38 protein-coding genes are annotated in these 41502 nt (G+C 65.2%); 20 read left to right on the top strand and 18 right to left on the bottom strand.

Annotation, left to right across the window (positions count from 1 at the left end):
* Positions 1 to 220 precede the first annotated feature (220 nt).
* Positions 221 to 952: a sulfite exporter TauE/SafE family protein gene (locus UNPF46_RS25715; RefSeq protein WP_100179877.1), complete on the top strand. Its 732-nt coding sequence runs from the start codon at positions 221 to 223 to the stop codon at positions 950 to 952.
* An 8-nt stretch (positions 953 to 960) separates the two neighbouring features.
* On the opposite strand, the gene UNPF46_RS25710 is transcribed toward UNPF46_RS25715, so the two are convergent.
* The 3 genes from UNPF46_RS25710 to UNPF46_RS25700 form a co-directional block, all read right to left on the bottom strand.
* Positions 961 to 3003 (bottom strand): carbohydrate porin, encoded by a 2043-nt coding sequence (locus tag UNPF46_RS25710; RefSeq protein WP_100179878.1) that lies wholly within the window; start codon positions 3001 to 3003, stop codon positions 961 to 963.
* A gap of 327 nt (positions 3004 to 3330) precedes the next feature.
* On the bottom strand, positions 3331 to 3594 hold the full coding sequence (locus UNPF46_RS25705; RefSeq protein ID WP_174719176.1) for a hypothetical protein: 264 nt from the start codon (positions 3592 to 3594) through the stop codon (positions 3331 to 3333).
* Positions 3595 to 3734: 140 nt separating this feature from the next.
* On the bottom strand, positions 3735 to 4541 hold the full coding sequence (locus UNPF46_RS25700; protein WP_142251860.1) for a creatininase family protein: 807 nt from the start codon (positions 4539 to 4541) through the stop codon (positions 3735 to 3737).
* A 153-nt stretch (positions 4542 to 4694) separates the two neighbouring features.
* On the opposite strand from UNPF46_RS25700, the gene UNPF46_RS25695 reads away from it, so the two are divergent.
* The 7 genes from UNPF46_RS25695 (at position 4695) to UNPF46_RS25665 (ending at position 10100) form a co-directional block, all read left to right on the top strand.
* Complete coding sequence (locus UNPF46_RS25695; protein ID WP_100179881.1) at positions 4695 to 5717, top strand: ABC transporter substrate-binding protein; 1023 nt, start codon at positions 4695 to 4697, stop codon at positions 5715 to 5717.
* Between the two features lie 10 nt (positions 5718 to 5727).
* Positions 5728 to 6558: an ABC transporter ATP-binding protein gene (locus tag UNPF46_RS25690; protein ID WP_142251859.1), complete on the top strand. Its 831-nt coding sequence runs from the start codon at positions 5728 to 5730 to the stop codon at positions 6556 to 6558.
* A complete protein-coding gene (locus UNPF46_RS25685; RefSeq protein WP_142251858.1) occupies positions 6555 to 7373 on the top strand; it encodes an ABC transporter permease in 819 nt (272 codons plus the stop codon). Before UNPF46_RS25690 ends, UNPF46_RS25685 begins: the two co-directional genes overlap by 4 nt.
* The gene (locus tag UNPF46_RS25680; protein WP_142251857.1) at positions 7373 to 8362 is read left to right on the top strand and encodes a 2-hydroxyacid dehydrogenase; all 990 of its coding nucleotides are present in this window, start codon (positions 7373 to 7375) and stop codon (positions 8360 to 8362) included. Before UNPF46_RS25685 ends, UNPF46_RS25680 begins: the two co-directional genes overlap by 1 nt.
* A complete protein-coding gene (locus tag UNPF46_RS25675; protein WP_142251856.1) occupies positions 8362 to 9084 on the top strand; it encodes an AprI/Inh family metalloprotease inhibitor in 723 nt (240 codons plus the stop codon). Before UNPF46_RS25680 ends, UNPF46_RS25675 begins: the two co-directional genes overlap by 1 nt.
* A 102-nt stretch (positions 9085 to 9186) precedes the next feature.
* Positions 9187 to 9561 carry a hypothetical protein gene (locus UNPF46_RS25670; protein ID WP_142251855.1) on the top strand — a complete coding sequence of 125 codons (375 nt, stop codon included), beginning with the start codon at positions 9187 to 9189 and terminating at the stop codon, positions 9559 to 9561.
* Positions 9562 to 9788: 227 nt separating this feature from the next.
* Positions 9789 to 10100: a YMGG-like glycine zipper-containing protein gene (locus UNPF46_RS25665; protein WP_100179887.1), complete on the top strand. Its 312-nt coding sequence runs from the start codon at positions 9789 to 9791 to the stop codon at positions 10098 to 10100.
* A gap of 10 nt (positions 10101 to 10110) precedes the next feature.
* Here the strand turns inward: UNPF46_RS25665 and UNPF46_RS25660 are convergent, their stop codons facing one another.
* The 3 genes from UNPF46_RS25660 to UNPF46_RS25650 all read right to left on the bottom strand — a co-directional run bounded on the left by UNPF46_RS25660 (position 10111) and on the right by UNPF46_RS25650 (position 13697).
* The gene (locus UNPF46_RS25660; RefSeq protein WP_142251854.1) at positions 10111 to 11853 is read right to left on the bottom strand and encodes a S1/P1 nuclease; all 1743 of its coding nucleotides are present in this window, start codon (positions 11851 to 11853) and stop codon (positions 10111 to 10113) included.
* A 142-nt stretch (positions 11854 to 11995) separates the two neighbouring features.
* A complete protein-coding gene (gene radC / locus UNPF46_RS25655) occupies positions 11996 to 12709 on the bottom strand; it encodes a RadC family protein (protein WP_142251853.1) in 714 nt (237 codons plus the stop codon).
* Positions 12710 to 12749: 40 nt separating this feature from the next.
* Positions 12750 to 13697: a DMT family transporter gene (locus tag UNPF46_RS25650; protein WP_142251852.1), complete on the bottom strand. Its 948-nt coding sequence runs from the start codon at positions 13695 to 13697 to the stop codon at positions 12750 to 12752.
* Between the two features lie 131 nt (positions 13698 to 13828).
* Here UNPF46_RS25650 and UNPF46_RS25645 point away from each other — a divergent pair, with 131 nt between their 5' ends.
* Entirely contained in the window at positions 13829 to 14425 is a 597-nt protein-coding gene (locus tag UNPF46_RS25645; RefSeq protein ID WP_142251851.1) for a bifunctional transcriptional activator/DNA repair enzyme AdaA, read from the top strand.
* A gap of 14 nt (positions 14426 to 14439) precedes the next feature.
* On the opposite strand, the gene map is transcribed toward UNPF46_RS25645, so the two are convergent.
* The gene (gene map / locus UNPF46_RS25640; protein WP_100176874.1) at positions 14440 to 15258 is read right to left on the bottom strand and encodes a type I methionyl aminopeptidase; all 819 of its coding nucleotides are present in this window, start codon (positions 15256 to 15258) and stop codon (positions 14440 to 14442) included.
* A 120-nt stretch (positions 15259 to 15378) separates the two neighbouring features.
* A complete protein-coding gene (locus UNPF46_RS25635) occupies positions 15379 to 16695 on the bottom strand; it encodes a mechanosensitive ion channel family protein (protein WP_181770104.1) in 1317 nt (438 codons plus the stop codon).
* A 206-nt stretch (positions 16696 to 16901) separates the two neighbouring features.
* Between UNPF46_RS25635 and UNPF46_RS25630 the strand changes: the two genes are divergently transcribed.
* Positions 16902 to 18695: a potassium/proton antiporter gene (locus UNPF46_RS25630; protein WP_100176872.1), complete on the top strand. Its 1794-nt coding sequence runs from the start codon at positions 16902 to 16904 to the stop codon at positions 18693 to 18695.
* 292 nt (positions 18696 to 18987) lie between these two features.
* On the opposite strand, the gene modC is transcribed toward UNPF46_RS25630, so the two are convergent.
* The 5 genes from modC to mepA form a co-directional block, all read right to left on the bottom strand.
* Positions 18988 to 19650 (bottom strand): molybdenum ABC transporter ATP-binding protein, encoded by a 663-nt coding sequence (modC, locus tag UNPF46_RS25625; RefSeq protein WP_100181262.1) that lies wholly within the window; start codon positions 19648 to 19650, stop codon positions 18988 to 18990.
* A gap of 2 nt (positions 19651 to 19652) precedes the next feature.
* Positions 19653 to 20348, bottom strand: a complete 696-nt coding sequence (modB, locus tag UNPF46_RS25620) for a molybdate ABC transporter permease subunit (protein WP_142251849.1) — start codon at positions 20346 to 20348, stop codon at positions 19653 to 19655.
* A gap of 13 nt (positions 20349 to 20361) precedes the next feature.
* Positions 20362 to 21147, bottom strand: coding sequence for a molybdate ABC transporter substrate-binding protein (gene modA, locus UNPF46_RS25615; RefSeq protein WP_142251848.1), 786 nt, complete (start codon positions 21145 to 21147; stop codon positions 20362 to 20364).
* Positions 21148 to 21341: 194 nt separating this feature from the next.
* Positions 21342 to 21845: a hypothetical protein gene (locus UNPF46_RS25610; protein ID WP_181770103.1), complete on the bottom strand. Its 504-nt coding sequence runs from the start codon at positions 21843 to 21845 to the stop codon at positions 21342 to 21344.
* 369 nt (positions 21846 to 22214) lie between these two features.
* Positions 22215 to 23159: a penicillin-insensitive murein endopeptidase gene (gene mepA / locus UNPF46_RS25605; protein WP_142251846.1), complete on the bottom strand. Its 945-nt coding sequence runs from the start codon at positions 23157 to 23159 to the stop codon at positions 22215 to 22217.
* Between the two features lie 544 nt (positions 23160 to 23703).
* On the opposite strand from mepA, the gene UNPF46_RS25600 reads away from it, so the two are divergent.
* Together UNPF46_RS25600 and UNPF46_RS25595 are read left to right on the top strand one after the other, a co-directional pair.
* The gene (locus UNPF46_RS25600) at positions 23704 to 25869 is read left to right on the top strand and encodes a putative bifunctional diguanylate cyclase/phosphodiesterase (RefSeq protein ID WP_142251845.1); all 2166 of its coding nucleotides are present in this window, start codon (positions 23704 to 23706) and stop codon (positions 25867 to 25869) included.
* 152 nt (positions 25870 to 26021) lie between these two features.
* Positions 26022 to 26747: an RDD family protein gene (locus tag UNPF46_RS25595; protein WP_142251844.1), complete on the top strand. Its 726-nt coding sequence runs from the start codon at positions 26022 to 26024 to the stop codon at positions 26745 to 26747.
* Between the two features lie 26 nt (positions 26748 to 26773).
* On the opposite strand, the gene UNPF46_RS25590 is transcribed toward UNPF46_RS25595, so the two are convergent.
* Positions 26774 to 27925, bottom strand: a complete 1152-nt coding sequence (locus tag UNPF46_RS25590) for an acyl-CoA dehydrogenase family protein (protein WP_142251843.1) — start codon at positions 27923 to 27925, stop codon at positions 26774 to 26776.
* 199 nt (positions 27926 to 28124) lie between these two features.
* On the opposite strand from UNPF46_RS25590, the gene UNPF46_RS25585 reads away from it, so the two are divergent.
* Positions 28125 to 29906 carry an alkaline phosphatase D family protein gene (locus tag UNPF46_RS25585; RefSeq protein WP_142251842.1) on the top strand — a complete coding sequence of 594 codons (1782 nt, stop codon included), beginning with the start codon at positions 28125 to 28127 and terminating at the stop codon, positions 29904 to 29906.
* 76 nt (positions 29907 to 29982) lie between these two features.
* Here UNPF46_RS25585 and UNPF46_RS25580 read toward each other — a convergent pair whose 3' ends face one another.
* A complete protein-coding gene (locus tag UNPF46_RS25580) occupies positions 29983 to 31584 on the bottom strand; it encodes an amidase family protein (protein WP_142251841.1) in 1602 nt (533 codons plus the stop codon).
* A gap of 53 nt (positions 31585 to 31637) precedes the next feature.
* Here UNPF46_RS25580 and UNPF46_RS25575 point away from each other — a divergent pair, with 53 nt between their 5' ends.
* The 3 genes from UNPF46_RS25575 (at position 31638) to UNPF46_RS25565 (ending at position 34709) form a co-directional block, all read left to right on the top strand.
* Complete coding sequence (locus UNPF46_RS25575) at positions 31638 to 32183, top strand: GNAT family N-acetyltransferase (protein WP_349628180.1); 546 nt, start codon at positions 31638 to 31640, stop codon at positions 32181 to 32183.
* 39 nt (positions 32184 to 32222) lie between these two features.
* Entirely contained in the window at positions 32223 to 33386 is a 1164-nt protein-coding gene (locus UNPF46_RS25570; protein ID WP_246668734.1) for an AraC family transcriptional regulator, read from the top strand.
* 78 nt (positions 33387 to 33464) lie between these two features.
* The gene (locus tag UNPF46_RS25565; RefSeq protein ID WP_142251840.1) at positions 33465 to 34709 is read left to right on the top strand and encodes an acyltransferase family protein; all 1245 of its coding nucleotides are present in this window, start codon (positions 33465 to 33467) and stop codon (positions 34707 to 34709) included.
* Positions 34710 to 34735: 26 nt separating this feature from the next.
* Here the strand turns inward: UNPF46_RS25565 and UNPF46_RS25560 are convergent, their stop codons facing one another.
* Positions 34736 to 35038: an MFS transporter gene (locus tag UNPF46_RS25560; RefSeq protein WP_246668733.1), complete on the bottom strand. Its 303-nt coding sequence runs from the start codon at positions 35036 to 35038 to the stop codon at positions 34736 to 34738.
* Positions 35039 to 35107: 69 nt separating this feature from the next.
* Here UNPF46_RS25560 and UNPF46_RS25555 point away from each other — a divergent pair, with 69 nt between their 5' ends.
* From UNPF46_RS25555 to UNPF46_RS25545, 3 genes are all read left to right on the top strand, one after another.
* Positions 35108 to 36070 (top strand): tetratricopeptide repeat protein, encoded by a 963-nt coding sequence (locus UNPF46_RS25555; RefSeq protein ID WP_142251839.1) that lies wholly within the window; start codon positions 35108 to 35110, stop codon positions 36068 to 36070.
* Between the two features lie 68 nt (positions 36071 to 36138).
* Positions 36139 to 36669 carry a hypothetical protein gene (locus tag UNPF46_RS25550; protein WP_142251838.1) on the top strand — a complete coding sequence of 177 codons (531 nt, stop codon included), beginning with the start codon at positions 36139 to 36141 and terminating at the stop codon, positions 36667 to 36669.
* 192 nt (positions 36670 to 36861) lie between these two features.
* Positions 36862 to 37275, top strand: coding sequence for an SRPBCC family protein (locus UNPF46_RS25545; protein WP_142251837.1), 414 nt, complete (start codon positions 36862 to 36864; stop codon positions 37273 to 37275).
* Between the two features lie 101 nt (positions 37276 to 37376).
* Here the strand turns inward: UNPF46_RS25545 and UNPF46_RS25540 are convergent, their stop codons facing one another.
* Both UNPF46_RS25540 and lepA read right to left on the bottom strand, forming a co-directional pair.
* Positions 37377 to 37619, bottom strand: a complete 243-nt coding sequence (locus UNPF46_RS25540; RefSeq protein WP_142251836.1) for a hypothetical protein — start codon at positions 37617 to 37619, stop codon at positions 37377 to 37379.
* Positions 37620 to 37911: 292 nt separating this feature from the next.
* Positions 37912 to 39723 carry a translation elongation factor 4 gene (gene lepA / locus UNPF46_RS25535; protein WP_142251835.1) on the bottom strand — a complete coding sequence of 604 codons (1812 nt, stop codon included), beginning with the start codon at positions 39721 to 39723 and terminating at the stop codon, positions 37912 to 37914.
* A gap of 114 nt (positions 39724 to 39837) precedes the next feature.
* Here lepA and UNPF46_RS25530 point away from each other — a divergent pair, with 114 nt between their 5' ends.
* Positions 39838 to 41463 (top strand): glycosyltransferase family 39 protein, encoded by a 1626-nt coding sequence (locus tag UNPF46_RS25530; protein WP_142251834.1) that lies wholly within the window; start codon positions 39838 to 39840, stop codon positions 41461 to 41463.
* Positions 41464 to 41502: the final 39 nt, after the last annotated feature.

Here is a 41502-nt window from a genome sequence, read left to right as displayed (position 1 = left end):
TCGGCCTCCGCCAAAGTGCTGGCGTCGGCCAAGTCGCTGTCAGGCGAGAGCACCCGCCTCAAGGTCGAGGTCGGCAAGTTCCTGGATGCGATCCGGGCCGCGTAGGTGCCCATTGTGGAGAGGCCGCGCTTCTCCTAGACTTGCATCACGGGGGTGTCGCAGCCTCCCCGTGAAGTGGTGATCCCACGCAAGCGCTGCTCGCTGACGTATGGAGCGAGCAATGGATGGGATCGCAATCGAGCTTCCGCTTTTCCTGTTGGCCACCTTCGCCGGTGCGTTCGTCGCCGGCCTCTCCGGCTTTGCCTTCGGCCTCGTCGCGGCATCGCTGTGGCTCTACGTGCTGACGCCGCTTCAGAGCGCCAGCCTGATCGTGGGCTTCGGCCTCCTTGTGCAGGGCTACTCGGTCTGGAAGCTGCGCAGCGCGCTCGACTGGCGCCGGCTGTGGCCCTTCATCATCGGTGCCGTCGCGGGCGTGCCGGCCGGCGTGTCGCTCTTGACCTGGGCCGATCCGAACAGCGTGCGCATCGCTGTCGGAGCGATCCTGGTCGTCTACAGCCTCTACGCGTTCCTGCGGCCGAAACTTGAGGTCGCGACCATCGTGCCACCGGCCGCCGACATGACGGTCGGTTTCGTCAATGGCCTGCTCGGCGGGCTGACCGGCCTTGCCGGCATCGTCATCACCATCTGGTGCAATCTGCGCGGCCTGCCGAAGGACGTTCAGCGCGCAACCTTCCAGCCGATCGCCGTCGTGGTGTTCGCCGTGACCGCGCTTCTGCTGGGCGCCAGGGGAGGGCTCACGCTCGAGACGGCGAAGCTGTTCGTGCTCGGCCTGCCGTTCCTGTTTGCCGGCACATGGCTCGGGCTGAAGCTGTTCGGCCGGATCGACGAGACCATATTCCGCAAGATCGTGCTGGCGCTGCTGTTCGTCTCCGGCGTCGCGCTGCTGTTCTGAGCCGCAGCTCAGAACTCGCCGTGCAGTCGTCCTGAAAACACCGACACCGGTCCACGATCGGCGTTGTAGGCGGGATTGACGATGAGCTGGTAGTCGGCGGTGAAGGTCAGCGCCTTGTTCAGCGCATAGGCGTAGTAGGTTTCCAGCACGCGCTCGCGGCGATAGTTCAACTGACCATCGCCGATCAGCGGGCCGAGACCGCCGGCGGCGATGAAGTCGCGATGGTCCTGCGACAGGCCGTTGACGGCGCCGGCGATGGCGACGACGTCGTCGGGCCGGCCCCATCTCGCTCCCTTGACGGAGACGCCGCCGGACAGGCTGCGATCGATGTCGGTGAACGCCATGATCTCGGTCCGGCCGTTGTTCCAGCTCCAGCGGCCGAACACGCCGATATCGTCGGTGATGGCTTGCTCGAGGTTGAGGGCGTAACCGTACTTGATGCGGCCGCGGCGGGTCTGGCTGATGTCGACGCCGAACGCTGGATTGTCCAGCGTCTCGCGATAGCTGCCGGAATAGGCGCTGTTGACGAAGCCGAGCGTGCGCAGCTTGCCGGGCTGACCGAACAGCGAATAGCGCAGTTCGAGCTCCCCGACATATTCGCCGCGCCGGCCGATATTCATGTCGAAATTGCTCGAGTTGGACACGGCGTCCATCAGGAAGTAGCCGCCGCGTATCGCCCATTGCTTCTGGTTCAATTCGGCGGTGGCACCATAGCCGAGGCCGAGCTTGTCGGCGGCATAGTCGAAGGCGCCGGACGCCCAGATCGACCAGTTCATGAAATCCTTGCGCGGATCGTGCGCGTAGGAATTGCCGTCGAACACGTCGACCACGGAGAATTTTCCGACCTGCAAGGTCAGGCGCGAGACGTCAACCTTGCTCGCGAGCTGAAGCTGGCCGCTGGCAAGCTCTTCCTGCTCGCCGCCGAAGCCGAAAGTATGGCGCACGAACAGCCGCGAGGCGTTGAAATGCGGATAGGGAAAGCCGGACTTCTGCGCTTCGCCGTTGGGGAAGCCCGCGGCGCCCGTCGTGTTGTTGAAGCCAAAGCCCTGCAGCAGCTCGGGATTGAAATAGACCTCGCCGCCGTCCCACAGCCGCGCGTTCAGATAGAGCGAGTTGCTCCAGGTCTGCTGAAAATCAGGCGACGGAAGCAGGCTGTTGGTGCCGGTATAGGGCGCGCGGAACGCGGGGTAGCCCTGTCCCAGCACAGTCGACTGGCCGTGAATCTCCCAGCGGTTCGACTCCGTGTCGGTGATGTCCGACTTCGGATTGTAGGTCGGCACGCCCGGCCAATCGATCTTGCGATTGAGGCCGATCCGCAGGCTGTGAAAATCCATCGACGATGAATATTGCCCGCCGGAGGGGAAGGTGACGCTGGCGTTCTCGAACTTGCTGTAGAGATATTCGAGCCGCGTGGTCCAATGCGGCGCGAAGGCGTATTCGACGCCGCCGCCGGCGGTCCAGCCGAATCGCGTGTGCAGCACCTTTTCTTCAATGCCACCCGTCGGCGTCGACAGAAAGCGCTCACCGGTGAAGGCCGCGCCGCCGGTGGCATAGAGCAGCCAGTTGCCGGTGGCGTAACCGAGCCGCGCGCGCAGGCTCGCGACATAGTCCCAGCGTTCCTCCGCGCCCGACAGCGCCGTCGCCGCCGATGACACGACGTGGTTGGATGGCATATAATTCGGAAACGAGATGTCGCCTTCGACACCGAGCAGCAGGCCCGAATGGAGGCGCCAGTTGTAGCCGGCCTGGACGCCGCCGGTTGCGCCGGTGAAGACGTTGTTGTCGGTTGCGAGCGTCGGATCGGTCAATGTCGCCGCGGAGGTGCCGCGGGTGACGCCGACATGGGCGCCGATATAGAGGCCGGTCCAGTCATAGACCGCCTTCAGCGCCGGCGCCTTGAGCGGCAGATCGGCCGCGCGGCCCGTCGCGGGAACAGCCAGCACGCCCGAGGCGATCGCCGCAGCTGTCCGTAAGTACCTGAAACGATAACGCCTCAACGTCACGACGCACGCCCCCAAACGCGAATGTATCCCACTCGCCGCAGCCGACATCCCTGCCGGTTCGCAACGATTCTGTCATCAGGTCCTTGGCTGTTCACGCGATCGGTCGAGATGATCTCGATCCGACGTGATTTCTTCCCAAGCTCCAGATCCTGTTGCGAACATTATTGCGATTAATTCGCAATAGCAACTGGCGCGCTTTGCCGCACGGAACGGTTCGCACTTCGGTGTGACGGGCTTGCAACAAACCCAGCGAAGCCCAAAAATGAATGACCCGCCCGGGGGGACAACCGGGCGGGTCGGGGCACGACACGGGGTGGATGAGGCGCCCGTGTCGGACGCAGGATCCACTTAGGAGATCGGCCTCAGGTACTCGGATCAGTAGCAGCTACGAACGCGGCCGACGTACTGGCCGAAGGCGTTGTACTGTGCGACCCAGCCGCAGCGGTGATAGCCGTAGTAATAGGGGTCGTTGCTGGCGGCGATCGCGGAGCCGACGACGGCGGCGGTGGCGATGCCGGCGCCCACACCCCAGACCCAGCCGGGCTGCTTGGCTTCGGCCGAAGTGGTGGTGGACGCGATGCTGCCGGTAACGGCGAGAGCAGCGAGAGCGACGGCGGCAATCTTGGTCTTGATCGACATGTGAAACTCCATCCGGGGTTGAGGCGGTCCGTTGTGGCCCGCGTGCCCAATTGGACGGAGGCTCTTCCCGTCCGGTTCGAATGCGGCGATTCGGCTTCCGGGCTGAGGATTTTTCGCCAATGATTATAAAGGGATGCGAGCTAGCCGAGCGGGCCCTTGGCGAGCCTGTTCACGTCGAAGTTATCGACCTCGCCGAGCAACTCGCAAAAAGCCGTCGCTCCGCGATCGATCAGCTGCTCGCCCTTTTCGGCCACGGCCAATGTCGCATTGCCGATCGCGCCGCTGACATGAAGATCCTGCGCCTGCCAGGCGAACGGTGCCGGGCGCTGCGTCGACAGCCAGCGATATTGCTGCTCCATCGCGATGCTGCTCGCGGGAAAATCCGCGATCGCATCCTTGCGCACCTGCTCGGGATAGCGCGCCAGCATGATCGAGGTCTCGACGGCGCCACCGTGAATGCCGTGGCGTACCTCTTCCGCGGGGAACAGGCTGTCGGCGCCCGACAGCCGTGACCACGACGTCGTCACCACGAACAGTTTTTGGTGCGCGCGAAGGTCCTGCGCCACCAGCATCATGGCCGCGCTGTTGCCGCCATGGCTGGTGATGATGACGAGCTTCCTCACGCCGCGCCGCGCGATGTCCTCGCCGATACCAGTCCATCGCCTCAGCGCGGTTTCAGTCGGCAGCGTCTGCGTGCCCGGATAGTCGATATGCTCGGTGGAGATCCCGACGGGTTCGACGGGAAGAAAACTGGCCGGAACGGCGTCGGGCAGAAGCTCGCGCACGCGCCCAAGATACGCGTCCGCGATCAGCACGTCGGTGGTCACAGGCAAATGCGGGCCGTGCTGCTCGGTCGCCGCCAGTGGCAGCACTGCGATCCAGCGCGACGTTTCCGCAGGGGACGTCTCGGCCCAGCGGATCCTGGTCCAGTCGCGGGAAGGCGTCATCAAGGTTTCTTTGCCCGAATTTGTCACGTAGTTTGGGTTATCAGGGGACGCGGGCCAGGCCGGCTCGTGTCCCCTGATGTCATCAGGTTTTATCGCGTTGGTTTGCCCCGAGCTAGACGCGATTGGGCTGGAAGCGATCGACGGAGTGCCAATATGACCCCCTCCCATCTGCGCAGAGCGTTGACTGCGAGCCTGTTGGCCGCCCTGGTGTCGGTCGCCCCGGCGCGGGCCGAGACGCTCGACAAGGTCACCTTCGGCACCAACTGGGTCGCCGAGGCCGAGCATGGCGGCTTCTTCCAGGCGGTCGCCGACGGCACCTACAGGAAATACGGGCTCGACGTCACCATCGTTCCGGGCGGGCCCAACGAGAACAACCGGATGCTGCTGATCGCGGGCAAGATCGATTTCTTCATGGCCGCGAACACGCTGATGTCGTTCGATGCGGTCGCCAACAACGTTCCCGTCGTGACCATTGCCGCGATCTTCCAGAAGGATCCGCAGGTGATGCTGACGCAGCCGGATGCCAAGGTCAGCAAGATCGAGGACCTCAAGCCGCTGACGCTGTTCGTCTCCAAGGAGGGCATGGGCAGCTACTTCCAGTGGCTGAAGTCCGAATATGGTTTCAGCGAAAAGAACGTCCGCCCCTATAATTTCAACCCCCAACCCTTCATCGCCAATCCCAAGAGCGCCATGCAGGGCTATGTCACCTCCGAGCCCTTCGCGGTGGAGAAGGCCGCCGGCTTCAAGCCGAACGTGCTGCTGCTCGCCGATTACGGCTTCAACACCTACTCGACCCTGATCGAGACCCGCCGCGACATCGTCGAGAAGAAGCCTGACATGGTGCAGCGTTTCGTCGATGCCTCCATGGTCGGCTGGTACAATTACATCTACCGCGACAATTCCGCCGGCAACGCCATGATCAAGAAACTCAATCCGGAGATGACCGACGATCTGCTCGCCTATTCCGTCGCCAAGATGAAGGAGCATGGCATCGTCGATTCCGGCGACAGCTTGAAGAACGGTATCGGCGCCATGAGCGACGAGCGTTACACCTCCTTCTTCAACAAGATGGTCAAGGCCGGCGTCGTGAAGCCCGATCTCGACTTCCGCAAATCCTACACGCTGCGCTTCGTCAACAAGGGCGTCGGCGTCGAGCTGCGCCCGAACAAGCCGTAGCGCAAGGTCGATGTCACCGGGCAAAACCTCGTCCGCCGTCGAGACCGGCCTGACGCATCTCGCCGTCAGCCTGCGGGGCGTGACGAAGACCTACGACAACGGCGTCATGGCGCTCGGCCCGCTCGACCTCGCGGTGCGCAAGGGCGAGTTCATCTCGCTGCTGGGCCCGTCCGGCTGCGGCAAGTCGACGGTGTTGCGGATCATCGCGGAGCTCAGCGCGCCGTCCTCCGGGATCGTGCGGGTGGCGCGCCACGAGGGCGAGTTGCAGCCGGGGCGAGCCCTGCCAGGTCACGGCATCGGTTTCGTGTTTCAGGAGCCGACGCTGATGCCCTGGACCAGTGTCCGCGAAAACGTGCGGCTGCCGCTGAAGCTCGCCGGCGTGCCGAAGGCGGACGCGCGCGCGCGGGCCGACGCGGCGCTGGAGAGCGTCGGGCTCGCCGATTTCGCAGACAGCTTTCCACGCGAGCTCTCCGGCGGCATGAAGATGCGGGTGTCGCTGGCCCGTGCGCTCGTCACCGATCCGGATATCCTTCTGATGGACGAGCCGTTCGCCGCGCTCGACGAGATCACGCGCTTCCGTCTCAACAACGATCTGCTCGCGCTGTGGCGGGCGCTCGGCAAGACAGTCATCTTCGTCACCCATTCGGTGTTCGAATCCGTCTATCTGTCGCAGCGCGTGGTGGTGATGACGGCACGGCCGGGCCGGATCCAGGCCGACATCCGCATCGAGACGGTCGAGCCGCGCGGCGAAGCGTTTCGCACCTCCGCCGCTTATTCCGATTATTGCAGGAAAGTGTCGGCGGCGCTGGCGCCGTCCTATTCGGGACAATCGACGCTATGAGCGCGCAGGCGACCGCCACCGCGAAGCCGCAAGGTGGGCAGCGCGCGCTGCGCCTGGTGCTTCCCGTCATCGTGTTCGCGGCCGGCCTCGTCGCCTGGGAACTGGTGGTCCGCATCAAGGCCATCCCGCCTTACGTGCTGCCGGCGCCCTCCGTGATCGTGCTGACCCTGATCAAGGACTGGGCGGTGCTGTCGCAATCGCTCGCCACCACGCTCCTGACCACGCTCGAAGGCTTTGTCGCCGCCTCCATCGGCGGCATCGCGCTGGCGCTGCTGTTCAACCAGTCGAAATGGGTGGAATATTCCCTGTTCCCCTATGCGATCGTGCTCCAGGTCACCCCGGTGATCGCGATCGCGCCGCTGCTCCTGATCTATCTGGAACAGCAGACCGCGGTCGTGGTCTGTGCCTTCATCGTCGCCTTTTTCCCGGTGTTGTCCAACACCACGCTCGGGCTCAATTCGGTCGATCGCAACCTCGCCGGCCTGTTCCAGCTCTATGGCGCATCAAAGCCGCAGACACTGCGCCTTTTGAAGCTGCCTTCGGCGTTGCCCTACATTCTCGGAGGCTTGCGCATCGCGGGCGGTCTGTCGCTGATCGGCGCGGTCGTCGCCGAGATCGCGGCGGGAACGGCGGGCGCCGGCTCTGGGCTCGCCTACAGGATCGCCGAATCCGGCTACCGATTGAACATACCCCGCATGTTCGCCGCGCTGCTTTTGTTGTCGCTGGCCGGGATTGTCATCTATGGGGTGCTGGCGCTAGTTTCCCACCTCGTTTTGCGGCGCTGGCATGAGAGCGCTCTTGGAAAGGAAAACTGATGGCTGCCGGTTCGATTTCGTCCGAAAAGATCGACCTTCTGATCTATGGGCCGGTGCGGCCGATCCTCGAGAACGGGTTTTCCGATCATTTCGTCGTGCACAAGGCCGAGACGCGCGGCGACCTCGAGCGGCTGACGCCGGCGATCCGCGATAAGATCCGCGGCGTCGCCGTGACCTATCATACGGTCCGCGCCGACAAGGACTCGCTGTCGCAATTGCCCAAGATCGAGATGGTGGCGAGCTTCGGCGTCGGCTACGACCATATCGACGCCAAGTACGCGGCCGAGCACAACATCATCGTCACCAACACGCCCGACGTGCTGACCGAGGAGGTCGCCGACGTCGCGATGGGCCTTTTGATCTCGACCTTGCGCGAGTTCATCAAGGCCGACCGCTATGTGCGCTCCGGTCTCTGGCAGACGCAGAACTATCCGCTCAGCGTCGGCTCGCTGCGCGACCGCAAGGTCGGCATCGTCGGCATGGGCCGGATCGGCCAGGCCATCGCGCGCCGGCTCGATGCATCGCTGGTGCCGGTGGTCTACCACTCGCGCAACCCGTCCAAGGACGTCTCCTACAAGCACTACCCTGATTTGATCGAGATGGCGAAGGCGGTGGACACGCTGATGGTGATCGTGCCCGGCGGTGCCTCCACCAACAAGATGATCAATGCCGAGGTGCTGAAGGCGCTCGGCCCGCGCGGCGTGCTGATCAACGTCGCGCGCGGCTCGGTGGTGGACGAGCCGGCGCTGGTCCAGGCGCTGAAATCCGGCACCATCCTCGCCGCCGGCCTCGACGTGTTCGCGGCCGAGCCGAACGTGCCGGACGAGCTCAAGACCATGCAGAACGTCGTGCTGCTGCCGCATATCGGTTCGGCCTCGGTGGTGACGCGCAACGCGATGGACCAGCTCGTGGTCGACAACCTCAAATCATGGTTCTCGGGCAAGGCGCCTTTGACGCCGGTTGCCGAAACACCGTTCAAGGGGCGCTGATGAGGAATCTTCGGGTCGTTGCATCCGCCGTCGCGGCCTCTTTGGCCGCGATCGGCGGCGTCGCGGCCTATTTGGCCGCGATCGGAATCGCGCATGCGCAGGATACGACGGCCCTGAAGAAATCGATGCCCGGGCAGTGGGAGCTCTCGACCACCGAGCGCAGCAAGACCTGCGTCGTCACCATGAAGGCCGACGCTGCGGGCCAAGGCTACAAGCTGGAGATGGAGCCGGCCTGCAAGACCGCGCTGCCGTTCACCAAGGACATCGTGGCCTGGAGCGTCAGGGGGCTCGACATCGTCCGCCTGCAGGACGCGACCGGTGAAGCCGTGATCGACTTCACCGAGGTCGAGGCCGGCATCTTCGAAGGCCTGCGTCAGGGCGAAGGCGTCTACATCCTGCAGGATCTCGCCGCAGCTCGCTCGATGGCCAAGTCGATGGACCAGATGATCGGCGACTGGGCGATGGTGCGCGGCAACGGCCAGCCGGTGTGCGGCTTGACGCTGACCAACACCGAGGCGGCGCCGGACAATTTCCAGGTCTTCCTCAAGCCGAAATGCGACGCGGCCATCGCGCAGTTCAACCCGACGCAATGGCGGCTCGAGCGCGGTCAGATCATCCTGATGTCGAAATCAGGCGGGACCTGGCAGTTCGAGGCCGACGACAACGCGCAATGGCGCCGCGTCCCCGACACCGCCGATCCCCTGATCATGCTGCGTCAGTAGGCGGCCCGACATTCGCTGCCGCCGAATGGCGCCACGCGGTGGCGGAACCTGCGGACCGGGCATCTCGTTGACGGAAGAAGCGATGTCGTTGGGAGATCCGGCATGGCCAAGCGCGTTCTCGCGATCGGCATCGAACCCGGCAGTGCCGACTACAGCGCATTCCCACAGCTGACGCCGGAGCTCGTGCGCAACTACATCGAGGCGCAGCTGTTGCGCCTGCGCGATCTCGGCTTCGAGGTCACGAGCTGCCTGATCGATCTCGACGTCACCGCGGAAGCCGTCGTCACGGCGGCCCTGCGCGATCAGCGTTTCGACTGCATCGTGATCGGCGCCGGCCTGCGCGAACCGAAGGAGCGCCTCGTGCTGTTCGAGAAGGTGCTCAACCTCGTCCACCGCCTCGCGCCTGACGCTGCGATCTGCTTCAACACCAATCCGGCCGACACCGTCGATGCGGTGCGGCGCTGGATCGAGCCCTGAACGCCGGCCCTTGCTTCAGCACTGGCGAGCCGTGGTGCTGGGCGACGAGCCATTTGCCGTCGAGCCGAACAGCACTCCTTTGCGATGGCTCAATGACGGCGGCCGCCGCCCGGAGTAGATTTACTTCGATTATCGTGCCGGCCGCCAGTTCCGAAATTCGGCAATGGTGCCGGCTTTACTCTGCCCCGGGCGCTACGCAGGTGTGCCGGCAAACTGGAGGATTCGGAATGCTTCGCGGAATTGCTCTTGGACTTGCAGCCTGTCTCGCGGTTGCGGTCGCCATGCCGGTTCGTGAGGCGGTCGCCCAGGACGCCATCGGCGGCGCCATCATCGGCGGTATCGGCGGTGCGGTCGTCGGCGGCGCGATTGGGGGAGGCCGCGGCGCTGCCATTGGCGCCGTCGTCGGTGCCGGGACGGGCGCCGCCATCGCCTCCGAAGGCGAGCGTCGCCGCTCCGGCTACTACGCCTATCAGCGCGGCTGCTACATGCAGCGGCCGGATGGATACTACGTCCGGGTCCATCCGAGATATTGCTATTGAGCGATCGGGCTCAATTGCATCGTCCGACGGTGCCGCTGGCGGCGCCGGCCTCGAAATCACCCGGCGCGATCGCGTGCCCGTCGAAGAGCACGCCGATCTGGTTGCCGATTCCGAATTGCTCGGACCCGCGGCGGCGTTGATTGAGTAGCTGGACGATGTTCCACTCGTCGTGGGACCCGGCGCTGAACGTGACCGCAGCGCGCAGTGCATAGTAGTTGCGGAAGCCGCGTTTGCTGAGCCTGCCGGCATTCACGGTCTTCATCAGATCGGGGTCTGATCCAAGCCGCTGATCGAAATAGGCCTCGATCCTGTCCGCATCGCCCGCGCCGGTGAGTCCGAAAAACTGTGCGAAATCGGTCGGACCGGCGAAGTAGAAGAAGTCGATGTCCTCGCCATACCCTCCGCGCCCTTCGAGGATCTGGGTCCACATATACATGTAGTCCGCGCCCGTGGCCGTCTCCGGCAGATTGCCCTCCGCGCCCGGATTGAGAACCCAGGTCGCGGACGATCCAAATCGCTGCTCGATCCGCTCCTTGGTTCTCTGCGCCACATCCCGGTTCACACCGAAATAGCCGCCGCCCAGCGTCGACAGCGGGATGCTCAGATAGCCGGTCATCCTGCCGGTCGCGCGCTGGTCGGCGAGGAGTTGTCTGACCCTTGCGACATTGGCGGTGATCGCGTCCAGATTTGCCGCCGTGACGCAATAACACACGCCGGTCAGGGTGCAGGCGGTGGTCTTTTCGACAGGCGTTGGCCATATGCTGTTGAGGATCTGCGCAAGACGCGCGCCGCCCTTGGCGAGCTGATCGTGCTTCAATTCCGCCTGCTTGGTCGCATACGCCGCCTCATCGTCAACACGCACCTGCCATCGGCCGTGATCCGCGGCGGCGAAGCTCAGGCCGGCGAATGCCGCGTGCGAGACCATGACCGTCTCGCTTGCCCAGGTCGCCGCAAGCGCGTCGACCGGTCCCGGTGTCTTCCCGACCGCTTTCGCCTTCTTGATCAAATCCGGACTCGCATTCTCGCCGAGGTCTTCCGCAATCGCGTCCCACTGGCTGTGCAGATTGTTCTCGGCAGGGCCTAGCAGGTTGCCGCCTCGCGTCTCGGTCGCGGGATTGAGGCCGCCCTGGTCCGGATTTACGAGCTGGCCGGACTGATCGAGGTAGACAGCGCCAACATGCAGCGGCTGGTGCAGATCGCCGACGAAATGCGCCAGCAACAGCAACGCTTCCTTCTTGTCGCGGATCGAGAACGGCAGCGGCGCCGGCTGGCCGCGAAGGACCGAAATCGCGGCGTTGATGGCGCCAACGATATCGTGGTCGCTGGTGCCGACATAGCCGCGCTTGTAATCGTCGTGCTGGATGGCGACGTCGGCGAAATGATAGGCTTCGCCGCAGCCGTGCCCCTTCGCGGCTTCGCAATCCAGCCAGTTGCGCGAAACATAGTCTTCCATGCGCGCCGTCTCGGCCGGCGTCTCGAAGGCCGTGCAGGGAATCCGATATTCCGGCTTGGTCGGCGCGTAGCGGAAGGTGCCGTCGGGCAACCGCGCCACGCTGCGGACGCAATCGGCCCAAGGGGCCGCGACGCGGAGCTCGAAGCCGAGAATGTTGGCGACCTGCTGCCGCGCGTTGGGACCGAGCAGTTGATCCGCAATAGCGCCGGTCACCTCGTGGCCCTGATAGGCCCAGGCGAAGGCGCGTTCGCTGAAGCTGATGAAGGCGATCGCGGCAATGACAAAAATCCGAGCGGCCATGGACTGTCTCCAGAAATGAAGCTCTAGAAATGGGCGGCCGGAAAAGCGACCGCACACGGCGCGGCTAACTCTGCAATGACACTACCTTACATCGTGCGACGAAATTATTGCAATCGAAAGCGATGCGCCCCCCCGGCTTTCGCTAGATCAACCTCAACCCGCGCAAGCTCGCATGTCCACCCTTCCCGACGATGATGTGGTCGTGCACGGCAATCCCGAGCGGCCTTGCGATGTCGATGATCGCCTTCGTCATTTGGATATCGGCCTGCGAGGGCGAGGGATCGCCGCTGGGGTGGTTGTGCACCAGGATCAGCGCGGTCGCCGATAATTCCAGCGCGCGCTTGACCACCTCGCGCGGGTAGACCGGGGTGTGGTCGACGGTGCCGGTCTGCTGCACCTCGTCGGCGATCAGCTGGTTGCGCTTGTCGAGGAACAGCAGGCGGAACTGCTCCTTGTCGGCGAACGCCATGCTGGAGCGGCAATAGTCGATCACCTCGTTCCAGGACGATAGCGCGTTACGGCTGTTGACCTCGCCCTTGGTCACGCGGCTCGCTGCGGCCGCAATCAATTTGAGCTGGTTGATCGCGGCATCGCCGACACCATCGACCTCGCGCAGCCGCGCGACAGGGGCGTGCACGACCTCGGCGAACGAGCCGAAGGTCTTGATCAGCGCCTTCGCCAGCGGCTTGGTGTCGCGCCGCGGCAGCGCCGGAAACAGCGCCATCTCCAGCAGCTCGTAATCGCTCAGCGCATCGGGACCGGCGCTGTAGAAGCGCTCGCGCAGCCGTTCGCGATGGCCGTGATAATGCGGCGCGTCCTCAGGCTTGCTCTTGTCGTGGTGCGGCTTGGCGGGCATCGGCCGCCAGCATTGCCGGGGACCCGCGTTTTTGCAACCATCAATTGCGCCCCTGCGCGCCGGCCGGTTTGCCGAGAGCGGGTGCCGTGACGGCCACCACCCCGGCGAGAATGAGCGTCATCCCGGCAAGGCTGGACCAGCTCAAGTGCTCGCCGAGAATGGCGGTGCCGAGCGCCACGGCGAAGCCCGCGCGCAGATAGCTGCCGCTGGTCGTGCCGAGCGCGCCGAGCGTGCGGATCAGCCGGAAATAGATCACCATCGCAAAGGCCGTGCAGACCATCGCCAGCGCGATCACGGCGGCGATCGCCCGTGCGGGCGGCGGTGCCAGCCCCCACGGCTGTTCGAGAATGGCGGCGGCCGGGAGCATCAGCACCGCGGCGCAGCTCATCGCTCCGGCCGCCGTGACGATCGCAGGGAGCCCGGAGAAGCGCTGCCCCCAGATCGGCGCGAGCGCGTAGCAGAGGCTGGCGCCGAGCACTGCCATCTGCGCCAGAGGCGCAGCCGTGCCGACCCCGGACAGCGCATCGATGCCCATGGTCAGGGCCACGCCCGCGAGGCCGAGAGCAACGCCGATGACCTTCCGGCCGCTGATTGCCTGCCGCCCGCGTTTGGTCATGACAGCGATCGCGAGCACGAACATCGGCGGGGTCGCATTGAGCACGCCCGCGAGACTGCTTGCGATATGCATCTCGCCCCAGCTGATCAGGGTGAAGGGCAGCGCGCTTTGCAGCAGCCCCTGCACGAAGAAGGCGGCCCATACCGATCCCCGGCGGGGCAGGGCATGTCCTTGCGCAGCGGCGACCAGGATCAGGAGCAAGGCCGCGATCGTCACCCGCGCGGCAACCATCGTGAAGGGCGGAATGGTCGGGATGGCAATCTTGATCAGCGTGAACGAGCTGCCCCAGATCAGTGAGAGCAGCAGCAGGAGCCCGATGTCGATCGCGAGCGTGGTTTGTCGTGACGTCGTCGGTTGGGTCTGTGTGCTCACGCGATTTGCTCCTGCGGTGCTTGGCACCATGAGCCGGAGCCGCGAGGCAGGCTGGCTGAATTCGGACCTCATCGCCGGGTCGAGTCCGATTTCAGCTACTCGGCACGCCGTGCCGCGTCTATTCTCCTGCGATGACGCAAGGCCCGGCGCAGCGGCAAACGCTGCCACCGCATCTCGACTGGGACACCTGCGATCGGGCACGCCTCTCGCGTGCGCGCGCGTTCGACGGCCTGTTCTTCTCGGGCGTGCGCTCGACGCGGATCTATTGCCGGCCGGTCTGTCCGGTTCGCCCCGCGCGCTCGGAGAATGTCACCTTCTACGCGACCGCGGCGGCTGCGGAGCGCGCCGGCTTTCGCCCGTGCCTGCGCTGCCGGCCGGAAACCGCGCCGGGGTCGCCGGCCTGGATGGGGACCGCCACCACCGTTGCGCGTGGCATGCGCATGATCAACGACGGTTTCCTGGATCGGTCATCAATGGCGGAACTGGCTGAAGCTCTTGGGGTCGGGCCGCGTCATCTGCTCCGCCTGTTCATGCGACACGCCGGAGCGAGCCCGAGCGAGATCGCTGCGACCCGCCGCGTGCAGGAAGCCAAGCGCCTGATCGACCAGACCGAGATGAATTTGGCGGAGATTGCGTTTGCGGCCGGCTTCGGCAGCGTCCGCCGCTTCAACGACGCCTTTGCGGCGACTTACAAGAGGGCACCATCGTCATTCCGCCGCCGGCGGTAGCCGTTGCGCCGGGCTCACCCGATCTGCTTCTCGCCGTGCCGCTCCGACAGCGTGAAGATCTCGACGCCGGTCGCGGTGACGCCGACGGAGTGCTCGAACTGCGCCGACAGCGAGCGGTCGCGGGTCACGGCGGTCCAGCCGTCGGACAGGATCTTCACATGCGGCTTGCCGAGATTGATCATCGGCTCGATGGTGAAGAACATGCCGGGCTTGAGCTGCACGCCCTCGCCGGGCCGGCCGATATGGATGATGTTCGGCTCGTCGTGGAACATGCGACCCAGGCCATGGCCGCAGAAATCGCGCACCACGCTCATGCCCTGCGGCTCGACGAAGCTCTGGATGGCGTGGCCGATGTCGCCGGTGGTGGCGCCGGGCTTCACCGCGGCGATGCCGCGCATCATCGCTTCATAGGTCACCTCGATCAGCCGCTCGGCCTTGCGGGCGATCGGGCCGATCGCATACATCCGGCTGGAATCGCCATACCAGCCGTCGACGATGAAGGTGACGTCGATGTTGACGATGTCGCCTTCCTTCAGCGGACGGTCGCCGGGCATGCCGTGGCAGACCACGTGGTTGAGCGAGGTGCAGGTCGAGTAGCGATAGCCGCGATACATCAGCGTCGCCGGAAAGGCGCCGTGGCTGAAGGCGAAGTCGCGGACGAACTGGTCGATGCGCTCGGTCGGCACGCCGGGTCCGACGATGTCGGTGAGCTCGTCGAGGCACTTGGCCACCAGCGCGCCCGCCTTGCGCATGCCGGCAAAGGCGGCCGGGCCATGCAGCTTGATCTGTCCGGTCTTGCGCAGCGAGGTATCGGTGGCTTCGACGTAGCTCATGCTTGGGCGGTCTTCTGGGGCTGATCAGGACTTCGGCGGAAAGGCTTGATTTCAGGCCCCAATTTAATGATTGCGGGCCTTCATGCAAGCCGAGCGTGCCCGCTCTGGCTCGAAAGAGGCCTAATTCGGGACTTCTACGGTGGTTTCGACCGGCAGCGCGCCGCCGCGGATGCGGATTTCGCGGACCGGATAGGGAACCCGGATGCCCTCGCGCTTGAAGGCGTCCCACAGTGCCAGCATCACGTCGCTCTTGACCTTGTCCATGCCGTCGGGATCGGCGATCCAGAAGGTCAGCGAGAACTTCATCCCGGCCTCGGCGAACTCGGTCAGGATGCAGGTTGGCGGCTTGCCTTTCTGCGCCCGCGGATGGGCTTCCGCGGTCTCGGCCGCAAGCTTGCAGACCAGCTTCGGGTCGGCGTCGTAATTGGTGCCGAGGGCGATCTTCACCAGCGTGTTCTTGTCGGTATAGGTCCAGTTGACGACCTTCTGCGTCACCAGGTCTTCGTTGGGCACCAGGAACTCGCGGCCGTCACCGGCGGCCACGGAAATATAGCGCGTCTTCATCGCGCTGATGCGGCCGGTATTGTCGCCGATGGTGACGAGATCGCCGGGTTTCACCGACTTGTCGGCGAGCAGGATGATGCCGGAGATGAAATTGGCGACGATCTTCTGCAGGCCGATACCGATGCCGACGCCGACCGCGCCGGAGAACACCGCGAGCGCCGACAGGTCGATCCCGACGGCGCCGAGCGCAATGACGATGGCGACGGCCAGCAGCCCGATGCGGATGATCTTGACCAGCAACACCTGCACCGACGGTGTCAGATCGCTGGTCGCGTTGATCCGGCTCTCGGCGAAATTGCTCGCGATGTTGGTGGCCCAGAGAGCGATGAGAAGCAGCGCACCGGCCTTGAGCACCAAGAGCGGGGTCAGCCTGAGGCCGCCGAGCACGATCGCGAAGGAATCGAGCAGGTCGACGGTGGTATCGAGCTGCCCGAGGATGGACAGCGCGGCGATGAACCACGCCGTGATCGACACCAGGCGGACGATGAAGGCATTGCGCAGCACCGAGGTGACGAGCCGGATCACGAGCCAGGCTAGTCCGAGCTTGGCGGCGACCATCAAGAGATAGGAGCGGCTCGGCCAGGTCGCGTGGTACATCACGAGGCGCGAGACGATCACGAGCAGGGTGAACACGGCCGTCGAGGCGCTGGAGACCATCACCCGGGCAAAGTGCCGGAGCGGCAGTGGCCAGCGCATCGCCAGCGAGCTCATGTCGACCCGGCTGCGGATGGCGGCCTCCGCGGCATAGGCGATACCGGCCGCGGCCAGGATGAGACCGAATTGCAGGTAGAACCAGGGCGAGGAGATTTCCGCCCCGACGCTGCGCGCGGTGGTCTGCACGAACTCCATGAAGTCCTTGAGGTCCATGTCCATCGGTCTCGTCGGCAAGCGGGGAGGGATTGATTCGGGGGAGCCGCAGAATCCCACAAAGGGCGTGGCCGAGCCATCGATACACCGGCATGTGATGGACGTTAAGGCCGTAAAATACGGGCAGATTGCCGCGAGACGCGAAAATGGGTTGGCGCGCACAGGCGGCGACGATAGAGATGCCATTCCTGCTGCTTTGACCTGGAAGGTGGATGGCCTCTCTCGACTCCGTCAGCCTCGCCATATTGCTCGGCGCCGTCCTCGTCATGGCCGGTATCCTGTCGAGCCTGCTCGCGCTGCGCTTCGGCGCGCCCCTGCTGCTCGTCTTCCTCGCGGTCGGCATGCTCGCCGGGGATTCCGGTCCCGGGCAGATCCAGTTCGACGACGTCCGCACCACCTATCTGGTCGGCTCGGTGGCGCTCGCGCTGATCCTGTTCGACGGCGGCCTGAAGACGCGTTTTGCCAGCATCCGCACCGTGCTCGCGCCGTCCGTGGTGCTGGCGACCGCCGGCGTGCTCTTGACCGCGCTGATCACGGCGCCGTTCGCCAAATTCGCGCTCGATCTCAACTGGACGGAATCGCTGCTGGTCGGCGCCGTGGTGGCCTCGACCGACGCCGCCGCGGTGTTCCTGCTGGTGCACACCCAGGGCCTGCGCCTGCGCCCGCGCGTCGGCGCGACGCTGGAGGCCGAATCCGGCACCAACGATCCCTTTGCGATCTTCCTCACGCTCATGCTGGTCGAGTACATCTCGCTGGGATCGAGCTCGGCGGGCCATGTGGCGATGGAGTTCATCCAGGAGGCGGTGCTGGGCGCCGTCGTCGGCTTCCTTGGGGGACGCCTCGTCGTCATCGCGCTCAACAAGGTGGCGCTGCCGCAGGGGCTGCACGCGCCGTTCGTGACCACGGGCGCGCTGGTGATCTTCGGCGGCTCGCAGATGATGCACGCCTCCGGCTTCCTCGCGGTCTATCTCGCCGGCATCATCATCGGCAACCGGCCGACGCGCGCGCATAATTCGGTGGTGGCCTTCCTCGATGCCGCGACCTGGCTGGCACAGATCGTGATGTTCGTGCTGCTCGGCCTCCTGGTGTCGCCGAGCCGGTTGGGTACCAGCATCGTGCCGGCGGTCGCCGTCGCGCTCGTGCTGATGCTGGTTGCGCGGCCGATCGCGGTGTTCGCCTGCCTTGCGCCGTTCCGCTTCAACTGGCGTGAAAGGACCTTCATCGCCTGGACCGGCCTGCGCGGTGCGGTCGCGATCTTCCTGGCCTCGATCCCGATGCTGGTCGGCCTGTCCAAGGCCTATCTCTATTTCGACGTCGCCTTCGTCGTCGTCATCATCTCGCTGCTGCTGCAGGGCTGGACCCTGGCGCCGGCCGCGCGCAAGCTGCATGTGGCGCTGCCGCGCGCCGAGCGCGGCCCGCGCCGTGTCGAGCTGGACCTGCCGGGCCAGCTCGAGCAGCAGCTGGTCGGTTATCCCGTGCGGCCCAAGAGCCTCTATTTTCGCCGCGGCCTGATCCCGTCCTGGTCCAAGCCGACGCTGGTGATTCGCAACGAGAACATCCTGACGCCGCTAGAGGCCGATCCGATCGCGCCCGGCGACTACATCTATCTGCTGGCGCCGCCGGAAAAGGCCGAGTCGCTCGACCGCTTCTTCGTCGACATGCAGCCGAGCACCGCGCCGGACCCGCATCTGCTCGGCGACTTCATGGTCTCCGGCGAGCACACGCTGGCCGAGCTCGCCGAGGTCTACGGCGTGAAGGTGAGTGAGGACGAGGGCAAGCTGACGCTCGCCGATTATTTCGACGTCCATCTCGACCGCGCGCCGAAGGAGGGCGCCGAACTCGCGCTGGACGAGATCGTGCTGGTCGCGCGCAGCATCTCCGGCGGCCGCGTCAACGTCGTCGGCCTGCGTCTGCCGGAAGAAGACGAGACGCCCCCGCCGCTGACGCGCGCGCAGGCGCTGCGGAAGAGGCTTTCGGACGTGTGGGCTTCGGTGGCGGGGGTCTAGAACGTTTTCGAGCGAAGTGGACACCGGTTCGCGTGAAGAAAACGCGTCAAAACGAGAATCTAGAGCTTCGGTTCTGATTCAATCAGAACCGAAAATGCTCTAGCCACTTCGCGAGAACGGTAAGCGCGCGACAAAAATCGCGGTGTCATTGCCCGCGAAGGCGGGCTATCCAGTATTCCAGAGGCGGGGGTGGTTGAACCGAGAGGCCGCGGCGTACTGTCATGCCCCGGTCAAGCCGGGGCATGACAGCGATGGTGAGGCGGAAGTATGCCCAGACAAGCTGCCAGCCCCCTCACGCCAGCACCTTCACCCCGCCGAAACTCGTCACCCGGCCCTGCTTGAGCATCACGATCTGCGTGGCGAGCTGGCGCAGCTCGGCGGCGTCGTGGCTGACATAGACCATCGGTACGTTGGCCTCGTCGCGCAGCCGGACGAGATAGGGCAGGATCTCGAGCTTGCGGGCCTCGTCGAGCGCGCCGAGCGGTTCGTCGAGCAGCAAGAGGCGCGGCCGCGAGAGCAGCGCGCGTCCCAGCGCGACGCGCTGACGCTCGCCGCCGGAGAGCTTTCCGGGCCGACGATCCAGCAGCGCGCCGATGTCGAGCAAATCGACGACACGCGTATGCTGCGCCGGATCGGGCGCTAGTCCGTTCATGCGTCGTCCATAATCGAGATTTTGCGCGACGCTGAGGTGCGGGAACAGCCGCGCGTCCTGGAAGACGTAGCCGATGCGGCGGCGATACGTCGGCACATGGATGCCGGCGGCGGTGTCGTCGACGGTCTCGCCGTCGATCACGATGGTGCCGCGGTCGGGCCGCAGGAGGCCGGCGATCATGTTGACCAGGGAGCTCTTGCCGGCGCCGGATGCGCCGAACAGGCCGATAACACGGCCTTCGCCGGCAAAATTGGCCTGGAGCGAAAACTCGCCGAGCTTCTTTTCGATGTCGACCCGCAGCATGGTCAATTCCCGTGCAGGCGCGCCGTCGCACGACGGGCGAACCATTCGGCCGCGATCAGCGCGCCAAGCGCCAGCACGATCGAGACGATGACGAGCCGGCCAGCCGCGGCATCGCCGTCCGGCGTCTGGATCAGCGAGTAGATCGCCGACGAGATCGTCTGGGTCTCGCCGGGAATGTTGGAGACGAAGGTGATGGTGGCGCCGAACTCGCCGATCGCCTTGGCGAAGCCGAGCACCATGCCGGCGAGCACGCCGGGCAGCGCCAGCGGCAGCGTCACCGTGAAAAACACTTTCCACGGCGCCGCACCGAGCGTCTCCGCGGCCTGCTCGAGCCGCCGGTCGATCGCCTCGATCGACAGCCGCATCGGCCGCACCAGGAGCGGAAATGCCATCACGCCGCAGGCGAGCGCGGCGCCGGTCCAGCGGAACGAGAACACGATGCCGAGATGGTCGGCGAGGAATCCGCCGACCAGGCCTTTGCGGCCGAACGTCAGCAACAGCAGATAGCCGGTGACGACAGGCGGCAGCACCAGCGGCAGATGCACGAGCGCGTCGAGCACCGACTTGCCCCAGAAATCGCGCCGCGCCAGCAGCCACGCCAGGGCGATGCCGAAGGGCGTCGCGACCAGCGTGGCGATGATCGCGACCCTGAGCGAGAGCAGGATCGCGGTCCATTCGGCGGGAGATATCTCGGGCATCAAGTGCTGAATATCAGATTGTCGGGCTGACCAGGAACTTGAAGCCGTATTTCTCCAGAATGGTCTTGGCGGCCGAGGAGCGCAGGAAGGCGAGATAGTCGTTGGTCTCGGCCTTTGCGGTCGTGGTCGCGGCGACCGGATAGATGATCGCCGGATGCGACTCCGCCGGGAAGGTGCCGACGATCTTCACGCCCGGCTCGACCTTGGCATCGGTGGAATAGACGATACCGAGCGCAGCCTCGCCGCGCGCCACCAGCGTCAGCGCCGCGCGCACGCTCTCGGCCATGGCGAATTTCGGCTCGGCCGCCTGCCAGGCGCCGAGCTTCTCCAGCGCTGCCTTGGCATATTTTCCGACAGGGACCGACTTGACGTCGCCGGTCGCGATCCTGCCGTCGCCGGCGAGCTTGGCAAGGTCGAAGCCTTGCGCGATGGTGACGTTGTCGATCTTGGAATCCTTCGGCGCGATCAGCACGATGCTGTTGCCGAGCAGGTTCACGCGGGAAGGCACGTTGATGGTCTTCTTGGAGATTGCATAATCCATCCAGTCGGTGTCGGCCGAGACGAATACGTCGGCCGGCGCGCCCTGCTCGATCTGCTTGGCAAGCACGGAGCTTGCGGCATAGCTGACGCTGAACTTCACGCCGGTCCTGACGGTATAGGCGGCATCGATCTCGTCGAGCGCGTTCTTCATCGACGCGGCGGCGAACACGGTGATGGTCTTGTCCTCGGCGGCGGCCGGCGAAAGGCTCGCGCCTGCGAGGATCACGAAGGCGGTGAAAAGTCCTGCAATGCGTAACATGGAGCGCTCCGTGCGAGTCCGCACACGCAGGATGCATGCGCCGGACTGGCGTTGGTGGGTCGGTCGCGACGGGTGGAAGCGCTGCTCCACGGAGCCCCGGCTGCGGCTTACGGCCGGCAGGGATATCGCAATTGCGAAGATAGCAGGGGCCGCGGCCTCAGGTCAAAGGGTGGCCGCTGGTCCGGCAGACAATGCTATTGAACGGGGAGGAACGCGATTGCGACCGCATTCTCCCTGGCGCCGCTGATCTGGAGCACGAAGGGCTGCGCCGACAACTGGTATTTCACGGTCTTGCGGATGCCGCTGCAATCGGTCGCACCGCTGAAGGCCACGGGCTTGAGGACATGCCCATCCTGGATCACGTCGATCCAGGCGCCGGCGGAAAGGCTGATCGTGTAGAGCCCGGCCTTGGCGGACTTGACGCTGGTGAAGCCGGCAAAGGTGCCGTCCTTTGGCGCGCGCTCCGGCGGCGAGGGCAGCTTTGCCTCGCTCGGGACGACCAGCCCGAGCGTGATGGCTGAGGCCGGCAAGGCCGCCTGCTCGCTGCCCGAGGCGAGCCTGGCGAGGTCGGGTGCGGTGAGCGCGGCACGCTCGCGCTCGATCGACCATTTGAACTTGTCGCAGCCGCTGGGCTCTTCGGCGGCGGATGCGGAGGTCGCGCTGAACAACAGCGCAGCGAGGAGGGCGAGGACGCGCATGTGAAATCCCATCGTTGGCCACGCGAGAAGGTGCGAGGCGTGCGGTCAGGCTTTTTGAACGACGGGATGCGCGTCCCGGGAATGCCGCGAGCTTACGGCAGGGCGGCGAGGCGATCCTAGCGCACTGGAGTGGTCCGAACCAATCAACGACTTCGTCATCCCGGGGGCGCGCCTCAATCACGGCCGTCATCCCGGACAAGCGTCAGCGCAGATCCGGGATCCATAACCACAGGGAGAAGTATGGCGAAGATTCGGAGTTACCACTTCGCCCGACAACCCCGCCCTGTGGGTATAGGTCCCGGATCTGCGCTGACGCTTGTCCGGGACGACAGCAATGGGGAGGCGACAGTATGCCCGTACACACGCTCTCTACGGCTTCGCATCCGCGGCGTGCAGCACCGCCTTGCAGGCCGCGGGCATCTGCGCCAGCGTCATCGGCGGTCTTGGCTTGGGCGGCTCCGGCGGCGGCTTGGGGTGCAGCACGGCGTCGGAGAACCAATAGGCGAGATCGGCGGGCTTGCAGCCTTCGTCCTCGGCCTGCGACGGCTGGCCTTCGCATTCGCCTGATCCTGCCGGGCAGCGCATGCGGATGTGGAAGTGGTAGTCGTGGCCCCACCAGGGGCGGATCTTCGACAGCCAGGCGCGGTCGCCCTTGGCCTCGCGGCACAGCGCCTTCTTGATCGCGGCATTGACGAAGATGCGCTGCACCGCCGGCTCACGCGCCGCATCGCGCAGCACCAGCACATGGCTCGCCGTGAACACCTTCGGGTCGATGTCGAGCCGGTCCTGGCGCACCATCATCACCGCCGACATGTCCTCGCGCTCCTCGCGCGAGAGGCGGCGGTCCGGCATCGGCGTCAGCCAGATGTCGGCATCGAGACCGATCTGGTGGCTGGCATGGCCCGACAGCGCCGGGCCGCCGCGCGGCTGGGCGATGTCGCCGACCAGGATGCCCGGCCATCCCGCGTCCTTGTGCGCCCTGGCCGCGAGCCGCTTGATCAGCGCGATCATGTCGGGGTGGCCGTAGCTGCGATTGCGCGACAGCCGCATCACCTGCCAATGATCGCCGTTGACCGGGATCTGCTCCGCGCCGCCGATGCAGCCCCTGGTGTAGGAGCCGATGACATGGGCCGACCCCTTCGACGGCAGCAGCTTGCGCGCGAACAGCTCCTTGGCGGCGACGTCGGGGTCGTTCGGATTGGCGAGCGGCGGCAGCGGCTTCGGGTTGATGCTGCCCTTGTCCTGGGCCAGCGCGCCGCCGGCGGCCAGAAGCGTCACGACGAGCAGGAGAGGGGCGACGCGGCGGGGATTCATGCTGATTCCCTTATAGCCCAACGCCGCCTCAGGGGTAAGAATGTGACTTTCGCCCGGCCGCAATCTCACGCCGTCTTTACAGCCTTTGCCTCAGCGCAAAGCTCACCCGACACGACGGTCCCCGTGTTCCATGATCTCGTCCGAAAGTCCGCGTCTTTTCGCCGGCCGACCCGGTTTTTTAACAATGCGATAACCGTATCCCGCATTGACCAAAATTCGTGCGCGGAACGAGATTCGCTTCGATCCCGTATACAATCGAATGCGTGATCGGAATTGATTCATGGAGAGGGCGTGTTTTTGCGCCACCTCTCTCCTCGATTGCGACGAAGCCGCGTGTCTGGCGCGCCGCTTGGCCCGCTTGCGCCTCGCAAACAGGCACGAAAGCCCGACCCGAGGTGCTCGCAAGGCGCTGTCCTGGCGCGCGCGGTCACCCAAGATTACTTTTTTTTCAGACACTTGCCCCAAAACTTGCGGCCGCCGGGCGCGATTGGGACGAGTGAAGTTGAGTTTGGGGTCTCGAAAACCAAGAAAACGAAACAGAGGCGTGCTTGCCCGAGCCGGCCAATTGCCGCGCAAGCCACGCTTCGCGCGCGTGCCGCGCGCCCTGTCCGAGCGCGACGAGGTCCTGCGCAGCCGCGCCGAGGCGGAAGCCGCCATCGCCGAGGCGCGCAAATCCCATGAGCGACTGCGCCAGGCCGTCGACATCCTGCCGCAAGGCATCGTGTTTCTGGATGCCGAAGGCCGCTACGTCCTCTGGAACAAGAAATACGCCGAGATCTACAGCAAGACCGCCGATCTGTTCGAGGAAGGCGCGCGTCTCGAAGACACACTGCGCATCGGCGTTGCCCGCGGCGACTATCCGGAAGCCCTCGGCCACGAGGATGAGTGGATCGCCGAGCGGCTGCAGAAGCTTTATCAGCCGGGTGCACGCCACGAGCAGAAGCTGTCGGACGGCCGCGTCATCCTGATCGACGAGCGGCTCACCGACGACGGTGGCGTGGTTGGTCTGCGCGTCGACATCACCGAGCTCAAGCAGCGCGAGGCCTCGTTCCGCCTGCTGTTCGACGGCAATCCCGTTCCCATGATCGTCTGCGCGCTCGACGACGAGCGCATCCTCGGCGTCAACGACGCCGCGATCGCGCATTACGGCTACAGCCGCGCCGAGTTCGAGCGGCTGAAGATCCGCTCCCTGCAGGCCTTCGACAGCGAGCCGCCCTGGACCGTCGACCACTCCAGCGAGGAGCAGGCCGGCCGCACCTGGAAGCACGTCAAGGCCGACGGCGCGCTGATCGACCTTGCGATCTATTCCCGCGAGCTGACCTATGCCGAGCAGCCCGCCGTGCTGCTGGCGCTGATGGACATCACCGAGCGCAAGCGCGCCGAGGCGCGGCTCGCCTTCATGGCCCAGCACGACACCCTGACCGGCCTGCCCAACCGCACCCTGCTGCGCCAGCAGATGGACGAGATGCTGCTGCACACGCGGCGCGGCGCCGAGAAAGTCGCGCTCCTGATGCTGGGGCTGGACAATTTCAAGGCCGTCAACGACACGCTGGGACACGCGGTCGGCGACAAGCTGCTGCGCGGCGTCGCCAAGCGGCTGCGTTCGACGCTGCGCGAGGAAGACGCGCTGGCGCGACTCAATTCCGACGAGTTTGCGATCGTGCAGAGCGGGTTGACCCGGCCGGAAGATGCCGTGGGACTCGCAAAGCGCCTGCTCGAGGCCATCGCCGATCCCTATCTGCTCGACGGCCATTCCGTGGTGATCGGCGCTTCCATCGGCATCGCGATGGCGCCGGGCGATGGCGATGAGTCCGAGAAGCTGCTCAAGAGCGCGGACATGGCGCTGTCGCGGGCGAAACTGGATGCGCGCGGCAGCTTCGCCTTCTTCGAGGCCGCGCTGGATGCGAAAGCGCAGAGCCGCCGCAAGATCGAGGTCGAGCTGCGTGACGCGATCCGCAACGACGTGTTGCGGCCGTACTATCAGCCGCTGATCGACCTCTCGAGCGGCCGCATCACCGGCTTCGAAGCGCTGGTGCGCTGGCCGCATGCCGAGCGCGGCATGGTCTCGCCGGCCGAGTTCATTCCGGTCGCCGAGGACACCGGGCTGATCAACCCGCTCGGCGGGCTGATGCTGCGCCGGGCGTGCCTGGATGCCGCGGCCTGGCCGGACGACGTCCGCGTCGCCGTCAATTTGTCGCCGCTGCAGTTTCGCAGCGGCAATCTGCTCTCGATCGTGACCGACGCGCTGAAACATTCCGGCCTGCCGCCGCGGCGGCTCGAGCTCGAGATCACCGAAACGCTGCTCCTGGAGAAGAGCGCGCAGGTGCTGGCGACACTGCATGCGCTGCGCGCGCTCGGCGTGCGCATCTCCATGGACGATTTCGGCACCGGCTATTCCAGCCTCAGCTATCTCAGAAGCTTTCCCTTCGACAAGATCAAGATCGACCAGTCCTTCGTGCGCGATCTCGGCGCCAATCGCGAGGCCCAGGCGATCATCCGCTCCATCGTCAGCCTCGGCAAGGGCCTCGGTGTCACCATCACCGCAGAAGGTGTCGAGACCGAAGCCGAGCTGAGCTGCCTGCGCGCCGAAGGGTGCGACGAGGGCCAGGGCTTCCTGTTCAGCAAGGCCCGGCCCCATGCCGAGATCGTCAGCCTGCTCGCCGCGCAGCGCGGCATCGACGGCGACGAGGACGCCGCGATGGTGGCGTAGGCGGCGGATCAGGCCGGCACAAGACGGCCAAGACGATCTCAGAACTTGCGCGTCGCAAAGCATGCGTGCCCTATGCGATGGCTGGCGGCTGGTCGAACCTGCCGCGCGCTGCCAGCGTCTCATGATTGGATCGATCGAACGGATGCGACCCCATGACCTCTGATGCGCCTCCGCTGCCGCTGCCTGGCCCGCGCTATGCCCGCTTCTCCAGGCGGTTCAAGGCCGTTCTGCTCGACTGGATGCTGGCGATGGCGCTGCTGTTCGGCGCGCTGGCGGTCGCCAGCAATGTCGCGAGCGATGGGCTCAGCCGGAGTCTCGGTGTTGCGGTCGTCGTCATCCTGCTGCTCTACGAGCCGGTGCTGGTCTGGCGCGCCGGCGGCACGCTCGGCCATATCTGGACCAATTTGCGAATCGTCGACGACCGCGGCGGCAATCTGAGCTTCGCCAGGGCGCTCGCACGCTTTGCCGTCAAGAGCATTCTGGGCTGGTATTCGTTCGTGATCCTGGCCGCCACGCGCCGCAACCAGGCGGTCCACGATCTGCTGACGCATTCGACCGTCCAGATCCGCGATCCCGCCAAGGCGACGCCCGGCCAGTTCATCACGGAGCGGCGAGAGGATGATCCGGCGATGCCCTCGCGGCTGCGGCGTCTGCTCGTGACGGTGGTCTATCTGGCGCTCAGCGTCCTCTTCTATTTCGGCGTGCTCGCGGTGCTGGTCCGGGCCGGCCTGATGTCCCGCGCCTGCCTCAACCAGGACATTTGCAATGGAAGCGACCGCATCGTCGATACCGCCGCCGCCGTGGCCTTCCTTCTGATGATTGCGCTTGTGATCGGCATGGGTTGGCGAGGCCGGCTGATCGGTGCCCGCAGGGCGTAGACGGTGGTGGCGCCGCGCGCCGCCGCTCAGCTTCCGGCCAGGATCGCCTTCCCCACATCCTCGTAATGGCTATCCCGCGCCTGGATCTGCTGGGCGATGGCGTGCATGTCGCGGAAGCGGCGCTCGAACGGGTGCTTGCGGAACACCGCCGTTGCCCCCGCCATGTGATAGGCGGTGTCGACGATCTTGGCCGATTGATGGATGGTCCACGTTGCCGCCAGACGAACCGCGCTGCGATGCGCGGCGCTGAACTCGCCGGTCGCGGACAGCTCGCGCCACATCGCCTGCGCGGTGGCATAGAGATAAGCGCGCGCGGCGCGCCAATCGCCTTCGGTGCGGCCGATCAGGCCCTGGACCGCCCCGTTGTCGCGCATGGCGCTGGCCGACAGCGAGGGATGTTTTGCGCGCGCCAGAGCGATGGCGGCATCCAGCGTGGCACGAGCGACGCCGAGCGACACCGCGGCAAAGCCCAGGCTGAAGCTTGCGCCGGTGCCGATCCGGTAGAGCGGACCCGGCTGGCGCAGCGCGGCCGGCACGTCGCGAAAGGCCGTGAAGCGTTCGGCAATGAAGAGGTCGTTCACCTCGTAGGAATCCGTGCCGGTGCCGGCAAGGCCAATCGCCTGCCAGACGTCGTGCAACGTCGCGTGTGCGGCGGGGAAGAGGATGGTGCGCACCTCCGGCGAGCCGTCGGCATTTTTCCGCGGCGTGCCGTCGCATCCCACGATGCGGACATGCGCGCCCAGCCAGCTCGCCTGCCGTGAGCCCGAGGCGAAATCCCAGCGCGCCGTGACGCGATAGCCGCCCTCGACCGCGCGCGCTTCATGCGCGATCGCGCCCCAGGCGAGGATGCCGGGCGCCGTATTGAAGATCTCGTGCGCGGTGTCGTGATCGAGCGCCGCCGCGATCATCGCGCAGACCGTGCACTGGCCGAGACACCAGGCAGTGGAGGCATCCGCTTTCGCGATCTCCTCCAGCATCTGCATGAAGATCTCGATTGGGGCTTCTGCGCCGCCGAGGCTCTGCGGCAGCAGCGTGCGATAGAGCCCGTTGTCGATCAGGGCGTTCACGACGACAGGCGTCAGCCGCCGCGTCCGCTCGATCTCGTCCGCCTCGCGCGCGATCAGGGGACCGAGAGACCGCGCTCGCTCGACGAGGTCGATTGCCCTGGCCTTGTTCATGCCTCTTCCCGTGCCCTTCTTGATTGCTGTTCGACGGGCGGGCGGATGGTGGCCCATTCGTCGGGCTCGATCAAGGATGCCGCATCTGCGCGGCGAAAATCCTGCGATGTGCCAAATGCCTGTCTCGGCTAAAACACCTTGGAGTTGCATTGCGGTCCGTTCTGAACTCTACTGACGGTTTTCAGAGCGGGAGATTTCAATGGTCAGTTTGCGCGAACCGGGATTGGGACCGATTGTCGGTCACACCACTGATACGACGGCCAGAATTTGGGTCCGCGCCGCGGACCCCGCGGACGACAGGGCGCAGCTCGACGAAAATCGGCGCACCGTCGGTGTGATCGGGATCGTGGACAACAACAAGATCGGCGCAGCCTGGTACTTCCGGCTCAACCGGGAATTTGACCGCACGGGCACCTTCGTCCTCGGCTCGGACGTCCAGCTCGGGTACTATAACGCGACCGACCTCGACAGCGTGGAAGAAGTTGTTGTTGCGGTAACGCTCGACAAGAACGTGGCGGCAAAGCCGCTCACGCCGAATACGGCGTACACCGTCCGGGTCGGGGTGCTCACGGTCGACGATCCCACGCCGAACACATCCCGGACCTCGGACCTGGATCTCATCGCGATCCTGCCGGACATCGACATCATCAAGAACGATCTGTTGAGGCTCGATCGGTCGACATGCGAGGCGACGTTTCGAACTTTCCCACCTTCGGGGCAGGTCGCCGACTCTCTCGCCTTCCTGCTCGGATCGTGCCGCTATCCGGGGCTGCTCTGGAAGATCAAGGAGGCCGACCAGATATTCGGACCGATGTCCCTGCACTTCAAGGACGGTTCGATCGGCCCGGCAGCCTCCTTCACCATGATGTGCGGCGACCAGATCTATGCCGACATGCTCAATCGCTTCGTTCCGATCCTGCGGGCCGAGCGGTATGACGAATTCCAGGAGCGCTATACGACGGCCTATTCAGCGCAGAACCTGCGCAATCTGCTGCAGCGATCGAGCACCTACATGATCCTCGACGACCATGAGATCGAGGACAACTGGACCCAGGACCGGCTGAAAGGCGATCCTGGCAAGCACATGGTGTTCAACTACGCGGTCACCGCCTACATGAACTACCAATGGAGCCACAGTCCGCGCACATGGGGGCGCCTGCTGTATTACAAGTTCGATTGCGGCGGCTACCCGTTCTTCGTTCTCGACACGCGCACCCAGCGCTACAAGAACAACAACGACCGTCAGCTGGATCACGGGCTCCGCGACAATTACATGCTCGGCTATCCGACCATCGACGAGCATCATCCTGGGCAAATGCGCCGGCTGAAAGACTGGCTTTCGCAGATGCAGAGGGAGCGCAACAACGTCCCGAAATTCATCGTCTCATCCAGCGTCTTCGTTCCGAATGCGATGGACGAACGGATCGGCGACCGGACGGAGAAAGGTCTCGATGCTCAGCTGTTCGAGGTGAACGGAGACAATCGCGACGACAGCGACAGCTGGCCGGCATTTCCGCAGACGCGCAAGGAACTGCTCGACCATATCGTCGACGAATCCATTCAGAATGTCGTCTTTCTCTCCGGCGACATTCACTGCTCGAATGTCGCCGAGATCACTTTCGAGCGGGATCAGGGCCGGAAGAAGAAGATCCTGCCCCTCAAGGCATTCTCGGTCACGTCGTCGGCGTTTTACTGGCCATTTCCGTTCGCCGACGGAGACCCAAACGGGTATGTGCACGATTCCCGGCAGACCGAGCAATGGGATGCGTTTCCGCTCAAGGATGGCAAGACGCGCATGCATTACAAGTCATGGGGCTTCACCCAGGACGACAATTTCGCGCGCATCGAGATCGACAGGACGAAATCGCAGCTCAAGGTTCGTGTGTTCGATCGCAACGGCAAAGCCGTCGCGAATACCGATGCAACCTCTGGCGCGAACGTTCCGCTCGAGACCGACCTTCAGCTGGAGCCCTGGCGCTAGCCGCGAGCACGCCCCCTTGCGGCGGCCACGCTGCGGCCGAGAGCGAGGGGATGTCGCTTGACCGGAAGACGCCGCGCTACGGCGGCGGCTTGCGCGCGCGAGTTGCCTGCTCGAAGGCATAGGCCAGCCGCAGCAGCTTGTGCTCGCTCCAGGCGCGCCCTGCGAAGGCAACGCCGAGCGGATAGTCCGGCGTGTCCTTGCCGTCGATCGTTCCCGAGATGAAGCCGCCGCACACCATGACGCTGGGATAGCCTGCCTTGGCGGCAATCGCGGCGCCGGCAGCGCCGGGGAACAGCACCGCGTCCAGTCTGTGCTGGCTCATGTAAGCGTCCATGCCGCGCGTCCTGGCCGAGAGCAGGTCCATGGCACGCGCGGATTTGTACTCGCGCTCGCTCAGATCGCCCCTGGTCATGTCGGCGGCGAGGAAATGGTCCTGGCCGAAACGCAGCGCCTTCTCCGCGTTGGCTTGGTTGAAGGCCACGATGTCGGCGATGGTCTTGATGTCGGTGCCGGTCGCCCAATCCCGCAAATAGAGGTTGAGGTCGTGCTTCAGCTCGTAGAGGAAGACGACGGGCGGCCTTGCGATGGTGCCCTTGTGCTCGCTCAGCGGATTGCGGTTGAGCACGGCCATGGTCGTGCCCGGCCCGCCGATCCAGCCCAGCGTCGGCATGTTGGCGCGCACGATGATGGCGCCGAGATCCTCCAGCACCTCGATCGTCTCGGTCATCACCTTGACCCTGTCGGGCAGCAGCTTGCCGTAGAAGCAATCGTTGAGGGGATCGTTGGGATTGCTCGGCACGCCGATGCGTGCGCCCTTGAGGGCGTCGGCGGCAAGTCCCTCGGTGTAGTCGGCGGGCCGCCGCTGCTTCTGCGTCGCGGGGTCGAGCGGGTCCCGGGCGGCCAGCACGTTCAACAGCAGCGCCGCGTCGCGCACGGTGCGCGTCATCGGCCCTGCGGTGTCCTGGCTGTGCGCGAGCGGCAGGATGCCGGCACGGCTGATCAGTCCGACCGTCGGCTTCACGGTGACGAGACCGTTCATGCTGGCGGGGAACAGCAGCGAGCCCGAAGTCTCGGTGCCGATCGACGCCGCACACAGGCCGGCCGCCACCGCGACTGCGGACCCCGAGCTCGATCCACCGGGCTGCAACACCGGGATGCCATGCTCGCCGGTCAAGTCAGGCGCATAAGGGTTCTTCACCTGGCCGCCCAGCGACGAATAGCCCGAGGGCATGTCGACGGCGAGCATGTTGGCGAACTCGGTCAGGTTCGCCTTGCCGAGGATCACCGCGCCGGCGTCGCGCAGCAGCTTGACGAGGGTGGCGTCGTCCCTGGCGTGCGCCTCTTCCAGCGCCAGCGAGCCCGCCGTGGTCGGCTGCTTGTCGCCGGTGGCGATGTTGTCCTTGAGCAGAATCGGCACGCCGGCCAGCGGCCGCTCGACCGATGGCCTGATGCCGTCGCATCCGCCTGCGATCATGCGCGCATCGGGATTGAGCGTGCGGACCGAATTGAGCGCGGGCCCGCTGCGGTCATAGGCCTCGATGCGGGCGAGATAGAGCTCGGTCAGCGTCGTGGCGGTGATCCGTCCGCCGGCCAGGGCGTCGATGATCTCGCTCAACGGCGCTTGCTCCGGCGTCGGCAGGACCGGCGCCTCTGCATCGCCGCGGATCGGCTTGTCCATCGCGTCCTCTCGGGCAGCTTGCTGCGAAGCTGCTACCAATGGTAGCATTGGGCATGGTCGCACGACAAGCCGAGGACCGATCGGCGCGGCGCAGACGTGAGCTTCGAGTGCTTTCAGCGGCTTCAGACGAGCGATCCATGGAGTGCACGATCCGGCCCGCCCGCGAAGACGACGCCGATGGCATCAGCGAGGTGATCCTGCGGGCGCTGCGCGAGACCAATGCAAGGGACTACACGGACGCGATCATCGAGAGGATCGCGCACAGCTTTGGTCCTGACTCCGTCAGGCAGCTGATCGGGACGCGCACGGTCTTCGTCGCTACCATCGACAGCCGCGTCGTTGGAACGGCAGGCCTCGATGGAAGCGTCGTCCGTACCGTCTTCGTGGCACCCGATATTCAGGCCTGCGGCATCGGCAAGCGGCTGATGGCGGAGGTGGAGCGCATAGCGCGCGAGCGAAACATTCCCGCCTTGACGCTCTCGTCCTCGGTCACCGCCGAGACTTTCTATGCGCGGCTCGGGTTCAGGACAGTGCGCGACAGTTACCATAATGATGAACGTACGATCGTCATGGAGCGCGAGCTCGATGACGCGCCATAAGTCTGGCTCGGATCAGCCGCGATCGTCGGAGAGAAGCGCATGGTGCAAGGTGTGACCGCGATGGGGCTCACGGCGATCGATCTCGGGCTTCGCGGCGCGACGAGCGGCGTGTTCCTGCTGATCATCCTCGTGGCGCTGCTGCATCGTACGACCAACCAGCAGGCATTGTTGGGCATGGCCATGTCGGCCGGCGGCTTGTTCTACGCCATCACGACCGCGCCGTTCTTTCCCAAGTCATGCTGGTGGTGGGTGTTGCCGGTCTTGTCGGCGCAACCCGCAATCTTCTGGCTGTGGGCGCGCGCGGCGTTCGACGATGATTTCGTGCTGAAGCGATGGCACGGTGCGGTCTGGCTGGCGATTGTCGCCTTCGGCTTCGTGCTCACGCTGGGCTGGGCGCGCTGGCCCGCTTTGGCCGGGGCCGGGGGGCGGGTCCTGTCGTTGATCACCCTGGTGCTGGCGGTCGCAGCCGCGGTCCAGACCGTCAAGACCTGGCGGGTCGATCTGGTCGCGCGGCGGCGCCGGCTGCGTCTGGCGATGCTTGCGATCAATGTCGGGCTCATTGCGGTGGTGGCCGGCGCCGGCTTTGCGGCGATCCCGGTCGCCGTGCCCGGTGGGGCCGGGAGTTTTCCGACCGCGCTCTGCCTGTTCGTGGTGGCCATGCTGGCGGGTGTGGGGACTTTTGCTGCGCCCATGGCCGTCACGGCCAATGGCGCCACGGCGGCGATCGCGCCCGGCGACTTCAGCCCGCAAGCCCGGAGGGCCGATCGTGCCACGACCGGCGGAATCGTGGTCGATCCCCTCCTGCTCCGCCGCCTCGACCATCTGATGACCGTCGAGCGCATCTACCGGCAGGAGGGCCTTGCGATCGGGACACTTGCGGCACGGTTTGACGTTCCCGAGTATCGGCTCAGGCAGGCGATCAACGAAGGACTGGGTTATCGGAACTTCAATGCGTTCCTCAATCATTACCGCATCGAGGACGCCAAGGCGGCCTTGTCCGATCCGGCGCAGCGCGAGGTCCCGGTGCTGACGATCGCCATGGATGCCGGCTTCCAGTCGATCGGGCCGTTCAACCGCGCCTTCAAGGCCGAGACGGGCATGACCCCGAGCGAATTTCGGCGCGACGCCCTGGCCCAGCCTCAAACGGTGTCGGGCTCGGCGCGCGATCAGGAAATCGGCCAGCGGCGCCGGGACATCGGTTAGCCGATTTCCGGATTCGGCGAGAAGGCGCGGGCGTGATCGGGCAGGCTGTGAGGCGAGTCCTCATCAGCGAGCCTGGCCATGCCCCCTCCGATCGCCGCCAATTCTGCGTCCGAACGATTGCACGCGCTCGATGCGGTCCGGGCTTTTGCCCTGCTGCTCGGCATCGTCCTGCACGCGGCATTGTCCTTTGTGCCCGTCTCGCCCCGGTTCTGGTTCATCCAGGACACCCATCCAAGCGTCGCGGTGGGGCTCCTGTCCTTCTCCATCCACGTCTTCCGGATGACCACCTTCTTCCTGATGGCGGGTTTCTTCGCCCGGATGAGCTTTCATCGCCGGGGGATGAGCGGCTTCGTCGGGGACCGGCTGCAGCGCATCGCCCTGCCCCTGGTGATCGGCTGGCCCCTCGTGTTCGCGGCCATGGCGGTGGTCGTGAACTGGGCATCCCGGTTCCCGAATGGCGGTCCGACGCCCGCCATGCGCAACTGGCCGGTGCTGCCGAATTTCCCGCTCGCCCATTTCTGGTTTCTCTATGTGTTGCTGGAGCTCTATGTCGCCGCGCTTCTGTTGCGCAGCCTCGTCGTTTGGCTCGACGCATCAGGTGCTCTGAGAATGGCGCTGGATCGTCTGTTCGCGGGGATCATGCAAAGCCCGCTGGCCCCGCTCATTCTGGCGATCCCGATCGGCATCGCCTTCAGCCTCGATCCGAGATGGGCTGGCGCGGTCGGCGTGAGGACGCCCGATCAATCGTTCGTCACCAACGCGCAGGCCTGGATCGGCTTCGGCACGGCTTTCGGCGTCGGCTGGCTGTTGCACCGGCAGATCGATCTGCTGCGGATCCTGGAGCGGCGCTGGCTGTGGACTCTCGTGCCGGCGCTCGGCCTGATCCTGACCAGCTTCGTGCTATCGGGTGTGATGAGTTCAGCCCCGGGCGCGCCTAAGCTGCCGGTCCGCGCCGAGACGCTCAGGCTCGTCGCCGCCATCCTGTATGCGCCGGCGATCTGGATCTCGACCTTCGCCTTCATCGGCCTCGCGCTCCGGTTCATGTCCGGCTTCAGCCCGATCAGGCGTTACCTCGCCGACGCCTCCTACTGGCTCTATCTGATCCACATGCCGATCGTGATGGCGCTGCAGGTCGCGGTGTCGCAGCTCGCCTGGCCCGGGCCGTTGAAGTTCGCGATCATCCTCGTCGCGGCGCTTCTGCCGATGCTGGCGAGCTACCAACTCCTGGTGCGCTTCACCTTCATCGGCGTGCTGCTGAACGGCCGCCGCGCGCCGCGCGAGACGGCGCCCGCCGCCGCGGTCACCGGCGCGGCCGTGCCGTGATGCTCGGCTGCCGGCTTGCTCCGTCGTCAAGCCGCCGCGCGGCCAAGGTCCAGCGATGGCCTGCGCCTGGTCGGAAAGCTCAGCGCCACTGCGACGGCGGCGAGCCCGATCGCGAACGAGCCGACGTGCAGCCATGTGTAGCGCTGGAAATTGTCGAATACGAGCCCGCCGGCCCAGGGCCCGAGCGCCATGCCGAGACTTGCAAAGGCCGAGACCGCGCCGAACACGGTGCCCATGATGCGTGCGCCGAAGAACTCGCGGACCAGCACCGCATAGAACGGCATCACGCCGCGATAGGCGAGGCCGAACACGACGGACAGCGGCTGCATTGAACCTATCCGGCTTCCGGGAGCACCAACGGCGCGTAGTCGCTGATGTCAGCGACGAGGTAAGGCGCGATGAAGGCTCTGAGGGCATCGATCTGTGTTGCGGTCACGGCGCTTGCCCTGAGCCTGGCGTTCGGCGCGTCATCCCATGCCGAAGAGGACGAGACGGACGCGCTCACACGGCAGATGAAGGAGCTTTATCGGGCCGGGAAGTACATGGAAGCGCTGCCGCTGGCCCAGAAGTCTCTGGTCCTTCACGAAAAGCAGTTCGGCCCTGACGATGCGCACGTCGCGATGCCGCTGAGCGATCTCGGCACGATCCATCACAATCTCGGCGAATACGCCGTTGCCGAGCCGCTGTACAAGCGCGCGCTGGCCATCCGCGAGAAGACGCTCGGTCCGGATCACGCGGAAGTCGCAATGGTGCTGAACAATCTCGGCGATCTCTATCGCGCGGAAAGACGCTACGCGGAAGCGGAGCCGCTCCTGAAGCGATCGATTGCCATCGATGAGAAGGTGCTCGACCCCGACGATCCGTCGATCGTGTTGCCGCTGTGCAATCTCGGCGCGGTCTACAGCAGCCAGGGCCGCTACGACCAGGCCGAGCCGCTGTTCGAGCGGGGCCTCGCCGTGCTGGAGAAAGCGCTCGGCCCCGACGATCCCGAAGCCACGGTGCTGTTGAACAATCTGGCCGACACCTACACCCACCAGCATCGCGATGCCGATGCCGAGCGGCTGCTCAAGCGGTCGATGGCCGTGACCGAGAAGGCGAACGGCCCCGATCATCCCGACATCGCGCAGGCGCTGAACAATCTGGGGGCGCTTTATGGGCGTCAGGGACGCAACGCCGAGGCCGAGCGGCTGTTCAAGCAGTCGGTGGCCATTTTCGAGAAGACCTTCGGCCCCGATCATCCGGATCTTGCTGGTGTCCTGGACAACCTCGCCAACGTCTACAAGAATCAAGGTCGCCATGCCGATGCCGAGCAAGTCCTGAAACGGTCGATGGCAATCAGAGGGAAGACAAAGCCGATCTGAGCACGCCTGCCAGGCCGGTCGAGACGTCCTTGGTCTGAGGATCATCAGCGGATCGCGTTGAGGGGGCCATGACGAAGCCTGCAAGACTGCTCCAACTTGTCGTCGCCCTGACGTGGCTTGGATTGTCTGCCGCAACGGCGGCCGGCGGCCCATCGAAGGACATGTGGAGCGGCGCATGGACGTTCAGAATGGACCGCCAGGATCGGCCATGGCTCGTCTTTTCCGACCCGCGCGGCAAGACGGTATTCCGCATCGGCTGCGGTTCGCATTTCGAACTGGATGCGGTCTATCCGGGCAACGCGCCGACACAGGAACATACCGAGGCCTCGATCACGATCGGCAACGGCAAGACGCAGATGGATCTCGCCGGCTTCACCTACGCCGGTCCCGGGTCGTTCCCGCCGAGCACCTCGATGTTCAACCAGGCGGACCTTGGTCATCCCGGTCTTGCCGATGACCAATGGCGCGTGCTGGAAGACCGCGTCCTCGATCTTTTGGAGTCCGGGCGGCATCTGAGGATCTCCGCCGAAGGTAGAAGCTACGTGCTACCGGCGATCAAGGCATCGCGGTGGCGCGCGCGTTTTCAAAAGATCTGCTGACGCCGACTGCGGGCCGGAGGGGCGCGCGCCTCCCCCATGGCCCTTTTTTTATCGCATTGCTGGTTCGATCATGTCGGCATCGACGGGTCTCGATCGTCCTTGGATGGACATGTCCCGAACGAGCGGTGCATGGATCCCGTCGGGTGAATCGATGTCACCTCGGGCCGTCGAAATCGAACTGGAGCAATGCCCATGAGAATCACCGTCGAAACCAGCGTCGCAGCCCCCATCGATCGGGTCTGGCATGCCTATACGACGCCCGCCGACATCGTGAAGTGGAATACGGCGTCCGACGACTGGCATACGACCAAGGCGACGGTCGATTTGCGGGAAGGCGGCGCCTTCTCGTCCCGGATGGAAGCCAAGGACGGCAGCATGGGTTTCGACTTCGCCGGCACGTACACGAAGATCGTCGAACACAAGCGGATCGAATACGCATTCGGCGATCGCAAGGCCGAGGTCGAGTTCGTGCCCGGCCCGAACGGCGTCGTCGTCCGCGTCGTGTTCGATGGCGAAACGACGCACTCGGAAGAGCAGCAGCGAGGCGGCTGGCAGGCGATCCTGGACAGCTTCGCGCGCTACATCGAGGCGAAGCAGAAGGCCTGATCGGTCCGGAAGCGGAAGCCTACAAACCGCGCGGAGTCTCGGCGAACGGAAAATAACTCCAGACCATGTCGCCGCGTCGGAAGGGCGGAGCCATTCAGGTCTCACTGGAAAAGCGAGCGCCTGAACGCGTAATCCTCATCGCTTTCGTCGGCATCGCGATGGAGTTCATAGTTGTCGAGCGAGAGCGGCGGCATTTTCGAGAAATCCTGCACCACCTCGACGTAGTCCAGGTGGCGGCGCATGACCTCCTCGACGAGTTCTTTCACGCTCACATTGTCCCGCCCGGCAACACGCGAAGCCTTTTCGTAGAGCTCGTCGTCGAGATGTACCGTGATGTCGGCCATGACAGCTTTCCGGTGAGAACGGCTGAATTTACCTGACAATATAGCGGGCCTTGCCGCCGCGTTAAAGGTGTCGCCAATCCCGCCGCCGCTGGATGGCGGCAGAGTCCAAGCCCTGCCAGCCATGGGGCGCGACGATGACATGCTACCGCTGTTTTGCCCGACGGGTCAAACCGATTTCGTAAAATCCAAAAAACGCAATGCCGCCAAGGGGGCGGCTACTGTGCATGGGGTTGTTTTCGCGTTTTTTGTTTGTCGGCCCCGGAGGCCGGGCCGCCCCGGCCCCGGCGTTGCCTCAGCTATCCACCTTCAGTGCGGCGATGAAGGCTTCCTGCGGGATGTCGACCTTGCCGAACTGCCGCATCTTCTTCTTGCCTTCCTTCTGCTTCTCCAGAAGTTTTCGCTTACGCGTGATGTCGCCGCCGTAGCACTTCGCGGTGACGTCCTTGCGCAGGGCGCGCACCGTCTCGCGGGCGATCACCTTGCCGCCGATCGCGGCCTGGATCGGGATCTGGAACATGTGCGGCGGGATCAGCTCCTTCATCTTCTCGACCATGGCGCGGCCGCGCCCCTCGGCGCGGGTGCGATGCACCAGCATCGAGAGCGCATCGACCGGCTCGGCATTGACCAGGATCTGCATCTTGACGAGATCGGCCGGCTTGTAGTCGGTGAGATGATAGTCGAACGAGGCGTAGCCCTTGGAGACCGACTTCAGGCGGTCGTAGAAGTCGAACACCACTTCGTTCAGCGGCAGGTCGTATTTCACCATCGCGCGGGAGCCGACGTAAGTCAGCTCCTTCTGCGAGCCGCGGCGATCCTGGCAAAGCTTCAGCACGCTGCCGAGATATTCGTCGGGCGTCATGATCGTCGCCTCGATCCAGGGCTCCTGGATCTCCTCGATCTTGACGACGTCGGGCATGTCGACGGGATTGTGGATCTCGAGCTCGGTGCCGTCGGTGAGCTTCATCTTGTAGATCACGCTCGGCGCGGTCGCGATCAGGTTGAGATCGAACTCGCGCGACAGCCGCTCCTGGATGATCTCGAGATGCAACAGGCCGAGGAAGCCGCAGCGGAAGCCGAAGCCGAGCGCGGCCGAGGTCTCCATCTCGAAGGAGAAGCTGGCGTCGTTGAGGCGCAGCTTGCCCATCGCGGCGCGCAGCGTTTCGAAGTCGTCGGCGTCGACCGGGAACAGGCCGCAAAACACCACGGGGATCGCCGGCTTGAAGCCCGGCAGCATCTCCGTCACCGGCTTCCGGTCGTCGGTGATGGTGTCGCCGACGCGGGTGTCGGCGACTTCCTTGATCGCGGCGGTGATGAAGCCGATCTCGCCGGGTCCGAGCTCGTCGACCTGCTGCATCTTCGGCGTGAAGAAGCCGACGCGCTCGACGTCGTAGGCGGCGCCCGTGCCCATCATGCGCACGCGGCTGCCCTTCTTCATGACGCCGTCGACGACGCGGATCAGAACGACGACGCCGAGATAGACGTCGTACCAGCTGTCGACCAGCAGCGCCTTCAAGGTCGCATCGCGATCGCCCTTCGGCGGCGGCAGGCGGGTGACGATGGCTTCCAGCACGTCGGGTACGCCGAGGCCGGTCTTGGCCGAGATCATCACGGCGTCGGAGGCGTCGATGCCGATGACGTCCTCGATCTGCTGCTTGACCTTCTCGGGCTCTGCCGCGGGGAGGTCGACCTTGTTCAGGACCGGCACGATCTCGTGATTGTTGTCGAGGGCCTGGTAGACGTTGGCGAGCGTCTGCGCTTCGACGCCCTGGCTGGCGTCGACCACCAGCAGGGAACCTTCGCACGCCGCCAGCGACCGCGAGACTTCGTAGGCGAAGTCGACATGGCCGGGCGTGTCCATCAGGTTGAAGATGTAGTCCTTGCCGTCCTTGGCGCGGTACTGCAGGCGCACCGTCTGCGCCTTGATGGTGATGCCGCGCTCGCGCTCGATGTCCATGGAATCGAGCACCTGCTCCTTGCCCGCCATCTCGCGGTCGGAGAGGCCGCCGGTCATCTGGATCAGGCGGTCGGCCAGCGTCGATTTGCCATGGTCGATATGGGCGACGATGGAGAAGTTGCGGATGTTGGAAATGGGGACGGTCGTCATGGGCGCGGGATACCACTCACATCCCCGTGCGGCAACCTTATTGCTGTATTTTCAGGGCCTTTGTTCACGCCAAGCTGATTCCACGATCGCCCAAAACGCGCTAGGCAAGCGCCCATGTCGACCACCTCGATCCCCACCGTCAGGGCGCGTCCGAAGACCCGCCTGAGCTTTGACCGCTTCCGGGCCTGGCTGGTTGCCTGCGCGGTCCGCCCCGAGGCGAGATTGTGGCTGGTGATCCAGCTCGCCATCCTGCATGCGGTGCTCTGGACCTTCATCCTGATCAATCTCAAGGCGGCGCAGGACGTTCACATGGACGTCGCGGAAGCCTATGGCTGGGGCCAGAAATTCCTCTGGGGCTACGGCAAGCATCCGCCTCTGTCGGGCTGGGTCGCCGGCCTCTGGTTCATGGCATTCCCGGCCACGGACTGGGCGACCTATGCGCTGGCGATGGCGACGGTCGGCGTCGGCATGGTGATCTGCTGGCTGGTGGCCTTGCGCGTCGTGGATGCGCGCCGCGCGTTCCTGGTCGTGGTGATGGTCGCGCTCTACCCGATCTTCAATTTCAAGGGCTTCAAGTACAACCCCGATCTGCTGCAGCTCGTCACGCTGCCGCTGCTGGTGCTCGCCTATCTCAACGCGTTCGAGAAGCGGAGCTGGCAGTCGGGCATCTGGCTCGGGCTCGCCGGCGCGCTGGCGCTGATGACCAAATATTGGGTGCTGACGATGATCGGCGCCATCGGCCTTGCCGCGCTGATTCATCCCGAGCGGCTGAAATTCCTGTCCTCGCCGGCGCCATGGGTCGCCATCGCGACGATGGCGGTGGCGATGATCCCGCACATCGTCTGGCTGGCGGATGCGCATTTCGTGCCGCTGACCTATGCCGGCGACACCTACAGTCTCCAGGATGCCAGCCAGGTGCATCAGCTCGTCGCCGGCTACATGCTGCATAATCTCGGGCTGCTCGCATTGCCGGTGGCGCTGGCCGCGCTCGCAATGGCGCTGGTGCCGCCGTGGTTGACGCTGCTCGCGCGCGCGCCCTTGTACATCGTCACGCGGGCCTGGCGGCGCGGCGCCAATCCGGGCGTCAATCTTTCGCAGGCGCTGAACGTGTGGATCATCCAGATCATCGTCGCGCTCGGCCCGCCGCTCGGCGCGCTGGTCTTCAGCATCTACATGAAGACCGATTGGGGCATCTCGCTGTTCTTCCTGGTGCCGCTGGCGCTGGTCGCGATTCCCGCCTTGCGGGTGCAGGGCGCGAGCCTGTTCAACATCGCCGCGATCTGGCTCGTGCTCAGCGCGGCGACGCTGGCCGCCTCGCCCTGGATCGCCGCGCGCGAGATGGCGGCCAATGCCGGCAACACCGCAACCTATGGCGCGCGCTCGGATCTCGCGCGCGAGCTGACCCAGGCCTGGCACGCGCGCTTCGCCTCGCGCTGGGCGGTCGTTGCGGGAACGATGGAGACGATCCAGCCGATGGTGTTCTACAGCCCGGATCATCCGGCCGCGTTCACGCCGAACGAGGCCTGGGCCTCCGGATTGACCTCGCTCGACGACGTCAAGAAATACGGCTTCATCGGCGTGTTCGATCCGACCGATGGCCGGCTGCCCGCGTTCGAGAAGTGGGTCTCGGACGTCGCGCCGAACGCCGAGCGCATGGTGATGACCACGCGCCGCTTCACCCACGGCAGGGCCGGTCCGTCGATGAGCTGGAACGTCTACATCGCGCCGCCCAAGCAGTAACGCAACGGGACGGACGTTCCCCGGACGCAGCGCAGCGCG

Source organism: Bradyrhizobium sp. UNPF46, from assembly GCF_006658625.1.
Taxonomy (GTDB): Bacteria; Pseudomonadota; Alphaproteobacteria; order Rhizobiales; family Xanthobacteraceae; genus Bradyrhizobium; species Bradyrhizobium nitroreducens.
Note: the sequence above shows the minus strand (reverse complement) of the source record. Positions and strands in the feature narration are given on the sequence as shown.

What these genes read in the sequence shown, in the direction of transcription:
- UNPF46_RS25715 (WP_100179877.1), top strand. Translation starts at nt 221, where the DNA reads ATGGATGGGATCGCAATCGAGCTTCCGCTTTTCCTGTTGGCCACCTTC.
- UNPF46_RS25710 (WP_100179878.1), bottom strand. Translation starts at nt 3,003, where the DNA reads ATGTCGGCTGCGGCGAGTGGGATACATTCGCGTTTGGGGGCGTGCGTC.
- UNPF46_RS25705 (WP_174719176.1), bottom strand. Translation starts at nt 3,594, where the DNA reads ATGTCGATCAAGACCAAGATTGCCGCCGTCGCTCTCGCTGCTCTCGCC.
- UNPF46_RS25700 (WP_142251860.1), bottom strand. Translation starts at nt 4,541, where the DNA reads ATGACGCCTTCCCGCGACTGGACCAGGATCCGCTGGGCCGAGACGTCC.
- UNPF46_RS25695 (WP_100179881.1), top strand. Translation starts at nt 4,695, where the DNA reads ATGACCCCCTCCCATCTGCGCAGAGCGTTGACTGCGAGCCTGTTGGCC.
- UNPF46_RS25690 (WP_142251859.1), top strand. Translation starts at nt 5,728, where the DNA reads ATGTCACCGGGCAAAACCTCGTCCGCCGTCGAGACCGGCCTGACGCAT.
- UNPF46_RS25685 (WP_142251858.1), top strand. Translation starts at nt 6,555, where the DNA reads ATGAGCGCGCAGGCGACCGCCACCGCGAAGCCGCAAGGTGGGCAGCGC.
- UNPF46_RS25680 (WP_142251857.1), top strand. Translation starts at nt 7,373, where the DNA reads ATGGCTGCCGGTTCGATTTCGTCCGAAAAGATCGACCTTCTGATCTAT.
- UNPF46_RS25675 (WP_142251856.1), top strand. Translation starts at nt 8,362, where the DNA reads ATGAGGAATCTTCGGGTCGTTGCATCCGCCGTCGCGGCCTCTTTGGCC.
- UNPF46_RS25670 (WP_142251855.1), top strand. Translation starts at nt 9,187, where the DNA reads ATGGCCAAGCGCGTTCTCGCGATCGGCATCGAACCCGGCAGTGCCGAC.
- UNPF46_RS25665 (WP_100179887.1), top strand. Translation starts at nt 9,789, where the DNA reads ATGCTTCGCGGAATTGCTCTTGGACTTGCAGCCTGTCTCGCGGTTGCG.
- UNPF46_RS25660 (WP_142251854.1), bottom strand. Translation starts at nt 11,853, where the DNA reads ATGGCCGCTCGGATTTTTGTCATTGCCGCGATCGCCTTCATCAGCTTC.
- radC (WP_142251853.1), bottom strand. Translation starts at nt 12,709, where the DNA reads ATGCCCGCCAAGCCGCACCACGACAAGAGCAAGCCTGAGGACGCGCCG.
- UNPF46_RS25645 (WP_142251851.1), top strand. Translation starts at nt 13,829, where the DNA reads ATGACGCAAGGCCCGGCGCAGCGGCAAACGCTGCCACCGCATCTCGAC.
- map (WP_100176874.1), bottom strand. Translation starts at nt 15,258, where the DNA reads ATGAGCTACGTCGAAGCCACCGATACCTCGCTGCGCAAGACCGGACAG.
- UNPF46_RS25635 (WP_181770104.1), bottom strand. Translation starts at nt 16,695, where the DNA reads ATGGACATGGACCTCAAGGACTTCATGGAGTTCGTGCAGACCACCGCG.
- UNPF46_RS25630 (WP_100176872.1), top strand. Translation starts at nt 16,902, where the DNA reads ATGGCCTCTCTCGACTCCGTCAGCCTCGCCATATTGCTCGGCGCCGTC.
- modC (WP_100181262.1), bottom strand. Translation starts at nt 19,650, where the DNA reads ATGCTGCGGGTCGACATCGAAAAGAAGCTCGGCGAGTTTTCGCTCCAG.
- modB (WP_142251849.1), bottom strand. Translation starts at nt 20,348, where the DNA reads ATGCCCGAGATATCTCCCGCCGAATGGACCGCGATCCTGCTCTCGCTC.
- modA (WP_142251848.1), bottom strand. Translation starts at nt 21,147, where the DNA reads ATGTTACGCATTGCAGGACTTTTCACCGCCTTCGTGATCCTCGCAGGC.
- UNPF46_RS25610 (WP_181770103.1), bottom strand. Translation starts at nt 21,845, where the DNA reads ATGCGCGTCCTCGCCCTCCTCGCTGCGCTGTTGTTCAGCGCGACCTCC.
- mepA (WP_142251846.1), bottom strand. Translation starts at nt 23,159, where the DNA reads ATGAATCCCCGCCGCGTCGCCCCTCTCCTGCTCGTCGTGACGCTTCTG.
- UNPF46_RS25595 (WP_142251844.1), top strand. Translation starts at nt 26,022, where the DNA reads ATGACCTCTGATGCGCCTCCGCTGCCGCTGCCTGGCCCGCGCTATGCC.
- UNPF46_RS25590 (WP_142251843.1), bottom strand. Translation starts at nt 27,925, where the DNA reads ATGAACAAGGCCAGGGCAATCGACCTCGTCGAGCGAGCGCGGTCTCTC.
- UNPF46_RS25585 (WP_142251842.1), top strand. Translation starts at nt 28,125, where the DNA reads ATGGTCAGTTTGCGCGAACCGGGATTGGGACCGATTGTCGGTCACACC.
- UNPF46_RS25580 (WP_142251841.1), bottom strand. Translation starts at nt 31,584, where the DNA reads ATGGACAAGCCGATCCGCGGCGATGCAGAGGCGCCGGTCCTGCCGACG.
- UNPF46_RS25575 (WP_349628180.1), top strand. Translation starts at nt 31,638, where the DNA reads ATGGTCGCACGACAAGCCGAGGACCGATCGGCGCGGCGCAGACGTGAG.
- UNPF46_RS25570 (WP_246668734.1), top strand. Translation starts at nt 32,223, where the DNA reads ATGGTGCAAGGTGTGACCGCGATGGGGCTCACGGCGATCGATCTCGGG.
- UNPF46_RS25565 (WP_142251840.1), top strand. Translation starts at nt 33,465, where the DNA reads ATGCCCCCTCCGATCGCCGCCAATTCTGCGTCCGAACGATTGCACGCG.
- UNPF46_RS25560 (WP_246668733.1), bottom strand. Translation starts at nt 35,038, where the DNA reads ATGCAGCCGCTGTCCGTCGTGTTCGGCCTCGCCTATCGCGGCGTGATG.
- UNPF46_RS25555 (WP_142251839.1), top strand. Translation starts at nt 35,108, where the DNA reads ATGAAGGCTCTGAGGGCATCGATCTGTGTTGCGGTCACGGCGCTTGCC.
- UNPF46_RS25550 (WP_142251838.1), top strand. Translation starts at nt 36,139, where the DNA reads ATGACGAAGCCTGCAAGACTGCTCCAACTTGTCGTCGCCCTGACGTGG.
- UNPF46_RS25545 (WP_142251837.1), top strand. Translation starts at nt 36,862, where the DNA reads ATGAGAATCACCGTCGAAACCAGCGTCGCAGCCCCCATCGATCGGGTC.
- UNPF46_RS25540 (WP_142251836.1), bottom strand. Translation starts at nt 37,619, where the DNA reads ATGGCCGACATCACGGTACATCTCGACGACGAGCTCTACGAAAAGGCT.
- lepA (WP_142251835.1), bottom strand. Translation starts at nt 39,723, where the DNA reads ATGACGACCGTCCCCATTTCCAACATCCGCAACTTCTCCATCGTCGCC.
- UNPF46_RS25530 (WP_142251834.1), top strand. Translation starts at nt 39,838, where the DNA reads ATGTCGACCACCTCGATCCCCACCGTCAGGGCGCGTCCGAAGACCCGC.